Origin of the sequence: Kitasatospora sp. NPDC004669 (assembly GCF_040609455.1) — a bacterium.
GTDB lineage: Bacteria > Actinomycetota > Actinomycetes > Streptomycetales > Streptomycetaceae > Kitasatospora.
In genome coordinates, this window is the sequence record NZ_JBEXKB010000001.1 from 79,953 (window position 1) to 136,765 (window position 56,813).

Sequence of the window (56,813 nt, forward strand, 5' to 3'; positions counted from 1 at the left end):
GCGAGGTGGGCGCGTGAGTGAGCGAAGCGAGCGAGCCATCGACAGGTGCGTGTACCGCGAAGCGGCTGCCGAGCGCAGCGAGGTGGGCGCGTGAGTGAGCGAAGCGAGCGAGCCATCGACAGGTGCGTGTACCGCGAAGCGGCTGCCGAGCGCAGCGAGGTGGGCGCGTGAGTGGTCCCATTCGTCTGGTTCCGGACGAGGGCGGCGCCGAGCGGACGATGCAGCTGCGCACCCTGCCGCTGAAGCGCCGCCGCCCCGCCCCTTCCGTCGAGCCCGAACCCGTGGAGCAGCTCGGCCTCTCCGCCGACCCGCTGGACGAGCTCGCCGAGCGCCTGCACGACATCTGCGCCGACGCCGTCCACCCGTACGAGATCGCGGCCTTCCTGGAGTCCGACGGCCTCTCCGACGAGCAGGCGGCCCTGCTGTACGGCCGGCCCGACGCGTTCACCGTCGCCGAGGAGTTGTTCGAGAAGGTCCAGCGCCGCTACCCCGGCCCGAGCTCCGAGTTCGCCAACCCCTGGCGGGCCGATCCCTGGCGCTGCGTGGTGCGCGGCCTGGTGTTCGCCCTGCCCGGGCTCGGCTACCTGCTCGGCGCCAACCTGTTCGCGACCGCCCGGATGCGCTTCGGGCTGCCTTCGGGCATGCTCGCGCTGTCCATCGCCACGCTGGTCAGCTGGGGCTTCAACCAGGCACTGGCGCACCGCGCGTACCGCTGGCTGAGCCGGCTGCGCCGCCGGGACGCCGCGGTCTGCCTGGCCGTCGGGGCACCGGTCGGCGCGCTGTTCGGCGCCGCCGCGGCGTACCTGGTCGGCGGGCCGCTGGGCGCGCTGTGGTTCGCCGCCGGGCAGTCGCTCTACCTGGGCGCGGCCACCGTGCTGCTGGTGCTCGGCCGGGAGAAGTTCCTCCTGGTGGCGCTGGCCCCGGCCTCGGTCGGCGCGGGCGTGGTGCTGGCGGTGGACGTCCCGCAGCTGGTCCGTACGGTGGTGTTGCTGGCCTCGCTGGCGCTGGCCGTCGGGCTGGCCGTCCGGGAGCTGCTGGTCGCCGTCCGCGGCGGCGACCGGGACGGCGTGGAGCTGAAGCTGCCGATCCGCCAGGAGGTCCCCCACCTCCTGTTCGGCCTGGCCTGCGGTGCGCTGACGCTGATCGCCGGCCTCGGCGAGACCATCCACCAGGCGGTGCGCGCCTCCTCCCACGCCGCGCACACCGCGGCCCACAGCCTGCACGGCCACCCCGTGCACGAGCTGAAGACCACCCCCACCGGTCCGGCCATGATCGCGCTGACGCTCAGTCTCGGCCTCGCCGAGTGGCTGCTGTTCCGCTACCGGGCGATGGCCGTCGCCGCGTTGCGCACCAGCCACACCACCGGGCAGTTCACCCGCCGCACCGGCGGGATCCTGCTCGGCTGCCTGTTCATCTACCTCACCACCGTGGCCGCACTGGACGCAGCCGCGACCGTGCTGTGGCCGGGCGCCCCCTCGCTCGGTGTGCCGCAGCTCGGCGCGATCCTGCTCCTGGGCGGCTCGCTCTGGCTGGCGCTGCTGCTGAACGCCTTCGGGTTCAGCTGGAGCACGGCCCTCATCTGTCTGGCCGCCGCGGTCGCCGAGAGCGCCGGGCTGCTGACCGGTGCGGACCCGATCGTCCTGCAGCTGATCGGCTGCGGGGCGACCGCACTCGTCCTCACCGCCATCGCCGGGCCCGTGCTCGGCCGCACCACCCAACACCGCTGACTCCTCAGCATCGCTGAGGGGCCCAGCCTCAACCGAGACACCACCGGCCGGCCACCACAGAGCGCCCGGCCGTCCCCCGAAATCGAGAAAGCGAATCCCGCATGAGCAGCGTCGCGGTTACCGGAGCCGAGGGCTTCATCGGCTCCCACCTCGTCGAGACCCTGGTCGCCGACGGGCACCACGTCCGCGCGATGGTCCAGTACAACTCCTTCTCCTCCTTCGGCTGGCTGGAGACCCTGTCCGAGGAGGTGCTGGACTCGGTCGAGATCGTCCTCGGCGACGTCCGGGACCCGGGCTCGGTCAACGGCCTGGTCAAGGGCACCGAGGCGGTCTACCACCTGGCCGCCCTGATCGCGATCCCGTACTCCTACCGCGCGCCGCACTCGTACGTGGACACCAATGTCACCGGCACCCTGAACGTGCTGGAGGCGGTGCGCCACCTGGAGATCCCCCGCCTGGTGCACACCTCCACCAGCGAGACCTACGGCACCGCGCAGACCGTGCCGATCACCGAGGACCACCCGATCAACACCCAGTCCCCGTACGCCGCCTCCAAGGCCGGCGGGGACCGGCTGGCCGACAGCTACCACGCCAGCTTCGAGACCCCGGTCGTCACCCTGCGCCCGTTCAACACCTTCGGCCCGCGCCAGTCGATGCGCGCCGTCATCCCCACCGTGATCGCCCAGGTCGCGGCCGGCCAGACCGAGATCACCCTCGGCGACCTGCGCCCGACCCGTGACTTCATGTTCGTGAAGGACACCGCCAACGCCTTCCGCACGGTGGGCACCGCGCCCGCCGAGGCCGTGGTCGGCCGGACCTTCAACGCCGGCACCGGCGGCGAGATCTCGGTCGGCGACCTGGTCACCCTGGTCGGCAAGCTGATGGGCGTGGACCTGGTGGTGAAGGAGGACGAGCAGCGCATCCGTCCGACCAACTCCGAGGTCATGCGCCTGGTCGCGGACGCCACCCGACTGCGCGAGGCCACCGGCTGGGCGCCGCAGTTCACGCTGGAGCAGGGACTGGAGCAGACCATCGAGTTCTTCCGCGACCCGGCCAACCTGGCCCGCTACAAGACCGACATCTACAACGTCTGAGCGCCTTAACGATCATGCTCGTCCTGGTAACCAAGGTTCGTGTCCTACACATCCTTTCCGTGGGGGAAACACCATGCACGCAGTGATCCTGGCCGGCGGTAAGGGCGTCCGCCTCCGCCCGTACACCACCGCGCTTCCCAAGCCGCTCGTCCCGATCGGCGACCAGCACGCGATCCTGGAGATCGTGATGCGTCAGCTCGCCTCCGCGGGCTTCAAGACCGTCACCCTGGCCATCGGCCACCTCGGCCACATCATCCGCGCCTACGTGGGCAACGGCTCCCAGTGGGGCCTGCGGGTCGGCTACGCCGTCGAGGACAGCCCGCTCGGCACCATGGGCCCGCTGCTCACCATGCAGGACCGCCTGCCCGAGCACTTCCTGGTGATGAACGGCGACATCCTCACCGACCTGGACTTCGCCGGGGTGCTCAAGCACCACGAGGCGTCCGGGGCCCCGCTGACCATCGCCACCTACGCCCGCCAGGTGAAGATCGACTTCGGTGTGCTGACCACCGACTCCGGCAGCATCACCGGCTTCCAGGAGAAGCCCAGCATCGACTACCGCGTCTCGATGGGCGTGTACGGCGTCTCGCGCTCGGCGCTCGCCAAGTACACCCCCGGCCTGCCGCTGGGCTTCGACGAGCTGGTGCTCGACCTGCTGGCCGCCGACACCCCGCCGGCCGCCTACGACTTCGGCGGCTACTGGCTGGACATCGGACGCCCGGACGACTACGACCGGGCCAACGCCGAGTTCGCCGGCATCCGCCCGGTGCTGATGCCCTTCGAGTCGACCGGCACCGGGCCGGGCCTCGCGGAGCTGCCGATCCCGGCCGTCCGCACCGCCCCGGACGCCACGGTCGAGCAGTCCGTCGCCGCGGGCGCCGAGAGCGACGGACGGGCCGCGTGAGGATACTGCTGCTCGGCGGCGACGGCTTCCTCGGCCGTCACGCCTCCGCCGTCTTGCGGTCACTGCCCGGGGCCACCGTGCTGACCGCGGGCCGGCGGCCCGCCCACGACCTCCGGCTGGACCTGGGCACCGCCCAGGCAGGCCCGCTCGGCGAGGAACTGGCCGCGCTGGCCCCCGACGTGGTGGTCAACTTCGCCGGCGCGGTGGCCGGCAGCGCGGTCAAACTCGCCGAGGTGAACGCCCGCGGCCCGGCGGTGCTCTGCGAGGCGCTGCAGCTCGGCGCCCCCGAGGCCCGTCTGGTGCACATCGGTTCGGCCGGCGAGTACGGCGTCTGCGCCGAGGGCGACTCGCTGTCCGAGCAGGCCGACGCCCGCCCGGTCGGTGTGTACGGCGCGACCAAGCTGGCCGGTTCCCTCGCGGTCGCCGGCTCGCCGCTGGACGCGGTGGTGCTGCGGGTGTTCAACCCGGTCGGCCCGGGTGCCCCGGCGGGCTCGCTGCCCGGCCGGCTGGCCGCCGAGCTGCGGCGGGTGGCGCCCGAGGGCGCCGACGGTGTGATCACGGTCGGGGACCTCTCCGCCTACCGCGACTTCGTGGACGCCCGGGACATCGCCACGGCGGTCGGCCTGGCGGTCACCGCCGACGGTCCGCTCCCCCGGGTGCTCAACCTCGCCTCCGGGCGGGCCCGTCAGGTCCGGGCGATCGCCGACGGACTGGTCGCGGCGGCCGGCTTCACCGGCCGGATCGACGAGAGCGGGGCCGGCTCCGAACGCTCGGCCGCGGTCTCCTGGCAGCAGGCCGACGTGTCGGCCGCCGCCCGGGAGCTCGGCTGGCACCCGGAGACGGACCTCGCCGACACCCTGCGCGACCTGTGGCTCAGCACCGCCGAGCCCATCCCGACCCCGGTGGTCGCATGACCGCCGGGACCACCCCCGACGGCCGCCTGCTGGTGCCGCTGTACGTCCACCCCGCGGTGGACCCGGCGGCCTGGCGGGCGGTCGCCGCCGCCGACCCCGCCCGGATCGCCGCCGTGGTGCTCAACCTCGCGGACGGTCCGGGCGAGGTCCCGGACGACGTCTTCGCGGAAGCCGCCGACGAACTCCGCGCGGCCGGCCTGCCGTTGGTCGGCTACGCCGACACCGACTACGGCCGCAGGCCGCACGCGGCCGTGGTGGCCGACATCCTGACGTACCGCCAGCGCCATGGCATCACCGGCGTGTACCTCGACCAAGTCGCCACCCACCCGGGCGCGTTGGCCCACTACCGGCGGCTGGCCACGGCCGCCCGGGCAGCCGGCTGCGGCACCGTGGTGTTCGGCCACGGCGAGCACCCGGACCCGGGCTACGCCGAGGTCGGCCTGGCCGACCTGCTGGTCACCTTCGAGGGCGACTGGGACACCTACCGTGCCATGACGCTGCCGCTGTGGACCGGCCGCCACGCGGCCTCCCGCTTCTGCCACCTGGTCTACGACGTCCCGGCCGACGCCGCCCAGGACGCCTCCGCACTGATCACCGCCCGGCGCGCCGGCGTCGGCTGCGCCGTCCCGGGCGCCGGCGAGAACCCCTGGTGCACCCTGCCGTACGGTCTGACCGCCGCCGAACTGACCTGACCTGATCCGGAGTCCGACTACCGTGAACCGCCGTACCCGGCTACTGCCGGCCGCCCTGGCCCTCGCCACCGCCACCGCCTTGCTGGTCACCTCGTGCAGCAGCTCGGGTTCGGAGGACGACCAGGACTCGGCCGACGACAGCCCGAGCAACTCGCCCGCGGCCACCGCGCCCAGCACCCCCGGCACCCCGTCCGCCCCGGACACCACGAGCACCGGGCCCGCCACCCCCGGCGCGACCACCGCCCCGGGCACACCGAGCGGCACCACCGCTCCCGCCACCCCACCGGGCGGCAGCACGCCGCCCGGCGCCACCGCCCCGCCCCCGGCCGGCGCCCGCTGGCAGCCCACCCCGGGCCTCGCCTGGCAGTGGCAGCTCGGCGGCACCGTGGACCAGTCGGTGGACGTCCCGGTCTACGACATCGACGGCTTCGAGAACGACTCCTCGGTGGTGGCCGCACTGCACGCCAAGGGCCGCAAGGTGATCTGCTACATCAACGCCGGCTCCTGGGAGGACTTCCGCCCCGACTCCAACGCCTTCGCCAAGGCCCTGCAGGGCTCGGACACCGGCTGGAAGGGCGAGAAGTGGTTCGACATCCGCAAGCTCGACCAGCTGAAGCCGCTGATGGCCGCCCGCTTCGACATGTGCAAGAGCAAGGGCTTCGACGCCATCGAGCCGGACACCATCGAGGCCTACAACCAGAACAGCGGCTTCCCGCTGACCCCCGATGACCAGCTCGCGTACAACCGGATGCTGGCCCAGCTCGCGCACGAGCGCGGCCTGGCCATCGGCCTGAAGAACGACCTGGACCAGATCCCCGCGCTGCTGCCGGACTTCGACTTCGCGGTCAACGAGGAGTGCACGCAGTTCGACGAGTGCGACCGGGTCTCCCCCTTCATCAAGGCGGGCAAGGCGGTGTTCCACGTCGAGTACAAGCTCGACACGGACCAGTTCTGCGCCAAGGCCAAGTCGCTGGGCTTCAGTTCGATGCAGAAGAAACTCGACCTCAACGCCTGGCGCAAGCCCTGCTAGTGCCCCGGTGTCGCCCCGCGGGCGGGAGTTCGAGGACGGGCCCTGCGGCCGGTGCCACCCGTCACGCGGGTGACCCTGATCGGGGTCACCCGCGTGAGGGTCACTTGACCGCGAGCCAGATGACCGCGCCCAGGACGACCAGGGCGACGACGGCGATCAGCGCGATCACGCCGGTGCGACTGCCGCTGTTGCTGTTGCCGTAGGTGGAGACGGAGCCCGGTGCCTGAGGTGCCGGGGTCTCGTCGACGAACGCCCGGAACATCTGGGTGCTACCGGCGGGGTCGTAGTCGTTGTCAGCCATGGCACGGACTCTAACGAATCAGCCCACCTCAGGCACACCCCGGACCCATCCCCCGACGGACGAACCGCCCCGACGTGCGACGGGTGTGTGAACGGTTCGCGACTCCCGGAATGCGTTCCCACACAATCGGGTTGACTGCGAACATGACCGGAAACCCCAGCCGGGTCCGCCTCGGCAACTCCGACCTGTCCGTCTACCCGCTGTCCCTCGGCGGCAACGTCTTCGGCTGGACGGCCGACGAACAGCAGTCCTTCGCCGTGCTGGACGCCTACGCGGCCGCCGGCGGCAACTTCGTCGACACCGCCGACGTCTACTCCGCCTGGGCCCCGGGCAACACCGGCGGCGAGTCCGAGACCGTCCTCGGTGACTGGCTGCGCAGCCGCGGCAACCGCGAGGACATCGTGATCGCCACCAAGGTCGGCATGCACCCCGAGGCGAAGGGCCTGGGCGCGGCCAACATCAAGGCCTCCGCCGAGGCCTCGCTGCGCCGCCTGGGCGTGGAGTCGATCGACCTCTACTACACCCACCGGGACGACGACACCCCGGTCGAGGAGTTCGTCACCGCGCTGGACGGACTGGTCCGCGAGGGCAAGGTCCGCGCGGTCGCCGCCTCCAACATCTCCGCCGAGCGGCTGGTCGAGGCGCTGGCCTTCGCCGAGCGCGAGGGCCTGGCCAAGTACGTCGCGGTCCAGCCGCACTACAACCTGGTTTCCCGTGGAACATTCGAGGGCCCGCTGGCCGACGCGGTCGCCGAGCACGGCCTCGCCACCGTGCCGTACTACGCCCTCGCGTCCGGCTTCCTGACCGGCAAGTACCGCCCCGGCGGCCCGGAGGTGGACAGCGCCCGCGCCGAGGGCGCCGCCCGCTACCTGGCCGAGCCGCGCGGCCCCAAGGTGCTGGAGGCGCTGGACTCGGTCGCCGCCGAGCACGACGTCACGCCGGCCGCCGTCGCCCTGGCCTGGCTCGCCGCCCGCCCGACGGTCGCCGCCCCGATCGCCAGCGCCCGCACCGTCGACCAGCTGACGCCGCTGCTGGCCGCCACCGCGCTGAGGCTCACCCCGGAGCAGACCGCCCTGCTGAACGCCGCCTCCGAGTGAGCACACGACCGGGCCCCGACAGCGGAGCGCCGTCGGGGCCCGGTGTCGTCTTCCGGTGCTACGGCCGCCCGAAGTGGGTCGGGTAGTAGCCCGAGGTGAACGTCGATATCCGCACGGTCTTGCCCGGTCGGGGCGCCTCCACGAACTGGCCGCCGCCCAGATAGATCCCCACGTGGTGGATCCCCGAGGCCCGGCCGCTGTCCGACCAGAACACCAGGTCACCGCGGCGCAGCTGCCCCGCGCCGATCGACGTGGTCGCCGCGTACTGGTCGTCGGCCACCCGCGGCAGGCTTATCCCACTGCGCCAGTAGGCCTGCTGGACCAGCCCGGAGCAGTCGTAGCCGGACGGGCCGTCGCCGCCCCAGACGTACGGCTTGCCCAGCTGGGCGAGCGCGTAGTCGACCGCCGCCTCCGTGCTCCCTGCGGACGACGTGTCGTCCGAGGACGGACGGCTGCCTCTCCGGTCGGGAGCCGGGGCCGAGCCTCCGCCGGACTGCCCGGTGCGGCTGACGTAGACGTCGTGGTGGCTGGTCCAGCGCCACTCACCGCTGCTGTTCTTGAACCAGTACTTCGAACCGTCCCAGCCCTGGCCCAGCCCCCAGGAGGAGGCCGAGCCGTTCGAGACGCCCTTGGCACCGGAGCCGCCGGAGCCACCGGACTGCCCGGTGCGACTGGCATAGACGCCGTGGTGGCTGGTCCAGCGCCACTCACCGCTGCTGTTCTTGAACCAGTACTTCGAACCGTCCCAGCCCTGCCGGCCGGCCGCGGCGTGCGCGGACCCGGCACCGGCCGTCAGGCCGACCACGCCGGCGGCCGCCAGCACGGTGGTGGCCAGGCAGGTACTCCGCACGGCGCGGTTTATTCGGCTGCTACCGGTTATTCGGCTGCTACCGGGCGCCGCCGCACCGCGCGCTGTGCGCGGCCGGGCCGCGCAGTTCGGGCAGCCGCAGCCCGTCATCGCGGGGATGCTGCCGAGGCGCTCCTCGAAGCCGATCAGACCGGAGTCTGCGTCGAGGTCGGTGCCGAGGTCGGCGTACGCGCCGGTGGCTATCCTCATGCGGGTCGTCCTTCCTTCCGCCCGGCCCGGGCGGCCGGGTGCGGTACCGAGGCGGCCAGTCCGGCCGGGGCGACGAAGGCGACCAGCAGCTGCTCCATCAGCGCGCTGCGGGCGGCCTCGTCCAGTTCGTGCGCGGTCGCCCGCTCCAGTCGGCGGACGGCCAGCGCCGCGGCCTCCACCGCGTCGTCGACCAGTACGGTCCGCAGGCCCGCGTCCAGGTCGGCGAGCCGGCGGCGGCGCATCGACTCGACGACCTCGGGCGCGTAGTCCAGCGCCAGCGGCTGCACCGAGTAGACCTCCAGGCCGGCCGGGGCGGCCTCGGCTGCCAGCGCCCGGGTCATCTCGTCGGCGAACCACTGCCCGTCGCGCAGCGCGGGCCCTGGCGCCGCGTTGCTGTCGCACGGCAGGGTGGACGCGGTACGGGTGAGCACCGCCTGGACCTGCTCGCGCAGGTAGCTCTCGTGGTCCTCGATCCCCAGCATCGCCCGCGCGGTGTCCTTGACCCGCCAGACGACCAGCAGCCGGACCACGATCGGGGTGCCGGTGCGGTCGACCACCTTGACCGGCTCGCTGCGCCAGTGCCGCAGTCGCACGTCCACCCGGCGACGGCGCAGCAGCGGGTTGACCCAGACCAGCCCTGTCCTGCGCACCGTGCCCCGGTAGCGGCCCCAGCGGGTCAGCACCCGGGTCTCGCCGCCCGCGTTCGCCAGCAGACCGGCCAGCGCGAGCACCACCAGCAGACCGGCCGCGCTGACCGCGGCGAACGCCCAGGCGTCCACCTCGGCCCGGCCGCTCTCCTCCGCGGCGGCGCCGCGCAGTTCGGGCAGCGCTTCCCAGTGCGGGATGGCACCGGTGCGCAGCAGCACGTACCCCATGCCGGCCAGGCCCAGCAGCAGCACCAGCAGGGCGACCCAACCCGGCAGGGCGGTGGCGGTGTGCTCACGCAGCGCCTGGTCGGCGCGCGGGGGGCGGCGCGAGCCGACGACGGCGGGAGCGCCGACGACGGCGGGGAGTTCGACGGTCACCGGAGCGGCCGTCTCCAGCGGGTCCCGCAGGTCAGCGGGGCTGGCGGGGGACTGGCCGGGGACGACGGCCAGCGGAGCGGTCACCGGGCCGTTGTCGGCCGGGACGACCGGCTTGGCGGCCTTGGCCTCCTTCACGGTCGAGACCTCGACCAACAGGCCGGCATCGGAGGCGGAGCGTTCCGGCAGAGCCGGAAGGAGCGCCTCGGGCAGGCTGTCGGGTCGCTGCGAAGAATCGCGGGTGACGTCCATGCACGGATCCTCTGGGTCGGTGTGTCGCGCAACGGGCGGCCCGGATCTGACGGGCAGTGCCAGAAGTCAGGCTAAGTTCATACGTCATCAAATGCGACATTTGAGGTGAGGTGTGTCGACATCTACTGACGAATCATCCAAAGCCGACCTGACGTGCAGACACATGAGTGAGCGAAGCGAGCGAGTCATCGAAAGGTGCGTGTGGGCGAATGCCCCTGGCGAACGAAGCGAGCCGGGCGCATGAGCGGATGGTCGGGACGGTTCGGCACAGGTCAGCGCCGTCGGGCACCGGGTCCACGGGCGAACACCAGGCGGGCGATCAGCCCGAATCCGGTGAGCACCAGCAGCACCCCGGCAAGCGCGCCGTGCCAGCGGGCCTTTCGGGGCTGACCGGCGAGACCCCGCTCCGCCTCGGCCGACTCCGTCTCTGCGGGCGGCGGCACGGGCAGCGGCCGGGCACTGGGCCGGTCCGCCTCCGATCCGCCCTGGTCAGCGGCCGACGCGGACAGGCGGCTGCCGGGCGGGGAGGCGCTCCGGGTCGGCGGGGCGGAGACAGCGGGTATGGCCGGGGCCGTCGGGCGGGCCGAGGGGGTTGCCTGGGTCGTGGGGGTCGAGACGGCGGGCGTGGTGGACGCGGACGGAGCGGACGGCACCGCCACCGTCAAGGTGGCCGGGGCCCCGACGACCGACGGCACGGTGATCGGCAGCAGCCCCGGCGGGACCGGCACGAACACCGGCACCTCGGGCGCCGCCTCCCTGGTCGGGCTCGGCGACCCGGCGGCACCCGTCACTGCAGGCACGGAGGTGGGTGCGGACGTGGCCGTGACGGTGGCCGTGGGTCTCGGCGACGACGACGGCACCGTCACACTCGGGCTCGGCACAACGGACGCCACCGGACCGGGTGGTGCGGATCCGGACGCGGCCGGAGCCGACACCGTCGGGCTCGGCACCGCAGGGCTCGCAGCGGCCGAACTCGCGGCCGTCGGACCCGGCGCCGTGGAACCCGTCGCCACCGGGCTCGCCGCCGCCGCGGCGACCCGCACCCGCACCGGGTCCGCCGAGGTCCCGTTCCCCGCCAGGTCGGTCACCGTGACGGTCAGCCGCTGCTCCCCGTCCGTCAGATCCCGGTTGGCGCTGCAGGTCCAACTCCCGTCCAGTGCCACGGCCGCGCCGCACAGCACCGTACGCTCGCCCGCCTCCGCAGCCCTCGCCCGCGCCGTGATCAGCACGTTGGAGCCCGGCTCGGCTCGCCCGCTGAGCTTCGGGCGGCCGACCTTCAGCACCTCCCCGGCAGCCGGCGAGGTGAGCACCGGCTTGTCCGGCGGCACGGTGTCGACGACCAGCGTGACCGCCTGCCCCTCCGTCCGGTTCCCGGCCGCGTCGACCGCGACCGGGGCGAGCCGGTGGCTCCCGTCCGCGAGGTTCTCCACCGGCAGGCAGGACCACGCGCCGTCCGCCCGGACCGCGCTGCTGCACAGCTCGGCGGAGGTGGACCGGTCGGTGACCGAGACGGTGCTGCCCGCCTCGCCGGTGCCGGTGAGCTGCAGCCCCGGATCGTTGGTGTCGGCGGGGAGGGCGAGCACCGGCACGGCCGGCGGCGTGGTCTTCACCGTGACCTTGACGGCCTCGCCGCGCAGCACCGCTCCCCCGCTGGTGGTCTCCACCGGGGTGAGGCTGTGCGGGCCGGCCGGGAGCGCGCCGCCGGGGCGGCAGGACCAGTCGCCGCCGTGCTCGACCCGGGCCTTGCAGAGCGTGCTGTCGCCGTCCCGGATCTCCACCGAGGCCCCGGCCGCCGCACCCTCGCCGCGGATCTCCGGGCGGGCACCGGCCAGCACGGTGCCGTCGACCGGCGCGGCGATCTCGGGCCGCGCGGCGCCGACGGTCAGTTTGATCCGCTGGTCGGAAACCTGCCCGGAGTCGGCGAAGCCGCCGGAGGCGACGAGTTGGCCGGTGTCGCGGCCGATCCGCAGCCGGGTCCAGGTCTCGCCCGAGGCGGCGCCGGAGGGGACGGTCCACTCCAGGGTCGCGGTATCGGCACCCGCCGGGATCTCGGTCTGCACCCGGCCGGCGGGGTCGAACCGGCCGCTGTGGTCGAAGTCGATCCAGCCGGCCAGGGTCGCGGGCTGGTCGCTCACCGCGACCGGGACGGTGACCCGGTAGTAGTGGCCGATCGCGGCCTCGGTGGGGAAGTCGATCGACGGGTCGGCGCCCTGGTACTCACCGCGCCCGGGCTGCAGCTTGGGCGGCGGGCCGGCGTACGGGCCGGCGAAGGGGTTGGCGCGCCGGGCCGCCCCGTGGTCGAGCTGGACCATCGGCCCCCCGTCCGTCGCGGTGGTGGCGGTCCGACCGCGGTCGCGCCGGGACGGGGTGGCCGCGTCGGTGCCGAGGAAGAGGTCGGAGACCACGTGCGAGGCGTTGCCGTAGGCCTGCGGCGCGGTGCCGAGGTCCTCGTCCACGGTGACGGTGTAGGCCTGGCGCAGCACGGGCGGGGCGGTGGTGCTCCCGGCCCGGGCGGTGGAGCGCTGCTCGACCCGGAACACCGCGGTGCGGACCGTCCCGACGAGCTCCAGGGTGCCCTCGGCGGCGGAGCCGGCCGCGCCGTAGGAGGCCCCGTCGGCGCCGCTCGGGGCGAGGGAGCCGGCGTCGACCGTCCAGCCGGGCCAGTCGGTGCGGCCGACCAGGGTGGGAGCGGCGGGCGAGCCGCCGGTGAGGGTCAGCCGGGCCGCGGTGGTGGCGGTGCCGGTTTTCCCGGTGGCGACCGCGGCCAGCCCGCTGAGGTGCAGCCGGGGATTGCGGACCGGTCGGGAGAAACTCAGCCGGAGGGTTCCGACGGTGCGCCAGGAACCGTCCGCCTGCGGACGGTCCTGGGTGAGGCCGAAGGCCTGCGCCGGGCTCCCCGAGCGCATTCCGTCCGCGTACACCGCAGCGGAATGCCCCCCTCCGGAACGGTCGGCCAATTGCCCCGGCTCGGCGGTGACGCTCACACCGGGCGCGGCCGCGAAATCGAACTGGACGGAGAGCCCGGACGGCAGGACCGCCCGGTGCTCACCCGACCAGACATCGGGGAACTGTCGGGCCACCGACAGCGGGGCGTTCAAACCGGTCAGCAGCCCGGCCGCGAGAACGGCCAGGGCGGCAGCTGTGCGGGGGGACTGTCGGCTCATCCGGCTCTCCTTCGCGGTCGGCTGCCGGGTTGCGGGCAGTCCGGGCACAAGATCCGACAAAACGGAATCACGACCCCGGACCAGCCATACTGCGACACCTGTGCTTTTGGCCGTGTCCCACCCGTTTGGCGGCTATCCGGCCGGCAGGACGGGATGCACCCCGAACGGCTGCTTTCATCCATCGGGCGGCAACAGATCCCACCCGAACGGACGAACCCGTCCGAACGAGCGGAATGGGAGATCCCGGCCGATCCGGCGGGCGCCGACGTCCGGTGCCTGACCATTCATCGGGGGACTCTGTTCGAATTACCCACCCGCTCAGTAGAGTCGGGCTCCGTGACTATGGACCCCTTACTCGTCAAGCGCAGTTTCGCGGTCGTCGAACCGCACGGCCCGGCCGTCGCCGAATACTTCTACCGGCATCTGTTCGAGCACGCCCCCGGTGTCCGCGGCCTCTTCGCCGAGCACCTGGACGAGCAGCAGGACCGGCTGTTCGCCGCGCTCGGCGCGCTCGTCACCCACCTGGAGGACACCGACACCGTGCTCGGGCTGCTCCGCGACCTGGGCTCGCGGCACGCCGGGTACGGCACGCTGGTGGAGCACTTCCCGGCCGTCGGCGCGAGCCTGCTCGCCGCCCTGGCCCACTACGCCGGGGACGAGTGGACCGAGGAGACCGAGGCCGCCTGGACCGCCGTCTACGCGGTGGTCAGCGACACCATGGGCACGGCGCTCACCGAAGCCCGGTCGGCCTAGCAGGGGAGCGGCGCGGTGCCCTTCGACCCCGCGGTCATCCGCGCCAGCTTCGCCGTGGTCGAGCGCCGCGCCGACCACCTCACCACCTTCTTCTACGCCCACCTGTTCAACCACAACCCCGGGCTGCGCTCACTCTTCCCGGCCCAGCTGCACGAACAGCGGGACCGACTGTTCGCCGCGCTCACCCGGATCGTGCTGCGGCTGGACGAGCCCGAACGGCTCACCGAGTACCTGCGGGCGCTCGGGCGCGACCACCGCAAGTTCCAGGCCGCGCCCGAGCACTACCCGGCCGTCGGGGCCAGCCTGATCGCCGCGCTGCGGCAGTGTTCCGGCCATTCCTGGACGCCGGAGACCGAGAAGGCCTGGACCGAGGCCTACACCGTGATCGCCCAGGTGATGACCGAGGCCGCCACCGACCTCCCGGAGCACCACCCGGTCTGGTGGGAGGTCGAGGTCGCCTCCCGCCGCCGGGCCGCGGCCGACCTGGTCGTGCTCACCCTCGCCCCGATGCGCCCGTACCCCTTCACCGCCGGCCAGTACGTCACGCTCAGCAGCCCCCGGACGCCCCGGGTCTGGCGGCCGTACTCGCTGGCCAACGCGCCGCGCCCGGACGGCAGCCTGGAAGTGCACGTGCGGCGGGTGCCCGGCGGGCTGCTGAGCCCCGTCCTGGTGGAGGACGTGATGCCCGGCGAGCTGCTGCGGCTCGGGCCGCCGCTCGGCGACGCGGTGCTCGCCCCCGCCTCGGACCGGCCGCTGCTGCTGGTGGCCGGGGGCAGCGGCTGGGGGCAGACCAAGGCGCTGCTGGAGCAGCTCACCGCCGAACAGCCGGAGCGGCCGGCCACCGTGCTGCTGGCGGCCCGGTCGGCGGCCGGGCAGTACGACCTGGACACGGTACGGCGGCTGCTCGCCCGCAATCCCCGGCTGCGGGTGCTCACGGCCTCCCCGGACCACCCCGCGAACCCGGCGGGGGCCACCGCGCTGCTGCGGGAGACGCTGCTCGGGCACGGCGACTTCACCGACTGGGAGGTCCACCTCAGCGGCCCGCCGGAGCTGGTCGCCGAGCTCACCGAACTGCTGCTCGCCCTGGGCGCCGACCCCTGGCTGGTCAAGCACGACCCCGCGCCGGTGACCTTCAACCGGAACCGGCCGCTGACCAGCTCGGACTGGTTCCTGGACCACCGGGACGTGCCGTGGATCAACCGGACCGAGCTGGAGTGACCGGCACCGTGAACGAAGAAGCCCCCGGCCGGCGGCCGGGGGCTTCTCGATGGTGCGCTCAGCAGGATTCGAACCTGCAACCTCTTGATCCGTAGTCAAGTGCTCTATCCGTTGAGCTATGAGCGCAAGGAACGGGCGAACCCGATCTTGCGGATATTTTGGTGCGCTCAGCAGGATTCGAACCTGCAACCTCTTGATCCGTAGTCAAGTGCTCTATCCGTTGAGCTATGAGCGCTCGCCCCGGTGAATGTTGCCCCGGGGCGTTGCGGGGACAACATTACATGACCTGCGACGTAGGACGAAATCGATTGATCCGACCCCTCCGGGCCGGCCGATGATCACGCCCTGGACATGCGAAGAGCCCCGCCGACAAGATCGTCGACGGGGCTCCCGGCTGCGGAGGCTGAGGGATTTGAACCCTCGATCAGGAATAACCCCGAAACCGCATTAGCAGTGCGGCGCCATAGACCGGACTAGGCGAAGCCTCCCCACATGGACCGTGCCCGCGCGAGCGGACCCGTTCCGTGTGTCAGTGATGATGCCACAACCCTGGGGCTCGGCACCAACCACCGCCAACGTTACTAGGCGGGTCGTCCCCGCCGCAAAGAAGAATGAGATACTGCCTCCTCCGGAGGAGCTGCCCTGAGCCGAGGAGACCTGTCGACGTGAGCAGCAGGCCGATCCGAGGCGCTGCTCGCCTCGCCGCCATACTCGACGCCCTGCCCGACGCGTTGTTGCTGGTGAACAGCAACGGCACCGTCGTGGACGCCAACAGCGCGGCCGTCCAGGCGCTGCAGGCGCCGGGCACCTCACTGGTCGGCATGGGCGTGCTGGGGCTCCTGCCCGAGTTCGACCCCAGCCGGATCCCAGGTTCGATGCGCCCGGCCACCCGCGACGGCGACGCCCTGGACCGCCCGGTCCGGATGACCGCCCACCGCACCGACGGCACCACCTTCCCGGTCGAGGTCTCCGGCAACGACTTCGCCGACGACGACGGCTACTCGCGCTCCCCGCTCGCGCCGTACGACCCGTACGGCGAGGGCTCGCGCCCGCCGTCCTCCTCCGACCTGCTCCTGCTGCTGGTCCGCGACCTGTCCGGCCGGCTCGGCGTCGAGGCCGAGCTGCGCCGTCAGCACAAGCAGACCGAGATGATCCTGCGGGCCGCCGCCGAGGGCGTGCTCGGCGTGGACCTCGAAGGCCGCTGCGTGCTGGTCAACCCGGCCGCCGCGCACATCCTGGAGTACCGGGCGAGCGAGCTGGGCGGGCGCGAGCTGCACCCGCTGATCCAGCACTCCCGGGCCGACGGCACCCCGCTGGCGCTGGAGGAGTCCGCGCTGCTGGACACCCTGAACTCCGGGCGCAAGCACCGGGTGCGCGGCACCGTGCTGTGGCGCAAGGACGGCCGTCCGGTCACCGTCGACCTCACCACCGCCCCGGTCCGGGACGGCGACCAGCTGGTCGGCGCGGTGATGACCTTCACCGACCGCAGCCGCGAGCTCGCCCTGACCGCCCGCAACGAGCACCTCACCGCCGTCCTGGAGAGCGAGCTCGGCACCGCGCTGACCGCGCTCAACCAGCGGCTGGACGCGCTCGCCGCCGACCCTGCGGGGCAGCTCTGGCCGGAGGCCAACTGGACCCTGCGCCGGCTCGCCGAGGAGTGCCGCCGGTTCGGGAAGCTGATCGACGGCGTGCTCGAACACCAGCGCTCCGAGGCCGGCGAGAGCGGCTCGGCGGAGGGCAAGGACAGCAAGGGCGACAAGGACGGCAAGGGCGGGCGCAAGGCCGCCAAGCAGGTGCCGGTCGCCCTGGACAAGGTGGTCCGCCGGGCCGTCGAGGAGGCCGGCGCCCTGGTCGGCCCGGGCCGGGTGCGCTTCTCGGTGCACGCAGCCGCGGTCGAGGTGATCGCCGACGAGCGGCGGCTCGCCCAGGCGCTCGCACACCTGGTCGCCGACGTCAGCGGCGTCGGCCTCTCGCTGGACGCCCCCACCGGCACCTCGCCCGGCCTCGGCGTCCCCGGACTGTCCGTCCCCGGGCTGGGCAACCCGCCCACGCCGCCCACGCCCGCCGAACCGCCGACCGTGGTGCTGGCCGCCGCCCAGCGCGGCGAGGTCGCCCGGGTCGAGATCCGCGGCCCCGGCATCGGCGGCAGCCCCGTCCACCTGCCGATAGCCCGCACGGTGGTCGAGCGCCACGGTGGCGTGCTCCAGCCCCACGAGCTGCCCGGCAAGGCCGGGACGACGTACGTGGTCGAGCTGCCGCTGGACCCGGCCGCCGCGAAGGCCGCCGCCGAGCGCGCGGCCGCCGAGGGCCGCTCGGACCGGCCCAAGGAGAGCGACAGCGCCGTCCTGCCCGAGCTGCCGGGCATCCCGCAGCTGCCCACCAGCGGCGAGCCGGCCGAGGCCGCCGCCGCATCCGAGCAGTCCGGCGGCAAGGCCCCGAAGCCCGAGCAGGCTCCCGCCGAGGAGCCCCCGGCCGAGCGGCGCGGCCGCCGCGGCAGGCCCGCCGCCGAGGAGCAGGCCCCCGCGGCCACCACCGCCCCGGCCGTCCAGGCCGACCAGTGGCCGAACGCCCCCGCCCGGGTCGAGCGGGCCGTCCCCGAGCAGTGGAACGGCACCGGCAACGACCCCGCGTACGGCCGCCAGGGCCTGGCCGGCCCGGACGGGGCGCAGAGCGACCCGTGGGGCAAGGACGACGGCCGCTCCGGCCCCGCCTACGCCGTGCCCGTCGAGGGCGGGCGCCCGCAGCAGAACCGGCCCGGCGGCCGGGAGCCGCTCGCGCTCGGCCCCGCGCCCTCCGACGCCTCCACTCAGCCCGCCGACGCACCCGCCGAGGACGGCGGCGAGGCCAAGCCGCGCCGGCGACGTGCCCTGCCCTCCGCCGAGGACTCCTCGGGCGGCTTCGCACTGCCCGGGATGCCCGAGGCCCCGGTGTACCCGGGCCTGGAGCACGCCCTGCCGGCCGGTCCGGCGCCCGCCCTGCCCGAACCGGCCGCCGCGCCGACCGGCCGCCGTCGTCGGCTCTCGGTGCCGCCCGGCCCCGGGCCGGAGGCCCCGGCCGGACCGGACTCCCCGGGAGCTCCGGGCCCCGGCACCGCGCTGGAGCCCGCCCGGCCCGCGCTGCCCGCCGCCGCCGAGGAACAGAGCGCCCCGCGCCCGGTCGGCAGCGGTCTGGCCGAGCTCGCCCCGCCGCGCCCGCTCGGCACGCCGCCGGTGCCCGCCGTGCCGCCGCAGCCGCCCGTACCGGCCGAGGCGCGGTCCGCGCCGCGCCCGCTGGCCGAGCTGCCGCCCGCCGACGGACCGTCCCCGGCCGAGCAGCCGCAGGCCGCGGCCGGTGAGCTGGCCCATGCCCGTCGCCTGCTGGTCTGGCCCGAGCCCGATCCGGCCACCAACCAGGCCCTCCAGGCCCGCGGCTACCAGCCGGTGATCGTCCGCTCCCGCGAGGAGGTGGACGCCCAGGTCGCCGGCTTCCCCGCAGCGCTCTTCGTCGACCCGCTGACCGGCCCGATCACCCGCACCGCGCTGCAGTCGCTGCGCACCGCGGCGCTCAACAACCGGGTCCCGGTGCTGGTCACCGCCGGTCTCGGCCAGGCCACCCGGGACGCCGCCTACGGCGCCGACCCGGCCGTGCTGCTGCGCGCCCTCGCGCCGCGCGACGGCGAGCACCACGCCCCGCGCGTACTGCTGGTCGAGGGCGATCCGGACATCGCCGCCGCCATGATCAGCAGCCTGGAGCGGCGCGGCATGCACGTCGAGCACGCGACGGACGAGAACGACGCGGTCGCCCGGGCCGCCAGCGTGCAGCCCAACCTGGTGGTGATGGACCTGTTCCGGATCCGCCGCCGCCGGGTCGGCCTGCTGGACTGGCTGCGCGCCAACGACCGGCTGCACCGCACCCCGCTGGTGGTCTACACCTCGGTGGACCTCGACCCGCGCGAACTGCCCCGGCTGCGCACCGGCGAGACGGTGCTGTTCCTCGCCGAGCGCTCGAACAGCGAGGACGTCCAGTCCCGGATCGTCGACCTGCTCGGGCGGATCGGCGCGATGGGCGAGGCGGGCGTCGCCGCCGCGGGCTGAGCACGGCACAGGGCCGGTCACCCCGATCGGGGTGACCGGCCCTCGCCGCGCCGCCGCTACGCCTTGCCGAGCACCGTGACGTCCAGCTCGTCGGCCGCGTAGCTGGCCCGGATCACCTTCTTGTCGAACTTGCCGACCGAGGTCTTCGGCACCGACTCGACGATCGCCCAGCGCTCCGGCAGCTGCCAGGAGGCGACCCGCTCGGCCAGGAAGGCCCGCAGCTCCTTCAGCCCGGCGGTCGCGCCCGGGCGCAGCACCACGGTGGCCAGCGGGCGCTCGCCCCACTTCTCGTCCGGGACGGCGACCACGGCGGCCTCGGCCACCTCGGGGTGGGCCATCAGCTGGTTCTCCAGGTCCACCGAGGAGATCCACTCGCCGCCGGACTTGATGACGTCCTTGGCCCGGTCGGTGAGGGTCAGGTAGCCGTCGGCGGTGATGGTGCCGACGTCGCCGGTGCGCAGCCAGCCGTCCTCGGAGAACTTGTCGTCCGGGCGGAGCGGGTCCTGCCCGGCGCCGCCGTAGTACGCACCGGCGATCCACGGGCCACGCACCTCCAGCTCGCCGGCGCAGACGCCGTCGTGCGGCATCCGCTCGCCGCCCGGGCCGATCAGCCGGGCCTCGACCGAGGCCGGGAAGAGGCCCTGGGTGATCCGGTACGGCCACTCCTCCTCGGGGGTGAGGCCGCCCGGCGGCTGGGCGAAGGAGCCGAGCGGGGAGGTCTCGGTCATGCCCCAGGCGTGCAGCACCCGGATGCCGTGGCGCTCCTCGAAGGCCTTCATCAGCGAGGGCGGGCAGGCGCTGCCGCCGATGACCACCATGCGCAGGCTGGAGGTGTCGTGGTCGCCCGCGTCCAGCTCGTCCAGCAGGCCGCTCCAGATGGTGGGGACGGCGGCGCTGACGGTGGGACGGACGGCGGCGATCATCTCGGCCATCGGCTTGGGCTGGAGGAAACGATCCGGCATCAACAGGTTGGCGCCGGACATGAACGAGGCGTGCGGGATGCCCCAGGCGTTCACGTGGAACATCGGGACCACCGGCAGCGCGGTGTCGCGCGGGGTGAAGGCGAAGTTGTCGCCGGCGTTGACCTGCATGCAGTGCAGGTAGATCGAGCGGTGGCTGTAGAGCACGCCCTTCGGCTCCCCGGTGGTGCCGGAGGTGTAGCAGAGCACGGCGGCCTGGCGCTCGTCGATGTCCCGCTGCCACGGGTAGTCGGTGGGCCGGTCGGCGATCAGCTCCTCGTAGTCGTGCACGCCGCCCGCGAAGCCGGCCAGCAGCGAGCGGTCGCCGGGGCCGGCCACCACGATGTGCTTGAGCGTCGGCGCGAGTTCCGGCAGCACGGCGGCGAGCAGCGGCAGCACGCTGCCGTTGACGATGATCACGCGGTCGGCGGCGTGGTTGACGATGAACGACAGCTGTCGGCCCGGCAGCCGCAGGTTGAGCGTGTGCAGCACGGCCCCCATCGCGGGGACGGCGAGGTACGCCTCCAGGTGCTCCGTGTTGTTCCACATCAGGGTCGCGACCCGGTCGTCCCCGGTCACCCCGAGCTCGTCCCGCAGCGCGTACGCGAGCTGCGAGGCCCGGGCGCCCACCTCGGCGTAGCTGCGGACGACCGGCCCGGTGCCGTCCCAGGTGGTGACGGTGGAACGGGCGTGGATCGTCGACCCGTGCTCCAGGATCCGGGTGACGGTGAGCGGTACGTCCTGCATCGTGCTGAACACGGGTCCTCCTCGACCTGGCGGCACTGGTGGCGCCTGCGGCACACCTACCGGTCGGTAATGCGCGCGGACGTGCCCGATTGTGCCGTTCCGTCCGCCCGCTGTCAGCACCCCGACCCCGTTGCACGGATCACTGGTTCGCCCCGGTTTCTCCCCACAAGCGCTCCCGCCCCCTCCGGCGACGCGGCGGCATGCCCGCACTGCCGGGCCGACCGCGGCTCAGCGGTGGTCGGGACGGCAGAGCCGGAGCGAGTTGACGGGGTCGGGGGTGTAGGCGGGGTCGAGGGTCCAGCCCTGTTCGGCTGCGATGCGCAGGGCCTGGTGGGCGCCGGCGCCGCGGTAGGTGGCGCGGTGGAGCTGGACGCGGCGCAGGAAGGTGCCGTCGGGGGCGACGAGCCGGCCGTAGCTGTCGGCGGCACGGCCGAGTTCACGGGTGGTGTCGCGCTTGAGGATGCGCCGAATGTGGCGGTCCCAGGCGGCCGGGCTGTTGGTGAACTCGGCCCGGAAGGCGCGCGGGCCGACCGTCCAGCAGGCACCCCAGCACGACCAGTGGTCGGGATTGGGGCGGTCGATCCAGAAGGTGAGCAGGCCGTACACCGGGATGTAGACGATCTGGAGCAGGAAGATGACGGGCAGCAGCGGCGCGAAGCGGGTCGACTGCGGGCCCCACGGGGTGCCGGGGGCGGCGAGCGGGTCCTGCGGGGAGGGGGCGTTCGGGGCGGGCGGCGCGGGGAAGCGGCGAACGAGCCGGACCCGCTCGGCGTCGGTACCTGACGACGCCCCCTGCCAGCCGAGCCGCTCGGCGACCCGGACCACGCCGTCGGCGCCGAGGCCCCGGTAGAGGCGCGCGGCGAGCGCGACCGACATCTCGCGGCTGAGGTCGACCTGCACCTCGCCGCCGCCGGCGGCATGCGCCACCTCGGCGGCGGCGATGCGGCGCTTGAGCACCGGGGTGACGTAGCGCTCCCAGTCCTCCGGGCGGCCGGTGAGCTCGGCCCGGAGGCGGCGCGGCGGGATGAAGCTGCGGTTGACCTTCAGCCAGCCGTCGGAGCCGGGGCCGCTCCCGCCGTAGTCGGAGAGGATGACGACCGCGATGACGATCACCAGGCCGATGATCCAGAGCGGGGCGTAGATCCACTGGAGGAGGAACTGGAGCAGGACGACGAGGCGGTTGCGGCGCGGTGCCGGGCCGGGGAAGCCGGCGGGCTGCACCGGGGTTTCGAACTGGGCGGCGGCGTACGGCTGCGCGCCGTACGGCTGCTGCGGCGGGACGGGCTGCGCGTACGGGTTCTGCCCGTACTGCCCCTGCCCGTACGGGTTCTGCTGCGGCGCGGCGCCGTACCCGTGCGCGCCCCCGTAGTCCGGGCCGTTCGACATGCCGCCCCCTCGTGCTGCCTGAGGGGACACCCTATCGACGGATGATCACCCGGCGGTCGGGGCGTCGACCCGGTCGCGGTCGCGTCAACCACGCCGCGGGCCTAGCGCAAGGCCGCCCTTTCGGGCGCACCCGTCCGCATCCGTCCCGATTCTTGTAACGAGCTTGCCGCTTCATCACTCCTTACGGCAGACTCGTCGGCATGCCCACCTCCCATACCGGCGAAACCACTGCCCCCACCTCGGCCGCCGCCGTCGCCGAGGCCCTTGCCATGCCGCCCGCCCCCAAGGGCGAGCCCGCCGGCGAGCGGGGCAGCTGGCGACGAGGTGGGGCGCCCCGCTCCGCGGCACCCCCCGGGGTGCACCCCGGCCGAACCAGCGGCCGGTTCGGCAAGGTCCTGCGGCGCCCGATGGGGGACCCCCCGGCCGAAGGCTGGGGGAGGATCCCGGCGCCGCTTCTCTGTCTGGCCGCGATGTTCCTGGTGCAGACCGGCATCGCGCTGTCCAAGCCGCTCTTCGGCCCGCTCGGGGTCAGCGGCACGACCTTCCTGCGGCTCGGCTTCGCCGCCGTCATCCTGCTCGCCGTGACCCGGCCCGAGCTGCGCGGCAAGCGCCCGCGCGACCTCGCCGCGGCCGCGCTGCTCGGCGTGGCCTCGGCCGGGATGACCTACCTGTTCGCCGGGGCGATCGACCGGCTGCCGATGGGCACCGCCGCGACCATCGAGTTCCTCGGCCCGCTCGCGGTCGCCCTGGTCTTCGCCCGGCGCGCCAGCCACCTGCTCTGGGCGTTGCTCGCGGCGGCCGGCGTGGTGCTGCTGACCCTGCTCGGCGAGGGCGACGGCGGCGGCTCGCTCGACCCGGTCGGCCTGCTGTACGCGTTCGGCGCGGCCGCCTGCTACTCGGCGTACATCCTGTTCACCGACAAGGTCGGCGCCAGCTTCCAGGGGTTCCAGGGCCTGGCGGTGTCGATGACGGTCGGCGCGCTGACCCTGGCGCCGTTCGGGCTCGGCGAGGCCTGGGACGGGCTGACCGCGCCCGGTGCCTCGCCGCCGGTGCTGCTCGCCGCGGTGGCCGGGGTGTCGCTGCTGCTGCCGGTGATCCCGTACGCGCTGGAGATGACCGCGCTGCGGCGGATGCCGCAGCGGGTGTTCAGCGTGCTGGTCAGCCTGGAGCCGGCGGTCAGCGCGCTGGTCGGGCTGGTGGTGCTCGGCCAGCTGCTGGGCGCGCCGCAGCTGGCCGGGATCGGCTGCGTGGTGGCGGCCAGCGTGGGGGCCACGCTGACCGGACGGCGATAGGGCGTTACGGCCAGAGCAGGGTGCGCGACCACTCCGGGCTGCGGACCGGGCCGGTGCGGGTGTAGCGCAGCCGGACGTGCCGGCGCTGGGCGTCGCCCTGCCAGAACTCCACCTCGTGCGCCCACAGGGTGTAGACCGCGTGCCCGGGCGCGACCGCGTCCGGGGTGGCCTCCAGCCGGCGACGGGCGACCGTCACCGCCTCGTCGTACTCGGTGAGCGCGCCCAGCGGTTCACTCTGCCGCCCGACCAGCGCGCCGACCCGGGCGGCGGGCGAGCGGGTGGCGAACTCGGCGGCGGCGACCAGGTCGGCGGCCCGCTCGACGGTGCCGCGGACCCGAACCTGGCGGCCCAGCTGCGGCCAGTAGACGGACAGCGCGGCGGCCGGGTGGTCGGCGAGCTGACGGCCCTTCGGGCTGTCGGCGGCGGCGGAGAAGTTCCAGCCAGTGCCGGCCGCGTCGACGTCGCGCAGCACCAGCACCCGGGCGTCCGGCAAGCCGTCCGCGTCGACCGTGGAGAGGGTGAAGGCCTGCGGGTCCAGCACCCCTGCGTCCAGAGCGGTGGCGAGCCAGTCCACGAACAGCGGGCCGGGCTCGGCGGGGGCGGCCTCGTGGTCGAAGGAGGGCAGCGGGCGGGCCATCGGCGGGCGGCCGAGCAGCAGCTCGGGGACGGACCTCGGCTCGGGCCGGTGCTCGTCCGGGGGCGCCGGGCGTGCCTCCGGCTCCGGTGCGGGCCTGGCCCCCTCCGGGCCGGTCAGGTCCTCGTCCTCCGCCGCCATCGCGCGCCCTTCCTTCCGGTTGCCGCGGTCGTCGCGCCGGCCGGGCCGTCCGTTCCGGGCCCGGGCACGTGATGCGCTGTCGGAGCGCAACCGTACCGCCGTGGACCGACGGCTCCGGGCGCGGGCCCTCGGTGAACGGATCCGGGCCGCTCGGACGGGCCGGGGGCCTCGTACGGGCAGGCGACTTGTACGAACCAGCAGCTCCGTACGGACCGGGGACTTCGGACGCCGGGCCGGGCGCTTCGTCACCGGCCCGGGGCTTCCCGCCGACCGGCCGCAGAACGCACTCGTGGGCGATGCCGATGACGGCACCGCCCACGAGGCCGGTTTCGCGGCGACCCTTTCCGCTCGGCCGGTCGAAGCACTTGTCCGATCCGCACCCGGACGGGAGCCCGCCCGGGGACCGCTTCGAGCCCCTCCACGGGCGCTCAGCTCACCTGCGGCCGTCCACCTCCGGCGCCCCCGCCGTCGGTGGTGCCCGAGACGGTCAGCGGAAGATCGGGGCGAAGATGACGTTGATGTTCTTGTTGCCCTGGCCGGCCAGGACGTTGCCCGCGTTGTCCTTCACGGCGAGGGTGTTGTCCTGGTTCGAGGCACCGGCACCGGTGGCCGTCTGCTGGGTGGACACGTAGTTGCCGTCGACCCCGCCGAACACGTTGCCGGTACCGGTGCTGGACACCACGCCGGCGTTGGAGCCGGTCGCGGCACCCGCGCCGTTGTCGGCGGCCGCGGCACCGGCACCCGCCAGCAGCAGGCCGGCCGCCAGTGGGGCGGCGAGCAGGAACCCGACCGCCCGCCGGGTATGGATGCGAGCCATGTGAGCCTCCAGGAAGCTGTTAATCGAGCAATGTCGAGCACGGGGTGCGGGAGTTCGCCGGCCAGACGAACGCCTGCAGGCTGCGACGCCGGGAGACAGACTTCCGCAACAAATCGACAAAGCACTAGCCGACGGGGCGATTTTCGCCCGTTAGCGTGATATCCACCCGCGCTGCGCATAACGGCAGCCGATCCGGACAGCGCACCGGCACACCACCGCCGACCTGGCACTTCTCCCGAACGGGAGGCCACTCGACGACCTCCGGGACACGGCGCTTCGACGCCGCGCAAACCACTGGGCGCACCACCCCGGCGCAGCCCACCCGTGAACGCGCCCCAGAAAAGTTCGACCACCCTTCCATGTCGACTTTTTCAGCCATTCATAGACCATCTGAAAGTCGTACTGAAAATACGGACAGCAGGGAGCGGGGCGAAGGCGAGTCGCGGGTGTGGAAAATCAGACCATCTTGCCCGGGTTGAGGATTCCCAGCGGGTCGAAGACCGCCTTCAGCTGCCGCTGCAGGTCCAGCGCGACCGGCCCCAACTCACGGGCCAGCCAGTCCCGCTTGAGCAGCCCCACCCCGTGCTCCCCCGTGATCGTGCCGCCCAGCTCCAGCCCGAGCGCCATGATCTCGTCGAAGGAGCGCCGGGCCCGTACCGTCTGCTCCTCGTCCGCGGCATCGAAGATCACGATCGGATGGGTGTTGCCGTCCCCGGCGTGGCTGACCACCCCGATGGTCAGCGCGTGCCGCTCGGCGATCTCCGCGACGCCGTTGAGCATCTCGGCCAGCCGGGAGCGCGGCACCGCGACGTCGTCGATCATCGTGGTGCCCAGCCGGTCCATCGCGGGCAGCGCCAGCCGACGGGCCGCGAGCAGCAGGTCGGACTCCGCCTGGTCCTCGGCCGGCACCACCTCGGTCGCCCCGGCCGCCCGGCACAGCTCGGCGACCTTCGCCAACTCGGCCTCCCGGTCCGGCCCGTCGAAGGCCACCAGCAGCAGCGCCCGGGTCGACTCCGGCAGCCCCATCTGCCCCAGCTCGTTGACGGCCCGCACCGAGACCGCGTCCATCAGTTCCATCAGCGACGGGGTCAGCCCGCGCGCCATCACCTCGCAGACCGCCGCGCCGGCCGTGTCGGCGCTCGGGAACTCCGCCGCCAGCGCCAGTTGCGGGGCCGGCACCGGCCGCAGCGCCAGCACCGCCCGCACCACCACCCCGAGCGTGCCCTCCGAACCGACCAGCAACCGGGTCAGGTCGTACCCGGCCACCCCCTTGGCCGTCCTGCGCCCGGTGGACAGCAGTCGCCCGTCCGCCAGCACCACGTCCAGCCCGAGCACGTACTCACCGGTGACGCCGTACTTCACGCAGCAGAGCCCGCCCGCGCCGGTGCCGATGTTGCCGCCGATCGTGCAGGACTCCCAGCTGGACGGGTCCGGCGGGTAGTACAGCCCCAACTCCTCGACAGCCCGCGAGAGTTCGGCGTTCACCACACCGGGCTCCACGACCGCGATGCGGTTCACCGGATCGATCTCCAGGATCCGGTTCAGCTTCACCAGGGACAGCACGACGCACCCGTCCACGGCGTTCGCCGCCCCCGACAGCCCGGTCCGCGCCCCCTGCGGCACCACCGGCACCCGCAGCTCGGTGGCGGTGCGCAGCACATGCTGCACCTGCTCCACCGTCTCCGGGAACACCACCACGGCGGGCGCACCGGAGGCGCAGAAGCCCGCCATGTCATGGCTGTAGGCGGCGGTCACATCGGGGTCCACCACGACGGCCTCCGCCGGGAGGCCCTGCGCCAGCCGGTCCGTCAGATCACTCAACGCCGCCTCCACTCGATGGCCGCCCCCTCCCCTCCGCACTCTGCCCGGAGGGGAGGGGGCGGGCAAGTGGGCCTCGGGGACGTCGGCGCACGAGGGGTACCCCCGGACAAGACCAGGGGTGCGCCCGGGGTCAGGCGCGGCGCAGGGCCGGGGTGGCAAGAGCCGCCAGGCCGGCGACACCGGAGGCACACGCGCACAGGAGGGTGGGCAGGGCAGCACCCGCGACGTCCGCGAACAGGCCGAGCAGCCCGTTGAACAGCACCAGCGCCACGCTCTGCACCAGCGTCAACAGCGCCTGCACCCGGGAGAGGTGGGACGTCGGCGCGCCACCCAAAACCAGCGGCCCGAGGTGGCAGGCGAACAGCCCGGAACCGACCCCGATCACCGTACTGCCCGCCACCGCCACCACCGGCACCGGCGACAGCGCCAACAGCGTGATGCCCACCGAGGCCGTACAGAGCCCGGTCGCTGCCCCGACCCCCGTCCGGGGCAGCGCGCCACGCCAGCCGACCGAACCTGCCACCGTGAGCATCCCGGCCGCCTGCCCGGCGGTCACCAGCCCGGCCGTCCCCGCCGCCCAGCCGTGCGTCCGGGCGAGCAGCGGCCCGAGCAGCGACACCACCGGCAGCAGCGCCCCCGCGGCAGCCCCGGTGAGCAGCAGCGCGGCCCGCAGCAATGGGTCGCGCAGGGCGAGCCGGACCCCGGACGCCGCCTCGCTCAGCAGCCCGCTCGGTGCGGCCGGCCCGGGGGCGTCCTGCCGGGTCCGGACCCGCAGCAGGACCAGCAGGACGACCCCGAAGCTCACCGCATCCGCGACCGCCGCGCCGGCGAGCCCACCGACGGTGACCAGCAGACCGCCCATCGGCGCCCCGAGCAGGACGGCACTCTGCCCGCCGGCCTGCCGCAGCGCGAGCGCCCGGGGCAACCGGTCGACGGGCACCAGCCGGCGCGGCATCGACCCGCTCGCCGGAAGGTAGAAGGCGTCGACCGTCCCGATCACCGCCGCCGCCGCGACCAGTAGCCGGAGCGGCGCACCCCGGACGCCCACCGCGACCGCCAAGGTGGCCGTCGCGGCCAGCATCACCGCGTCCCCGACGAGCATCACCCTGCGGGCGCCGAACCGGTCCGCGACCGCGCCGCCCAGCAGGACCAGCACGGTGCGCGGGACGGTGATCGCCGTCAGGACCAGCCCGGCCGCCCCGCCGCCGTGCGCGGAGGCGGCCCAGCCGAGGGCGAAGTACAGCGCGGCGTCGCCGAGCAGTCCGGCCTGGGTCCCGGCCAACCAGAGCAGGTACGGCCCGGGCAGCGGCGCCCGCGTGATGGTGGCAGTGGTCATGCCGGGCGACGCTAGGGCCCTCGACCTGGTCGAGGGCGAACACGCCCCCGGACAGGTCCTAACGGCGGGTCACCGGTTCCTGGAGTTCGACGACCCAGCCGGACGGGTCCTCCGGGCACTCCAGGTAGCGCTCGCGGGCGTAGCCGGCCGAGCGGTAGCCGTTCTCCTCGATGAAGCGGGCCAGGGCCTGGAAACCGGCCATGGAGTCGTCCATCGGGCCGCGGTGGACGATGGTCGCGGCCTCCTCGACCGGCGGGAGGTCGACCACCTCGAAGTCGCACCCTTCGGGCCGCACCGAAGGCCCGACCGGCACGGCGACCAGGATCAGCATCGAGCCGTCGCCCTCCGGGGTGTCCTCGTAACGGGCGACGGCCGGGCCCGCCCCCTCGATGCCGGCCGCGGCCATCCGGCGGCACAGCTCGTCGAACAGCGGGCCGATCACCGGCGTGATGTCCTCCGGCTGGTAACTCCTCGCCACGCCGGTCAGTTGGGCCACCCGGACGGATGGGACGGGCTTCACCACGACATCGTGCTCGGACATGTTCCCCTCGCTCTCGATCGTCCGGAGCCTCGCCTCCACCCGCGCCAGCCGCCGCTCGTCCGCCGCGATCGCCGCGGCGAGCTGGGCCCGCCGCAACCGCAGCATCCCGCGCAGTTCGGCCTCGTCCACCTGTTCGTCCAGGACGGCCCGCACCTGCTGCAGCGTGAAGCCGAGGTCCTTGAGCGCGATCACCCGGTTGAGCCGGGCGAGTTGGCCCGCCCCGTACGAGCGGTACCCGGTGACCGGGTCCACCCGGGCGGGCCGCAGCAGTCCGATCGCGTCGTAGTGGCGCAGCATCCGCACCGACACCCGGCCGTGGTTGGCGAAGTCTCCGATGTTCAACATGGTGCTCCCACTCCACCGTCTCCCACGGTGTCAGGGTCAACCCCGGCCGTCGGACCGCCCCCGAACCGCCCCGACGAACACCGAGGGCGGGTGCCGAGTGGTCTCGGCACCCGCCCTGAGCAGGTGGTTCTCCTACCAGCGGAGAGCGTGGGATTCGAACCCACGGTGACGGGTCACGCCACGACAGTTTTCAAGACTGTTCCCTTAGGCCGCTCGGGCAGCTCTCCAGGCGGAGGTCAGCCTAACGGTTCCGGCGGGGTTCGGCGCACACGATTGTGCGCACCCGGGGGTCACTGGTCGCCGACGCGCTCGGCCAGGGTGACCTTGGTGCTGAACGGCTGGCCGTTGCGGGTGTACTCGACGTCCACGGTCTCGCCCGGCTTGTGCGTCCAGATCCGGCTGACCAGGGCGGGGCCGTTGTCGATCGGCACGCCGCCGAGCTTGGTGATCACGTCGCCCGGCTTGAGGCCGGCCTTGTCGGCCGCGCCGCCGGGGGTGACGGCCGGCTGGCCCTGGATGTCGCGGGTCTGGATCTGCGCGCCGTCGCCCTTGTAGTCGTCGTTGCGCAGCACGTCGAGCTTGGCGTAGACCGGCTTGCCGGTCTTGATCAGGGTGTCCGCGACCCACCTGGCCTGGTTGATCGGGATGGCGAAGCCCAGGCCGATGCTGCCGGCCCGGCCGTTGGCGGAGGCGTTGGACTGGATCGCCGAGTTGATGCCCATCACCGCGCCGCTGGAGTCGAGCAGCGGGCCGCCGGAGTTGCCGGGGTTGATCGAGGCGTCGGTCTGCAGGGCGTTCATGTACGAGGCCTGCGAGCCGGTCTCGTCGCCGGAGGCGACCGGGCGGTCCTTGGCGCTGACGATGCCGCTGGTGACGGTGGACTCCAGGCCGTACGGCGCACCGATCGCGATGGTGGCGTCGCCGACGTTGACCTTGTCGGAGTCGGCCAGCGGCAGCGGCGCCAGCTTTCCCTTCGGCGGGTTGTCGATCTTGACCACGGCGACGTCGTAGCCCTCGGCGTGCCCCAGCACCGAGGCGCTGTAGGACGTGCCGTCGGCGAACTTGACGGTCAGTTTGCCGCCGTTGAGGGTCGGCGCGACCACGTGGTTGTTGGTGAGGATGTGGCCCTCGGTGTCGAAGACGAAGCCGGTTCCGGTACCCGACTCGCCGTTGCCCTGCGCCTTGATGGTGACGACGCTGGGCAGCGCCTTCTGCGCGATGGCGGCGATCGACCCGGGGACGGGCTCGCTCTTCTGGGTGTTGCTGGCCTGGACGGTGGTGCTGCGGTGGTCGTCCACCAAGCTGCTGCCGCTGCTGTGGTTGGTGGCGACCACGCCGATCGCGCCGCCGGCCACACCGGCGACCAGCGCGACGGCCGCGAGCAGGGCCACCAGGCCGCCGCGCTTCTTGCGCGGGCCGCCGGGGCCGTTCGGGCCGCCGGGGTAGTCGGCCGGGTAGCCGAGCGGGCCGCCGGGGCCGCCGGGGCCGCCGGGGTAGCCCGCGCCGCCCGAGGTGGCGTCGTGGCCGGCGCCCCAACCGCCGAGCGGCTGGCCGGCACCGAACGGGTGGTGGCCGTGGGCGGCGGGCGCACCGGCGGGCGCGGCGCCGTAGGGCTCCTGGCCGGCGGCGGCCGGAGTGCCGTACGGCTCGTGGGCAACCGCGGCGGGGGCCCCGTACGGCTCCTGCGCACCGGCGGCGGGCACGCCGTGGGACGGCGTCGCGTACGGGTTGGCAGCCGGCGGCAGGGCCGGGGCGGCCGGGGCCGGCGCAGCAGCCGGCGCGGCGGGGGCCGCCGCGCCGGGCGCGACGGGCGGCGCGGGCGGCAGCACCGGCGGCGGGGCGTCGATGTAGCCGGTGACCGGGTCGACCGCAGGCTCCTCGGCGGGCGCCGCCGGGGCCTGCGGCGCCGGGACCTTGGTGAAGGCCACGGTGGGCTTGTGCCCGCCCTCGGCGGGAACGGCCTCGGCAGCCGGAGCCTCCGGGGCGGCCTCGGCCGCAGCCGGCTCGGGCTTGGCCTCCGGCTCCGGGACCCGGCTGAACGCCATGGTCGGCTTGTGCCCGCCGCCCGGAGCGCCGTCGGCCGGCGCCGCGTCAGCGGCTTCCGGCTTGGCCTCGGGCTCGGGCTCGGGCACCCGGCTGAACGCCATCGTCGGCTTGTGGCCGCCCTGAGCGGTGCCGTCGGAGGCGGACCCAGCCTCCTCCTGGGGACCCGCGGGCTGCTCCCCCTGCGGCCCGGTGGGCCCAACCTCGCGCTCGGTGCTCACGGACGACCTCCATAGCTGACAGAACCAAGAACCATAGTTTTTCGCACCGACGATTCGATTGCCGTAAGGACCCCTCTGAAGAACTCATAAGAATCCTTAGCCGGCACCGACGACGGCGCCGACGGGTGACCGTCGAGGGCTCCCCTCCCCCCGCCCGGACGTTCCGCGATGCGGACCGCGCACCCCGTGGCCTTTGGCGTTCGTACCCGTGCCGGTTAGCCTGTCGCTCCAAACTGACACGCGGGAGCTTGGACCGACCAGGCTGAGAGTGCGCATGTCGACCGTACGCCAAGGCAAGAACCAGCGGACCGTCGAGGGGGCGCTGACCGCCGGAACCTGTCCGGGTAATGCCGGCGTAGGGAGTATCGGCCATGCCGCCTGCTTCGCCATCCTCTTCTTCGAACGCGCCCGCGTCCAAGGATTTCCCCGATCTTCCGGCGGACTCGGCTGCGGCCGCCGCCCCCGCGACCGACGAGCGGGTCGAGGCGCCGCTGGTGCTGGACACCGAGCCGCCGCGCACCCTGCGCTTCCGGGACCACTTCGCGCTCTGGATGAACCTGGGCGTCAGCCTGATCGGTTTCTCCACCGCCGCCACCGTGCTCGGCGAGAAGGGCAGCGAGCTGTCGCTGGCCGCCGCGGTGACCGCGATCGTGGCCGGTACGGCGGTCGGCACCGCGATGCTCGGCGTGGCCGCGCTGATCGGCGCCCGGACCGGCGCCCCCGCGATGGCCAACCTGCGCGGGCTGTTCGGCACCCGGCTGTCCTACCTGCCGACCGTGCTGAACATCGTCCAGTGCATCGGCTGGGGCGTGTTCGAGCTGCTGACCATCTCGGCGGGCGCGCAGACCGTCGCCCACACCAGCGGCTACCGCTGGCTGTTCGTGCTGCTCGCGGGCGCGCTGACCACCGCGCTGACGATCTGGCCGCTGGGCTCGATCGCGGTGCTGCGACGCTTCGTGGCCGGCGCGGTCGCCGTGGCGATGGTGTACTTCACCGTCCAGCTGGGCCGTCAGGGCGTGCCGGACCCGGGCGCGGGCAACTGGAAGGGCTTCCTCGGCGCCACCGACGCGATGATCGCGGTGTCGGTCTCCTTCGTCCCGCTGGCCGCCGACTACACCCGGCACTCGCGCACCGCGCGCTCGGCCTTCTGGGGCAGCTTCTCCGGCTACACGATCGCCCAGGTGTGGTGCTACGTGCTCGGCCTGATGGCGCTGCTGCAGTCCGGCGGCGACCCGGACAAGCTCTTCGACTCCTTCCTCGGCGTCTGGGCCGGCTGGCTGTTCCTGCTGGTGCTGGTGCTGCGCGAGACGGACCAGTCCTTCGCCAACGTGTACTCGACCGCGATGTCGCTGCAGAACCTGCTGCCGCGGGTGGACCGCCGGGTGCTGAGCGGCGGGATCGGCGTGCTGACCACCGTGCTGGCGCTGCGGATCGACAAGTTCACCGACACCTACAGCAACTTCCTCGGCCTGATCGGCTCGGTGTTCGTGCCGCTGCTCGCGGTGCTGGCGGTGGACTACTTCCTCGGGGCCGGCCGGCAGGGCTGGGACCTCTCCGAGAAGGCGCCGTCCCGCTGGCTGATGCTGCTGCCGTGGGTACTGGGCTTCGCGGTCTACCAGTTCATCGCACCGACCGCGGTGGCGGGCTGGTGGACGGACTTCTGGACCTCGGCCCAGCGGACGCTGCACTTCACCCCGCAGGAGTGGACCTCGGCCTCGCTGTTCGCCTTCCTGGTGCCCGCCCTGGTCACCTTCGCGCTCACCCCGCTGACCCGGCGCGCGGCGCAGTCCTGAGGCGCGGAGGCGAAGCCGGCCCCTCGGATTGGGACCGGCTTCGCCTCCGCTTCACCTCGGCCCCCTATCGTTGCCCCCGTGACCAGCACAGACCTGTCCTCGGCGACGGCGCGCACCGCGCCCTCCGTCCAGGTGATCGCGCACCGCGGTTCCTCCCACGCCCTGCCCGAGCACACCTTCGCCGCCTTCCGACGCGCGCTCGACGAGGGCGCCGACGCCGTCGAGTGCGACGTCCGGGTCACCGCCGACGGCGAACTGGTCTGCGTCCACGACCGCCGCATCGGCCGGGTCTCCAACGGCCAGGGCACCGTCTCCGCGATGACGCTCGCCGAGCTGGAGGCGTACGACTTCGGCGCCTGGAAGACCGGCCGCCCCAGCACCGACCCCGAGCTGCGCGGCGTGCTGCGGCTGGAGCGCCTGCTGGAGCTGGTGGTGGACTGCGGCCGCCCGGTGGACCTGGCCATCGAGACCAAGCACCCGGTGCGCTTCCGCGGCCGGGTCGAGGCCGAACTGCTGCGGATGCTGGAACGGTTCAAGATCGGCTCGACCCGGGACGGCGACCGCCCGGCCGCCCGGATCATGAGCTTCTCCTCGATCGCGCTGAACCGGGTCGCCGCCGCCGCGCCGGAGTACCACCGGGTGTTCCTGTTCGAGCGGATGCTGCCGCTGCTCGGCCAGCTGCGTCCGGGCAAGCCGCTGCCGGGTGGCGCGCGGATCGCCGGGCCGGGCATGGACCTGGTCCGGGCCAAGCCGCAGCTGGTGACCCGGCTGCGCGAGCTGGGCCACGAGGTGCACGTGTGGACCGTGGACGAGCCGTCCGACGTCGAGCTCTGCCTGGAGCTGGGCGTGGCCGCGATCATCACCAACCGGCCCGCGGAGGTGCTGGCCCAGCTCGGGCGGTGATCCGCCGGCGAGCCGAAGGCCGTACCGGTTCAGCCTGATCACACCGGTCGGCAACCAAACCTTCCGTGCACGTAATTGTCGGAATTCTTGCGTTCGGGCGACAGAGGGTGAGCGTGGAATGGCCTCTTGTCGACCCTGAGTCGCGCCGCTCGAAATGGACTCGCGGGATCCTCCGGCGGTCGTTTCCGACGCATTACCAAGGGGCATCCATCCCTCGGCATACGCTGAAGGAGGTCCGGGGGTGGCGTTGATGGTGGCGCGTACTGTGCCCACAGGAGTTGGGCCGACCTCATCGACCATGGCAGTGCCGCACGGCCCAGCGAGTGTCGGGGTCGCACGGCGCCGACTGCGTCGAGATCTGGGTGACCGGCAGATACCGGAACCGGTCATCGACGATGCCGTATTGATCCTTTCCGAACTGTTGAGCAACGCCTGTCGATACGCCCGTCCGCTCGGCCCGCTGCCGGCCCTCGGCCGCGGGGCCAAGGCCGAGGTGGTGGACCAGCTGCTGGTCGGCCTCCCCTCCGGGACACACCCCGCACCGGGCGGCCAGGAGCACGGCGACGGCGCTGACGAGCCGGACGGCGGCGTGCTGGTCCGCTGGCAGATGCACACCGACGGCGTGCTCACCCTGGAGGTCACCGACGGCGGCGCGACCACCCGGCCGCTGCCCGCCAGTCCCTCGCTGACCTCCCGCGGCGGCCGCGGCCTGAGCATCGTCGACGAGCTGGCCGCCGACTGGGGCGTGCGCGACGCGCCGGGCGAGGTGACGGTCTGGGCGGCGCTGCCCGCCCGGGGCCGACACGCCCGCCGCACCGGCGGTGACGCGCGCAGCGCGTAGCCGCACGCCCGCGGGCGCGTATCCGCGGGCACGTATCCGCACGACGCCCGCCCCGGCGCGTTCCCGCGCGCCGGGGGAACGTCAGTAGGCTTCCCGGAGCAAAGGACCACCGTTCCCGGGAGAGCCGCACCATGGGCAAGAAGGCCGCCAAGAAGGCGCCGCAGCGCCAGTCCACCACCGCCGTCACGGGCGAGATCCCCGTGGTCGGGGCCCGCGAGGACTGCCCCTGCGGCTCCGGCCGCCGGTACAAGGCCTGCCACGGCCGGGAGGCCTCGCACGCGGTGCAGGAGCTGGTGCACCGCCCGTTCGAGGGCCTGTCGGGCGAGGCCGACTGGGTGGCGCTGCGCGAGCTGGTGCCGGCCGCGACGGTGCCGCTGACGCTGGCCGCCGGGGTCGCGGAGACCGCCAACGGTGACGTCCCGTCGGTCACCCTGGCCACCGTGCTGCCGCTGGCCTGGCCGGCCCTGCGCCGCCAGGACGGCTCGATCCTGCTCGGCCTGCAGACCCAGTCCGCCTCCGGCGACCTCAGCCGCGACCTCGCGGACGCCCTGGAGCTGGCCCTCGCCACCGAGCCGGGCACCCCGGTGCCGGCCCGCCGGACCGTCCCGGGCGGGCGCCGCCTGCAGGACCTGCTGGACGTCACCGCCGCGTTCACGCCCACCGTGCACACCGGCTTCGAGTTCTGGCTGGAGGACGCCGAGACCGCCACCGGCGAGGTCGCCGCCTCCCTGGAGCGCGCCAACGCCTCGGCCATCCCGACCGAGAAGCTGGCCGGCCTCGACGCCGCCTACTGGTGCGGCACCCCGGACAAGAACCACCTGCGCTGGGTGATGACCGTGCCCGAGGAGAAGCTGCTGGACGCGCTGGCCCGGCTGAACGCCGCCGGCGAGGCCTCGCTCGGCGCGGACACCCGCCTGGTCGGCTCCTTCCGCGCGCACGGCCTGACCGTCCCGGTGTGGGACCTCCCGCTCTCGATGACCGCCGTCGACTGCGAGAAGCCGGCCGCCGAGTTCGCCGAGCGGCTCGCCGCCGTCCTCGCCGACGAGACCCCGCTGACCGCCGAGGAGCGGCGCGCCCGCGCGAACCTGGTGAACCGTCAGGTCACCTTGAACTAAAGCACGCAGGATCAGGGTGATACGCGTCACATTGTCGCCGTGAAGGCGCAATTTCCGGGCCTGGAGGGCGTCTTGGAAATTGGCGCGGGCGCGGATCCTTGTTACTGTCTAAAGAGTCCGGTCGCTGGTGCATCCCCCGTCGCCAGCGGCCGGATCTTTTGTTTTTCCGGAGCGGCCCGCAGAACCGGGCCCCGGAACCCCTTTCCGACCGGCAGCCCGTCAGTGCGCCGGGCGTCCGCTGTCCAGCCGGACCGTCGCCTCCACCAACTCGCCCAGCAGCGGCCCGACCTGCGGCAGCCAGACCCCGCCACCCGCAGCCGGCCGCGGCGCCAGCACCCAACGCACCCGCCCGGCCGCCCCGCCGGGCGGCAGCGACAGGAAGCCGCCCGTCCCGTGGTAGCGCAGCGATCCCGGCACCCAAGGGAGTTGGGCGAGCATCTCACCGAGCGCGTCGAGCGAGTACGGGGCCACGAGCAGCGCGTAGCGGCCCGGCATCGCGAGCACCGGACCGAGCGGCAGCCGCAGCGCGCCCAGGTAGACCAGCGCCCTGGCCCCGGCCGCCGCGGGCAGCGAGACCGCCGAGACGGCGGAGCCGGTGGCGGCCAGCACCGGCGCGTCCGGGCTCTGCCGCTCCCACCACCAGCGCACCATCCGGGCGTCCGTGGTGGCGGCCAGCAGCGAGGGGTCGTGCGGGTGCGCGCCGGGCACCGGGCAGTCCTCGTCGCCGCAGGAACAGCGCCCGCCGCACAGCACGGTGCCCGGCACCACGGGCCAGCGGTGCTCGACGGCGGCCGTCAGGGCCGCGGCCAGCCGGGCGGACGACTCCTGCGACCGGCTCTTCGGGTTCTCACGCATAGCGCTCGTTCCTTTCCCTGACCGCTCGGTTCGCTCCGCCTCACCGACATCCGTCGGGACTCGCCACGCGGGCCCGCGACGACACGGCCCCGGACGGCGCGAAGCGGGGGCGGGCGGCATGGCGGGGACGGCGCGGCTACGACGTGGAGCACGGTGTGGAGCACGACATGAGAAGGGCCGCGCACTGGAACAGCCCTTGGAACGAGAATCCCGTATGCGACCGGATGGACGCCGCCCGGGCGCGCTTGGTTCCACCGTACGAGTGAGAGACTTCCGGCCAGCCCGGTGCGCGGGCGGCGCGGGAATACGATCCGGACGGCCGCCCGGTCCGTCCTCTCGGTTCTGCCCGCTCCCGGCCCGCTCCATACCTCCGGTCCCGACCGGCGCGTGCACGGACCACGCACGCCCTCCGACCGGGGTGATGACGATGTGGAACCGGGCACCGCGTCGTCCTGGATCTGGACATGCCCCGAATGGCCTGTGTAGAAGTGGTGGCATTGCTGTCGATCAATGACGAGTAGTAGCGAATCGAGGCGAAACGCGACCTTTGGCCGTGCTCGCTCCACATTGGCCGTATCTGGGGGTTTCGCATGGCACGTAGCACTGCGTCAGGAGTGGCGGCATGACCGAGTCCCATCCGTCGACGTCCCACCCGTCGCCGATGACCGCCGAGCTGGGCGAACCCGGTTGCTCGGGCGGGCTCACCGTCCTCGACCTGCCGGGCCTGCCCGGTCCCGCCGACGCCCCGCAGGGCACCGCGGACGACCTCACGGCACCGTCCGTCACGGTGCAGGACCGTTTGGCCGGACGTCTGTCCGATATCACCAGCCTGCAGGAGCACACCGAACGGCTCGCCCGCGCCCGCGGCCTCGCCGCCACCCTGGACGCCGTCCTCGCCTCCGGCGCCGCGTTGCTCGGCGCCGACCGAGGCGTCCTGGTCACCCTGATGCCGTGCGGCGGCGCCGGCCAGCCGGTCGGCCTCGGCCTCGACCGGGCCAGCCTCGGCGCCCTGGAGACCGTTCCGACCGAGCAGAGCCTGCTCGCCCGACTGCTGCGCGAGCAGGACCGGCCCGCCCAGGTGCACTCCGTCGACCTCGCCGAGGACCCCGCCATCGGTGCCCGGCTGCGCGAACTCGCCGTCCACCTCGGCCTCGGCGGCGCCTTCGGCCTGCCGCTCGCCACCACCGAGGAAGGCCCGCTCGCGGCCGCCGTCTGGTTCTACGACCGGCCCGCCCAAACCACCGACCGCCAGCGCGAACTCGCCCGCCGCTACTGCGAGATCGCCGCCCCGCTGCTCGCCAAGCAGCTGGACGCCGAACGCATCCGGCGCACCACCGAGGCACTGCGCCGCGGCCTGCTGCCGGACCGCCTCCCCCAGCCGGACGGCCTGCGGCTGGCCGCCCGGCTCGTCCCGGCCGGGCTGGACCGCTCCTGCGGCAGCGACTGGTACGACGCCATCCCGCTGCCGGACGGCACCGTCGGCCTCACCGTCGGCTCGGTCTCCGGCGACGGCCCCGGCGCGGGCCCCGGCTCCGCCCCCGGTGCGGCCGCCGCGATGGGCCGGGTCCGGGCCGCGCTGCGGGCCTACGCGGTGCTGGAGGGCGAGGACCCGGTCTCCGTCCTCGGCGACCTGGAGCTGCTGCTCAAGACCACCGAGCCGGCCCGCACCGCCACCGCGGTCTACGCCTGGGTCGAGCCGGAGGACCGCCGGATCACCCTCGCCGGGGCCGGGCACTGCCCGCCGATCCTGGTCAGCCGGCGCGGCGCCGAGTTCGTCGAGACCTCGCTCTCCGCCCCGCTCGGCATGCTCACCTGTTGGGAGGCCCCCGGGGTCGAGTTCACCGCCGAGCGCGGCGACACCCTGCTGCTCTACAGCGAGGGCCTGGCCCGCCGCTGCGGCCCGACCCTGCACGCCGGACAGGCCAACCTGCGCCGGGCCGCCGCCGACGCCCCGCGCGACGTGCGGATCGACCCGGACCGGTTCTGCGCCCACCTGCTGGCCGTCTGCCCCGGCCCGGACGTCTCCCCGGCCACCGACGACCTGATGCTGATGGCGGCACGCTTCGAATAGGCACCGCCGGGCACCGCCGGGCACCGCTGAACAGGCACCGCTCCGGGGGTTGCACCGGGCCCGAACGGGTGAGCGGTCGGGCGTCCGTACCATGGACGCACGGCCGCCCGCGCGTGTCGCGATCCGACACCTCCCCCGAGGGCGGCGGTACCACCCCCAAGGAGGCGTTGCACGTGACCGAGGACCGGACCCCCGCGGTGGCCGAGAACCCCGAGGCCGAGGGCGGCGAGGAGCCGCAGCAGTTCAAGGGCCGCAAGAACGGCCTCTACGGCGAGATCTCGGACGAGCTGTCCACCTCGATGAAGTCCGGCTGGGCCGACACCGAGCTGCACGGCCTCGCCCCGATCGCCCAGGCCCCGTACGCGGCCGAGCGCCGCGCCAAGCTCTCCGCCGCCTTCCCCGGCGAGCGCCTGGTCGTCCCGGCCGGCAACCTGCGGGTTCGCTCCAACGACACCGACTACAGCTTCCGCGCCGGCAGCGAGTACGTGCACCTCACCGGTGACCAGACCGAGGACGCGGTGCTGGTCGCCGAGCCGACCGGCGCGACCGGCCACGAGTTCGCCCTCTACCTGCTGCCCCGCTCCGACCGCGAGAACGGCGAGTTCTGGCTGGACGGCTACGGCGAGCTGTGGGTCGGCCGCCGGCACAGCCTGGGCGAGCAGGAGCAGCTGCTCGGCCTGCCCGCGCGCGACGTCCGCAAGGCCGCCGAGGAGCTGGCCGAGCAGGCCAAGGACTCCACCGTGCCGACCCGCATCGTCCGCGGCTACGACGCCGGCCTGGAGGCCGCGCTGGCCGAGGTGCTGGACGCCGACAAGGACGCCGAGTTCAAGGAGTTCCTGAGCGGCCTGCGGCTGGTCAAGGACGAGTGGGAGATCGGCGAGCTGCGCGCCGCCTGCGACGCCACCGTCAACGGCTTCACCGACGTGGTCCGCGAGCTCGGCCAGGCCGTCGCCACCTCGGAGCGCTGGATCGAGGGCACCTTCTGGCGCCGCGCCCGCGTCGAGGGCAACGACGTCGGCTACGGCACCATCGCCGCGGCCGGCCCGCACGCCACCACCCTGCACTGGGTCCGCAACGACGGCGACGTGCGCCCCGGCGAGCTGCTGCTGCTGGACGCCGGCGTGGAGACCCACACCCTCTACACCGCCGACGTCACCCGCACCCTGCCGATCAACGGCGGCTTCGACGAGCTGCAGCGGAAGATCTACGACGCGGTGTACGACGCCCAGGAGGCCGGCATCGCCGCGGTCAAGCCGGGCGCCCGCTTCCGCGACTTCCACGAGGCCTCGCAGCGCGTCCTCGCCGAGCGCCTGCTCGCCTGGGGCCTGCTGGACGCCTCGGCGTACGACGCCGAGAAGGTCCTGGAGCTCGGCCTGCAGCGCCGCTGGACCCTGCACGGCACCGGCCACATGCTCGGCCTGGACGTCCACGACTGCGCCCACTCGCGCCGCGAGGAGCACGTCGACGCCCTGCTGGTGCCCGGCATGGTGCTCACCGTCGAGCCCGGCCTGTACTTCCAGCAGGACGACCTGACCGTGCCGGAGGAGTACCGCGGCATCGGCGTCCGGATCGAGGACGACATCCTGGTCACGGCCGAGGGCAACGAGAACCTCTCGGCGGGGCTGCCGCGCCGCTCCGAGGACGTCGAGGCCTGGATGGCCTCGCTCGCCTGAGCCGAACGGTGAAGGGCCCGGCCTCCCCGTGGTGGGGAGGCCGGGCCCTTCGGCGTTACTTGGTGACCTTCACGGCGATGTCCTTCTCGCCGAGCAGGGTTATCTTGCTGCCACTGTAGGGAAGCATCACCTGGGCCTTCACCGGCATGTTCCCGGGGCCGTTTCCGGCGCCCAACGTCATCCGGTAGGTGACCTTCTTGCTCTGCCCCGGGGCCAAGGAGAACAGCGACGCGGGATCGGCCATCGCGTAATCCATGCCGGACCCCGGCGACATCGCCACCTGCTTCCAGGTGCCGCCGTCCTGACGCTCCAGCTTGCCGTCGTTGGGCTCCTGCACGACGGACGCCGGCGGCGAACCCGGGTAGAAGTCCGTGATGACCAACGGCTGCAGCTGGCTGTAGGTGTTCTGACCGGTGTTCCGGAAGGTCACCGAGAAGGTGACGACGGAGCTTCCCGCCGTCAGCTGCTGGCCGTCCGCAAGGCCGTCGAAGCCGACCGTGATGTCGGCCTTGTTGGCGTCCGAGGACGGGGCCTGATGGCCGCTGACGTCCAGGCTGCCGACGATCGACGCCAGGCCCGCTTGGTAGTCGTCCTTCAGGCCCGCCGCCGTGACGAACACCTGATCCTTGGGCAGGCCCCACATCTGGGCCGTGAAGGAGTCCTGACCGCAGGTCCCCTGCCACTGCGACTTGACCGCGGAACGACCCGCCACGGTGACCGTGCTCTTCGTCGGACCGACACTGTTCGGTTCACCCATGGCCGGCGCGCGGGGGCTGCCCCAGACCGGGCAGTTGCCCTGGTGCGACCAGCCGGCACCGCTGTCCATGTCGGCGGTCGTCGGCCAGGCACCGCCCTGGCTCTCGTCCGGGGAGTTGTAGACCGTGACCAGAACGCCGTACGGCGCGCAGCTGTCCGGCGACCAGTTCTGCTGCGGGCTCGTCGGCGCGCCCGGGCTCAGAACGCAGACCCGGTTGTCCAAGGCCCTCGGCGACGCGACCTTCCAGCCGGCCGGCACCTTGAACTTGACGCCCCGGAAGCTGTACGAGGTCGCCGGGCCGGCCGGAGCACCGGTAGGAGTCCGGGTCGAACTCGGGGTGACGTCGGCCAGCGGGACGTCCGTCTCCGCGTCACCGGTCGGGGTTCCGGTGTCGGTGGGGGTGGCCGTCGACGTGGGGGTGGCCGTCGGCGTGGGGGTGGCCGTCGGGCTCGGGGAGGTGGTGACGCCGGCGGCCGGGGGCGGGGGGACGTCCTGCTTGGCCACCGGGTCGCCGTGGAAGGCGAACACGCCGATCGCCACGGACGCGGCCAGGGCGAGGATCGGCGCGGTGGTCAGGTACACCGGGCGGAGCCTGCGCACGCGGGTCTTCGGGGGCGCGGCCGGGCGCAGGTCGTGCGCGGTGATCACGGACGCTCGGGCGTTCATCGCCTCGCGGAGCAGCCGTTCCGTCGGGGTCTCGGCCGGCCCGTCGCCGTCACCGCCGCCCGGGCGGGGGAGCTTGTCGGTCATCGAACCTTCTCCAGGTGCTTTTCCAAGGCGTCCAGGGCCCGGCTGGCGGTGGACTTCACGGCGCCCCGGGAGAGTCCCAGGGTCTCGGCTATCTGCGCCTCCGACATGTCGGACCAGTAGCGCAGCACCAGCACCTCACGCTGGCGTGGGGTCAACTCCTGCAGGGCGACGAGGACTCGCCGGTGCTCGTCGTTGAGCACCGCGTGGTCCTCGGCGGAGGGGGCGTCCGCCTCGTGCGGGGGCACGTACTCCCTGGCGGTCTTGCGGCGGCGCAGCATCGAGCGGGCACCGTTGACCACCGAGGTCCGCAGATACCCGAGGGCGTTGTCGAGGTCGTCCAGGTTCTCGCCGTGGCGCTGGTAGAGCTGGGTGAAAGCTTCCTGCACGACGTCCTCGGCCAGATCCTGGTGGTCCACCAGGAGCACGGCCATCCGCACCAGGCCCAGCCGGTGGGCGTGGTACAGGTCGGTCAGGGTGGGCCGGTCCTCCGCGGGCTTGCGGCCGCCGCGCAGCAGCCGGAAGCCGGAGCGGCGCTGGACCGCCTGCTGGTCGGAGGTGGGACCGGTGTTCGGCTCGCCGGCCTCCTGCGCGCCGAACAGCGCGGCGACCACTCCGCGGACGGAGAAGCCGCGCCGCCCCACCGGCACGGCGATCGGCCCGATGGCCATGGACATGTGCGGTCTGCTTTCCCCCGGGACGGTGGCGGCGTTCGCCGGACCGTCAGGTCACCTGATCAAGATCGTGATCGGGGAGATCCTCGCAGCCGCCCTCGGCCCGGTTCTCTCCACCCCCGTAGCAATGGACGTGTGACGGGCGTGGAGGTTGCAGGGGGATTCGCGGAAAGTTCCGGGGTGGCCGAGGCAGCTACACTCACCGGGATTTCCGCCACCCGTGAGCAGGGGGTTCGCATGACCGAGCAGAACGTCGGGAGCGCGGGAGGCGCGGGCACCGGCACGGGCGTGCGACCGCGCCCGGTGGCCGTCGTCATCGGCCGGCGCCCGGAGCCCGTGCACGATGTCGCGGTGTACGCCTTCGAGGGCATGGCGCCGTTCGAACTCGGGGTGGTGGTCGAGGTGTTCGGGTTGGCGCGGCCCGAGCTGGGCGGCCTGCTGGCCGCGCCCTGGTACGGACTGAAGGTGTGCGCCGACCGGCCAGGTACGGAGCTGGACGCGGTGGGCGGCTTCGCGCTGACCGCCAAGCACGGGTTGGACGATCTGGCGGCCGCCGACACCGTGGTGGTCCCGGGGGTTCGCAACGCCTTCAGCGGTGTGGGGGCACCTCCCGGCCGCCAGGCTGGGGGAGTGTCCCCCGAACTGGTCGAGGCGCTGCGGACAGCGCACGAGCGCGGCGCCCGGATCGTGTCGATCTGCTCGGGCGCCTTCGCACTGGCCGCCGCCGGGTTGCTGGACGGCCGGGAGGCGACCACCCACTGGCGGTACGCCGAACTGCTCCAGCAGCGCTACCCGAAGGTGCGGGTCAACCCGGACGTGCTGTACGTGGACAACGGCGACGTGCTCACCAGCGCGGGCAGTGCGGCCGGGATCGATCTGTGCCTGCACCTGGTCCGGCGGGACCACGGCGCCAAGGTGGCCAACAGCGTGGCCCGGCGCTTCGTGGTGGCGCCGCACCGGGACGGCGGGCAGGCGCAGTTCATCGAGGCGGCGGTCCGGCCGGTCGAGGAGGAGGACGACGGTGTCGCCCGCAGCATGCAGTGGGCGCTGGACCACCTGGCCGACCCGCTGACCGTCTCGGTGCTGGCCCGCGCGGCCCGGATGTCGGACCGCTCGTACCTGCGGCACTTCACCGCGCGCAACGGCACCAGCCCGATGCGCTGGGTCGTCACCCAGCGCATCGCGGCCAGTCTGCCGCTGTTGGAGTCCCCGGACGGGACGGTGGAGGAGATCGCCGCGGCGGTCGGCTTCGAGAGCGCGGCGACCTTCCGCCACCACTTCGGTCGGGTGATGCGCACCTCGCCGACCGCCTACCGGCGCTCCTTCGGGCGCGGGGTGGCGTAGCCGCCGGTTCCCCGCGGCGGCGGTTACGCCTTCTCGTTCCGGTCGGCGTTGGCGAGGATGGCGTCGTGCAGCCACTGCGCCAGGCCGGGGGCGAGGTTCTCGTAGGTGGTGGTCCAGCGCGGGTCCGAGACGTACAGACGCGCCAGGCCGCGGTGGATGGTGAACGTGCAGTCGTAGAAGTTCTGGCAGATGTGCTGCCGGTGGGCCTCGGCGAGGTCCATCGCGGCGGTGCCGTCGGCGGGCTCGCCGGCGGTGAGCGCCTCGACCAGGCTGTTGTTGAGCCCGGTCATCTCCTCCTGGATGCGCTGCCAGTCGGCCTTGGTGTAGCCGCCGGTGCGGCGCTGGGACTCGGCCCAGGCCTCGGTGTCGCCCCAGCGCTGCTCGGCCTCCTGCTCCCACTCCTCCTGGTAGCCCTCGCCGAAGATCTCGAACTTCTCCTCCGGGGTCAGCTGAATGCCCATCCTGCGTGCCTCCATGGCCTGTTCGACGGCGGTGGCGAGTTCCTGGAGGTGCCTGATCCGGTCGGTCAGCAGTCGGTGCTGCCGTCGGAGGTGCTCGCTCGGGCTGACCGAGTCGTCGTCCAGGATCGCCGCGATCTCCTCCAGGGGGAATTCGAGCTCGCGGTAGAACAGGATCTGCTGCAACCGGTCGAGGTCGGCGTCCACGTACCGGCGGTAGCCGGCCCGGGTGCGGCCCGCGGGGGACAGCAGGCCGATCTCGTCGTAGTGGTGCAGGGTGCGGACGGTCACCTTGGCGATCTTCGCCACGGCGCCGACCGAGTGGCCCTCGTTCTCGTTCATCCGGGTTCCTCCCTGGTGCTGACCACGACCCTCCGCTCTCACGTCGCGTGAGGGTCAAGCCACAGGGTCGAGCCGTGGGCGCGGAGGGCCTCAGGCGTCGGCGCCGACCAGGTCCCGCTCGCGCCGCCGGGCGCTCCGGCGGCGCCCGTCGCCGCCCTGGGCCGGGGGCCGCGGCCGGCGGGTCTGCTGGGTCGGCCAGAGCAGCACGTACCCGGCGGAGACCACCACGAAGGCGAGCCGGACGAAGCCGCGGGCCGAGTCGGACGGCAGCAACAGCGTGCCGCCGTACAGCGCGGCCAGCGCGATCCAGCTCCACCACGGGACCAGCCGCTTCTGCCCGACCGCGTCCCAGAGCAGGGTGCCGAGCAGGATCGAGGCCGTGTAGTACGTGTAGACGCTGGGGTCGAGCAGGATCCGGGCGTCCGCACCGAGCAGCACCACGGCCGGCCAGCGGCCGCGCCAGACGGCGACGCAGCCGAGGCCGATGCCGAGCGCGAACTGGGTCGGGCGGTCCCACCAGGGAGTGGCGGGGTCGGTGACCCCGAACCAGCGCAGCGCGGAGGCCGGCTGGTTCGGGATGGTGAACTTGGCGGCCGCCATGGTGTCCAGGTTGCCCAGGTAGAACGGCAGCCAGGCGACGGCCACCAGGACGCAGAACCAGATCGCGGTGCGCAGCCAGGCGGGCCGGGGCAGGGCCAGGATCAGCGGGGCGAAGGCGATCGCCCAGGGCTTGGAGTCCACCGCCAGCGCCAGGAAGATCGCGACCTGGACGGGCTTGCCACGGGCCAGGGCGTGCGCGGCGAGGGTGGTGAAGAAGAGGGCGAGGACGTCGTCCAGGTGCGCGAAGCGGACCGAGACCTCGACCCACATCGGGATGAACGCCAGTCCGGCGATCAGTAGGCGCTGCTGGAGGCGACGGTGGTTGGTGCCGGTGCCCAGGTAGTACAGGGCGGCGGCGCGGCCGATCAGGACCAGCATCACCAGGCCGAGGCCGGCGCTCACCGCCTCGGCGACCAGCTGGCCGATGTGCGGTGGGAACGGTGCCGTGAGTCTGGCGGCCGCCAGGCTCACCGGGCCGATCTGCAGCTCGGGGTGGTGGGCGTAGAGCGAGAGGCCGCCGTCGGCCTGGTGGCTGAAGAGCAGCTGCTCGCCCTGGCGCAGGTAGTGCCAGGAGAACCCGCCGCTGGGCTCGACCAGGAAGAACCAGAGGATCGTCCAGGCGGTCAGCAGGACGTGGTGCCTGCGGAGCGGGAGTCCCGCGATCCGCCCGGTCGCAGCTTCGTAGTCGGTGGTGGCCTGTGCCGTGCGTACTACCCGCACCTGTCCCTCTCCCCGCCGTTCCGCCCCCCTCCGGCCGGACATCCTATGTGACGGAGAAGTACCGCCCGTGCCGCCCGGCCATCCGTTCGAACGGACGGCCGGGCCACGCGGGCGGTACTCGCAAACCCCCAGGGGTCAGCTCTGCTGGCCCGACTTGCGACGACGCAGCACCACGAGGGTGCCGACACCGGCGACCAGGACGGCGCCGCCGGCGGCCGCGATCGCGGTGGTGTGATCACCGCCACCGGTGGTGGCGAGGGACTTGTCCGCGTTGGCCGCGGCGGTCTTGGCCTTGGTGACACCGCCCAGGGTGATCTTCGGCGGGGTGACGGTCGGGTTCTGGACCGGGAAGTCGATCGGCTGCGGGGCGTCGGTGCTGCTGCCGCCGGACGGGACCGGGGCGCTGGTCGCGCCGGAGTCGGACGTCGAGGCGGAGGGCGACGCGGTGCCGGTGGCCGGGGTGGTCGGCGCCTTCGTCGGCGTCGTCGGCTCGGTGGTGGGGGTCGCGGTGGTCGTCGCGGTGGCGGTGGCCGTCGCGGTGGCCGTGGCCGTGGCGGTGGCGGTGGCGGTCGGCGACGCGCTGGAGGTCGGCGTGTGGCCGGCCGTGGGCGAGCCGCTCGCGGTCGGGGTCGGCTTGCCGGTCTTGGTCGGGGTGGGGGTCGGGCTGGGCTTGCCGCCGCCGGCCTTGATGGTGAAGCCGGCGCCCTTGATCCCGTCGCAGCTGAAGCCGCCGTGGTCGTTCCCGTCGTTGGCGTCGGCGGAGAAGACCACCGGCACGACACCGGCCTTGCCCAGCGGGGCGTCCTTGGTGAAGGAGGCGCGCACCTTGATGTCGAGGCTCTTGCCCTGGGCGAGGAAGAGCAGCGCGTCGTCGGCGGCGTCGCCGCCGTCGGTCACGTCGCCGAGGAACATCAGCACGGCGCTGTCGTCGCCGTCACCGCCACCGGGGGCGATGACGGCGGTCTTCCAGGTACCGCCGCCGGGCAGCGACGCCGGCAGCTGGTACTCGAGCTTGAAGTCCTTCGCCTTGAGCGAGCCCGCCTTGTTCTTGAACTTCAGCAGCGGGAAGGCGACGAAGTCGGTCTTCGTCGAGTTGTCGATCCGGTAGGTGAACTCGCGGGCGTCACCACCGGCGATGAAGGTTCCGGGAACACCGCGCACCGAGAGGTCGAGGTTCTGGTGGCCCGCCTTCTCGGCCTGGGCGGCGGCGGACGGGGTGCCGGTGGCGCCGACGGCCATGGCGCCCTGGGCGCCGGCCAGCACGAGCGAGGACGCGAGCGCGGCGGCGCCGGCAAGGGCAAGACTGCGACGTATGGACAAGGAGACCTCACGGAAGTGTCCGGGCGAGGCCCGGGCGCGAGGGGGCGGCCGGAGACGCCGCGAACCCCCCGCGAAGCTGAAAGTCCGACGGAGAGTACCGAACGATCCGGCCACTTCGGAAGGCAGGTGCCGTGCTGTGACCCGCGTCCGGCCCGAGGGCGCCCGAATCGTCCAACTCCGTCCATCCATAGGGCTTTTGCGTTTCGCCAAGAGATGGCCACGGGGTGACGGGTACACGCCCGGAGGACAGTACCGCACGGACGGGATGGCGTGAATGCGTCACTCCGCGGGGGCAGCGGGAAGCTCGGCCCGTGACGGCCGCGGGAAGCTCGGCCCGCGGCCGCCGCGGGAAGGTCAGTCCGCGAAGAAGGACTTGGCCGCGATCAGCGCCCGCTCGTCGCGCAGGACGTCCCCCGGCCGGGTGCCGTTGCCGAGCAGCGCGCCGCCCCAGCGCATTCCCATGTACTCGGCGGTCAGCCGGAGCGCGCCGATCAGCGGCTCGGCCTTGTCCTCCTCGGCGGCCAGGGCGGTGACGCCCCAGACGGTGCCGCCGCGCATCCGGGCGCGGAAGTCCACTCCGGGCACCCGGAGCCAGGCCGACCAGTGGTCGAGGTAGAGCTTGGCGGCGGTGGGCAGCGAGTACCAGTACAGCGGCGCGACGAAGACCAGGTCGGTGGCCGCGAGGGTGGCCTCCAGCAGGGTCCGCTCATGACCGGCCGGCTCGGGGTAGCGGCCGTCGCCGGTGTGCCGCAGGTCCTGGAAGGGCGGCAGCGGGTGGTCGGCGAGCCGCAGCCAGTGCTGCTCCGCGCCGGCCGGCAGGCTCGACTCGGCGGCCAGCCGGGCGAGTTGCCCGGAGTTGCCGTCGACGCGTGCGCTGGCGTCGAGGAACAGGAACCGGCGCGGCGCTTCGGCGCCGGACGGCTGGTCGGCCATGGGTGACTCCCCCGGTCGGGTGCTGCGGACGGAGGTGCGAGCACCCGCCGCGCGCCGGTTATTCCGCGCCCGCGCCCCGGAAAGCCGCAGGTGGGTCAGTCCGCCAGTCCGGCCCGGCGGCGGGCGACCTCGGCGACGGCGGCCCAGTCCTTGTCCCCGTCGCCGTGGGCCAGCGCGTCCAGGAAGGCGTCCCGCAGGATGCCGCCGAACGGCAACGGGACGTTGCGCTCGGCCCCGGCCGCCAGGGCCAGGCCGACGTCCTTGAGGCCGAGCGGCAGCCGGAACCCGGCCGGCTCGTAGCGGCGTTCGGCGACCATCGCGCCGTATCCGGAGTAGACCGGCCCGGGGAAGAGCGTGCTGGTGAGCATCTCGACCAGGTCAGCGGCCCGCACCCCGTGCGCCTCGGCCAGGCTGCACGCCTCGGCCATCGACTCGATCGCGCAGGCCAGCAGGAAGTTGGCACCGATCTTGGCGGTGTTGGCCTGCCGGGGGCTGTCTCCGAACCGCCAGACGCGCTCGCCCATCGCGGCGAACAGGGGCTCGGCCCGCTCCAGCAGCTCCGGCGCGCCCGCGGCCAGGATGTTGAGCCGGCCCGCCGCCGCGACCGGGGGCCGGCCGAGGACGGGCGCGGCGACGTAGCCGATGCCGTGCTCGGCGTGCAGCGCCTCCGCGCGTTCGGCGAGCGCCAGCGAGACGGTGGCCATGTTGACGTGCAGGGTCGCGTTCGCGCCCGCCAGCAGCCCGGGGTCGAGCAGCAGTCGCTCGACCGCCTCGTCGTTGGCCAGCATGGAGACCACCGTGTCGGCGGCGAAGGCCTCGGCGGGCGTGTCGGCCGCCTCCGCGCCCTGGGCCACCAGGGCGGCCACCGGCTCGGGCGAGCGGTTCCAGACCCGTACGGTGTGGCCGGCCCGCAGCAGGCTGCCGGCCATGCCCTGCCCCATCGCGCCAAGCCCCACGAAGCCGACCGTCGCCGTCCCCGTCATCCGCGCACTCCCGTCGCCGTAGCCGACCGCCCGTTCACGGCCGACCGTCGCTCACGACTGACTGTACGTCAGGGTCGGCGCGGCGCCGGGGTGGCTCGGTTCCGGAGCGGTCGGTCGCCCGAGCCGTCAGGCGCAGACGCGCGCCCGCCGGGGGCTGCGGTTGGCGGCGGCCCCGCGCTCCAGCTCGGTGACCACACGGTGGCGCAGCAGCTCGTACTGGGCCTGGAGCCGGCCGGGGCGGGCCGGCCGGGCGACCGGGCGGCCGGGGCCGACCAGCTCGTCCGGCCCGAACTGTTCGCGGGTGAGGTCGATCTCGAAGCCGGTGGCGAAGCGGTTCCACCAGTGGAGGTCCGTCCGGACCCCGTCGACGTGCACCTCGCCCATCATCAGCTCGCCGCCGAGCAGGTCGTTCACCACGAGCGCCGTCACTCCGCACTGGCCGCGGGCGGGATTGTCGGGACGCCAGTGGGCCAGGTCCTCGGGCGCACAGGTGTCGACACCCCAGGAGGAGCGGATCGCACGTTCGATGTCGTTGAGGGTCCACGCCGTCATACCGGGAAGCCTGCCACGCGGCACTGACAACGACACCGGCTTTTCAAAGGGTCACCGCCTGTTCTGCGACGACCCTCCCCGTGTTCACCCGAACGAGGACACCCCGGCGCCCGGCCCGGGACGCGAAGCGGCCGGCCGGTCGCCCGTGCGGGCAGGCCGACCGACCGGGTGCGTCACCTCACCAGGGCGACGCCGGGGTGCGTCATTTCGCCAGGGCGGCGACGCCGGCCTGTGCGAACTGCTCGTCCAGGTCTCCGCTGGGCGCGCCCGCGACGCCGATGCCGGCGACCGGGGCGCCCTTGGCCTGCACCGGGGCGCCGCCGGCCAGGAACAGCGTGCCCGGGATGTCCTTCAGGTTCGGGGCCTGGGCGAGGCGCTTGGCCAGCTCCGAGGTCGGGGCGTTCCAGGAGACCGCGGTGAAGGCCTTGCGCTCGGCCGACTCCGGGGCCTGCGGGCCGGCACCGTCGCCCTTGAGCAGGACCCGGGTGACGCCGTCACGGTCGACCACGGCCACCGAGACGTGCTGGCCGGCCTTGGTGGCCGCGTCCAGGGCGGCCTGGGCGGCGCGGGTGGCGGCGTCGATGGTCAGACCGGTGGTCTGGGCCAGGTCCTTGTTCTGGGTGTCGGCCTTGACGGCGGCCGGCGCGGCCGGGGTCTCGGTGGTCTCGGCGCTGGCCGAGACGGCGCCCACACCGGCGGCGAGCGCGGCGACGGCGACGGTGCCGGTCAGCACCCGGGTGCGCACGGAGGTCTTCTTCATGGTCCAGCTCCTCGACGGATCTGCGGGGTCTGCGGACTGCGCGGCGGATCGGGCCGCGCGGCGGATTCGGGGCCGGACGGCGGGGGGGACCGCCCGGCTCCGCTTCGATCCTCCGGCCGGATCCGGGCGCGCGGCATCGACGTTCCGGCGGGACCGTCCGGGCATGATGGGGGACGGCGCCGTCAACCGATCGGCTGATGCGGGACCGGGCCGGACAGGTCACCATCGAGGGATCGGTGCAGGTCAGCGCGCCGAGCGCTGGCACCGTGCACCGAGTGGGGCGCGCCGAGCAGCGCGCACCGCGCGCCGAAGCCCGCGCACCACGCACCACGCACCACGTGCCGAGTACTGCCAGGAGCCACCCGTGCAGCAACCCCGCCCGTCCGCCGACCGGCCCGTCGGCGGGCGCGACGCCGGGGACCCGGACGCGGGCCGGCTGGCGTTGCTGCTGGACTCCGCCTTCCTGCTGCTGCTCGCCGCCTCGCTCAGCCGCTTCCTCACCCACCACGCCGGGAGCCCCTGGATCCCCTGGGTGATCGGGCTGAGCGCCGTCCTGGCCGTCGCCCAGCCGGCCGCCTCCTGGCTCGACCACTGCCACCCGGCAGCGCCGGGCCGTCCGCGCCGGTGGCCGTTGGCGCTGGTGGTCGCGCTCTGGGTGGTGCTGGTGCTGCTCGCGCCGAGCTTCGCCTGGTGCGCCGTCCCGCTGATCTACACCGCGCTGCGGGCGCTGCCCGCGAAGGCGGCGATCCCGTTGGTGGCGGCGCTGACGCTGCTGGTGGTGATCGCCGAGATCCGACTGCCCGGCGGGGCGGACGCCACCCTCGTGCTGCTGCCGCCCTCGGTGGCCGCGCTGGCCACCGGTGTGTTCCTGTTCATGGCCCGGCAGGCCGCCCGGCAGCGGGCGCTGATCGCCGACCTGGTCCGCACCCGGCGCGAACTCGCCGCCACCGAACGGCGGGAGGGCACCCTCGCCGAGCGCGGGCGGCTGGCGATGGAGATCCACGACACCCTGGCGCAGGGCCTGTCCAGCCAGCAGATGCTGCTGCAGGCCGCCGAGCGCACCTGGGACGCCGACCCGGCGACCGCCCGCACCCATGTCCGCACCGCCGCCGAGGTGGCCGGCCGGAACCTGGCCGAGGCCCGCCGTTTCGTCCACGACCTCGCCCCGGCCGAGCTGGCCGACGGCCGCGCCCTCGACCGGGCGCTGCGGGCGCTGGCCGAGCGGGAGTCCGCCGAGAGCGGGCTGCCGGTCCGCTTCCACCTGGACGGCTCGCCCGTCCCGCTGCCCGCGGCCGCACAGTCCGCGCTGCTGCGGATCGCCCAGGGCGCGCTGGCCAACGTCCGTGAGCACGCCTGGGCCTCGGCGGCGGCGATCACCCTGTCCTTCCTGGGCGACCAGGCGGTCTTGGACATCGCGGACGACGGGCAGGGCTTCGACCCCGCGACGGCCGGCTCCGGTGGCGGGCGCGGGTACGGCCTGCCGGCGATGCGAGCCCGGCTGCGACAGCTGGGTGGCAGGCTGACCGTGGAGAGCACCCCCGGCGAGGGCACCGTCGTCTCCGCCGCGATCCCCCTGGAGCACCGATGAACGCACCCCCCGTCCGCCTGCTGGTCTGCGACGACCACGCGGTGGTCCGGGCCGGACTGCTGGCGCTGCTCGCCAGCGCGGGCGACATCGAGGTGGTCGGCGAGGCGAGCACCGGGGAGGAGGCCGTCGCGCTGGCCGCCAAGCTGGCGCCGCAGGTCGTGCTGATGGACCTCCAGCTCGGCGACGGCATCGACGGCGTGGAGGCCACCCGGCGGATCACCGCCGCCCCGGGCGGGCCGCACGTCCTGGTGCTCACCACCTACGACACCGACGCCGACATCACCCGGGCGATCGCCGCGGGCGCCACCGGCTACCTGCTGAAGGCCGAACGGCCGGAGGAGCTGTTCGCCGCCGTCCACGCGGCCGCCCAGGGCCGGACGGCGCTCTCGCCGCCGGTCGCCTCCCGGGTGATGGCGCAGATGCGGGCGCCCGCGCCGCAGCTCACCGAGCGTGAGCAGGACATCCTCGAACAGCTGGCGCAGGGCCTGGGCAACCGGGAGATCGCGCGGGCGCTGTTCATCAGCGAGGCGACGGTGAAGACCCACCTGGGGCGCATCTACGACAAGTTGGGCGTGGACACCCGGGCCGGCGCGGTGGCGGTGGCCAAGGAGCGCCGGCTGCTGCGCTGAGCGGCCGGTACGGCCGGTGGCTGCGCTGGGCATTCGCGCGGTGCCGCTGTGTGCTGCCATGATGCTCGGAATGTCGGATTCCAAGCACCGCGCTCTGCACACCGGGCCTACGCCCGGGGCGCGCACTGCGGCCGTACGCCACCCTGACGCGCCCACAACTGCCTGGTAGAGCGCCTATCGGAACGGCTGGAGCCCGTCATCACGATTGTGGATTTTTCGTGGATCCCACTATTGACAAACCAACCACGCGGTTTGTTAGCGTGAGACCAACGACGTCCCCGGAGGTGGGGGCTCGCCGGGGTCTGTGCGGACCGCTCTCGCCGGAGGGCGTTGCCAGGGGGGAACGGCGGGACTTGCCGGGGTGTCGGGGGGAGCGGCAACGCCGAAGCCGCGCAACGAGGCGGCGTGGAGCGGGTCCGGGGGGACTCGCTCCACGCCTCCCCCGGAAGTCCCCACCTCACATCAGGGCACTCCAGTACGGGCAGTGCACATTCGGCAGCGACGCGACTTCGCCGGTCGCCCACCGCTGCGGGCAGGCCGCCCCGGGCGAACCCGCGGTCAGCGTGATCTCACCGAACTCGCCGACGCCCAGCACCAGTTGATAACCGTCCCCAGTGACGGCGGCCACCCCCGGCCGATCCCGCCCGACGTTCAGCGAGGTGATCGTCCATCCCCGTCGGCGCCAGTGACGCTCCACCACTGCCACCAACTCCCCCTGGCGGCAAGGCGATACGAGGGTGAGCAGATCCCGCCCCCGGGTGACGTACCAGTGCGACTCCGACTCCCGCCCCGGCAGCGGCAGCCGCACACCTGTCCTGGGCGCCACCTCCCGCCAGACCGGCGCAGGCCGGACGGCGCCCACGGTTTCCCGAAGCAGCGCCTCGCAGCGCTCCGCCGCATCCAGTTGATCGACCGTCACCTCCGGAGTCAGCGCCGGCCACCAGGCGGGCGCGGCCGGGGAGCCGTCGCGGCAACCGCCCGGGAATCCGAGGTTCAGTTCGGCACCACCTGACTGCACTGGGCCCTCCGTACTCCTCCCGGCGTTCAACCCGGGCAGGCATTCCGTCACTGCTTGGACGGCGGCCGGGCACGGACAGTTCCGCCCCGCACCGTTCCTCCACCCCCAATTACACTACACGGTGCAGTTGAATCACTAATCTGCACCGTGTAGTTTACTTCTCATCGAGACACCGGCCGCGCCGGATCGGACCAGGAGGAACCCCACCATGCCCACCATCACCGTCGGCACCGCCCGCATCCCCTACCGCGTCGTCGGCGACGGCCCCGATACCCTCGTCCTGGTCCACGGCACCGGCCCCGGCTCCGGCATGTGGGACGGCCTGCTGGACTCCTTCACCGACCGCTACACCGTGCTGCTGCCCGACCTCTCCGGCAGCGAGGCCGCCGTTGACGACGGCGCCCCGCTCACCCTGGAGACCCTCGCCGAGCAGGTCAACGCCGTCATCGCGGACGCCGGCCGCGGCCCCGTCGACCTCCTCGGCTTCTCACTCGGCGCCGTCGTCGCCACCGCGGCCGCCGCCCTGCACCCCGACCGGGTCCGCCGCCTGGTCGCCGCGGCCGGCTGGATCAGCGCCGAAGAGGACGAGTACCTGCGGCTCTCCCTGGCCACCTGGCTCTCCCTCGCCGACCACCCCGAGGCCTTCGGCCGCTACGCCACCCTCACCGCCTTCAGCCGCGGCTTCCTCAACCGCATCGGCCGCCCGGCCGTCGAGGCCAACACCGCCTACATGCGGCCGACCCCCGGCACCCTCCGCCACATCGCCCTCGACCTCGACCTCGACCTCACCCCGCTCCTCCCCCGCGTCCAGGCCCCCACGCTGGTGATCGGCTGCACCCAGGACGCCACCGTCCCGGTCGAGAACCCCCGCCGCCTCCACGCCGCCCTCCCCACCAGCGGCTACGCCGAGTTCGACACCGGCCACATCGTCCTCGCCGAACAGCCCGAGGCCTTCACCAAGACCGTCCGCGACTTCTTCGACGCCGGCTGAACCGACCTCCCGGACCGGGGCGCGCACAACAAAAAAGCCGCAGGTCCAAGACCTGCGGCTTTCGATATGGAGCGGGCGACGAGAATCGAACTCGCGCTCTAAGCTTGGGAAGCTCATGTTCTACCATTAAACTACGCCCGCCTGATGAGCAGTCAGAGACCGCTCGATCCAGTGTCACTGTACCCCATCCGTGACTGTGGCCGCACGGTCGGCCCGAGGACGTGGCGGGGCCGGGTCGGGGTGGGCGGGAGGCGTACTGTTTGGGCCGCGTGCGAGTGCTCCGGTGGGCGTGGGGTCGGGGCGGCGAGCCACGGTGTGGAATGTCCGGAACATCCCCTAATGTGACGCTGTCCCGGGGCCTGGCCGCCGGGGCGCGATGAGTACGGGTGAGTACTGGGTTAGGGATGGGAAGGGGATCGATGGAGCAGCGCGCCGTCGTTCGTTGTGCCGAGGGGCACCTGTTCAGCACCACCACGTTCCCGATGCAGAACCTCGGTCCCGGGCGGCTCGGGCCCGGGCGGTTGATCCGCTGTCCGCAGTGCGGACGGCTCCGGAGCTCGGTGCTGACCGACGTGCGGGAGCTGTCGACGGCGCAACTGGCGCAGGCGATGCGGATGGAGGCCGCGGAGTTCCTGGCCTGACGGCCGTCGCAAGGACGTAACGGGCCCCGGGCGGATTCGTCCGGGGCCCTGTCGTGCACGTAACCTCGAACCGTGCTGCTCTCTGACAAGGACATCCGGACCGAAATCGACCTGGGCCGGGTCGTCATCGACCCGTACGACCCGGCGATGATCCAGCCGTCGAGTATCGACGTGCGCCTCGACCGCTTCTTCCGCGTGTTCGAGAACCACAAGTACCCGCACATCGACCCCTCCGAGGAGCAGCCGGACCTGACCCGGCTGGTCGAGCCGGACGGCGACGAGGCGTTCATCCTGCACCCGGGCGAGTTCGTGCTGGCCTCGACGTACGAGGTCATCACGCTGCCCGAGGACGTGGCCTCCCGGCTGGAGGGCAAGTCGAGCCTGGGCCGGCTGGGCCTGCTCACCCACTCCACGGCCGGCTTCATCGACCCCGGCTTCAGCGGCCACGTGACCCTGGAGCTGTCGAACGTCGCGACGCTGCCGATCAAGCTGTACCCGGGCATGAAGATCGGGCAGCTCTGCCTGTTCCGGCTGTCCTCGCCGTCGGAGCACCCGTACGGCTCCGAGCGCTACGGCTCGCGCTACCAGGGCCAGCGCGGCCCGACGCCGTCCCGCTCGTACCTGAACTTCCACCGCAGCGAGGTCTGATCCCGGCGGAGTGCACGCACGGCGGGCGGCCGCCCCTCACCACGAGGGGCGGCCGCCCGCGGCGTTTCTCAGGCCCGCTCGGGGCTGGTGACCGCGACCAGCTCGGTGCCGTCCTCGGACAGCCGCAGCTCGGTACGCAGTTCGGCGAGCTCGCCGAGGTGGTGCAGGTGGGTGCCGCCGCAGAAGATCCGCGCGCCGCCCTCGGGCAGCTCGCAGTGCCACTGGCGGCGGGCGGTGAGCTCGGGGCCGGGGACCTCGATCCGGACCGGGGCGTCG

47 protein-coding genes, 5 tRNA genes, 1 pseudogene and 1 riboswitch (1 of these 54 only partly in view) are annotated in these 56,813 nt (G+C 73.5%); of the genes and pseudogenes, 24 read left to right on the plus strand and 29 right to left on the minus strand.

Annotated features, from left to right (window positions below; genetic code table 11):
• Positions 1–167 precede the first annotated feature (167 nt).
• The 6 genes and pseudogenes from ABZW30_RS00400 (at position 168) to ABZW30_RS00425 (ending at position 6,361) form a co-directional block, all read left to right on the plus strand.
• Positions 168–1,727: a hypothetical protein gene (locus ABZW30_RS00400; RefSeq protein WP_355668786.1), complete on the plus strand. Its 1,560-nt coding sequence runs from the start codon at positions 168–170 to the stop codon at positions 1,725–1,727.
• A 101-nt stretch (positions 1,728–1,828) separates the two neighbouring features.
• Positions 1,829–2,821 carry an SDR family NAD(P)-dependent oxidoreductase gene (locus ABZW30_RS00405; RefSeq protein ID WP_355668787.1) on the plus strand — a complete coding sequence of 331 codons (993 nt, stop codon included), beginning with the start codon at positions 1,829–1,831 and terminating at the stop codon, positions 2,819–2,821.
• Positions 2,822–2,894: 73 nt separating this feature from the next.
• Positions 2,895–3,596 (plus strand): annotated as a pseudogene (locus tag ABZW30_RS00410) (sugar phosphate nucleotidyltransferase); the annotation flags it as partial.
• A gap of 125 nt (positions 3,597–3,721) precedes the next feature.
• On the plus strand, positions 3,722–4,639 hold the full coding sequence (locus ABZW30_RS00415) for an NAD(P)-dependent oxidoreductase (RefSeq protein ID WP_355668788.1): 918 nt from the start codon (positions 3,722–3,724) through the stop codon (positions 4,637–4,639).
• Positions 4,636–5,331 (plus strand): spherulation-specific family 4 protein, encoded by a 696-nt coding sequence (locus tag ABZW30_RS00420; protein WP_355668789.1) that lies wholly within the window; start codon positions 4,636–4,638, stop codon positions 5,329–5,331. The genes ABZW30_RS00415 and ABZW30_RS00420 overlap by 4 nt, the downstream gene beginning before the upstream one ends.
• 22 nt (positions 5,332–5,353) lie before the next feature.
• A complete protein-coding gene (locus tag ABZW30_RS00425) occupies positions 5,354–6,361 on the plus strand; it encodes an endo alpha-1,4 polygalactosaminidase (protein ID WP_355668790.1) in 1,008 nt (335 codons plus the stop codon).
• 100 nt (positions 6,362–6,461) lie between these two features.
• Here ABZW30_RS00425 and ABZW30_RS00430 read toward each other — a convergent pair whose 3' ends face one another.
• Positions 6,462–6,662 carry a hypothetical protein gene (locus tag ABZW30_RS00430; RefSeq protein WP_355668791.1) on the minus strand — a complete coding sequence of 67 codons (201 nt, stop codon included), beginning with the start codon at positions 6,660–6,662 and terminating at the stop codon, positions 6,462–6,464.
• A 143-nt stretch (positions 6,663–6,805) separates the two neighbouring features.
• Here ABZW30_RS00430 and ABZW30_RS00435 point away from each other — a divergent pair, with 143 nt between their 5' ends.
• Positions 6,806–7,759 (plus strand): aldo/keto reductase, encoded by a 954-nt coding sequence (locus ABZW30_RS00435; protein ID WP_355668792.1) that lies wholly within the window; start codon positions 6,806–6,808, stop codon positions 7,757–7,759.
• A gap of 58 nt (positions 7,760–7,817) precedes the next feature.
• On the opposite strand, the gene ABZW30_RS00440 is transcribed toward ABZW30_RS00435, so the two are convergent.
• The 3 genes from ABZW30_RS00440 to ABZW30_RS00450 all read right to left on the minus strand — a co-directional run bounded on the left by ABZW30_RS00440 (position 7,818) and on the right by ABZW30_RS00450 (position 13,254).
• Positions 7,818–8,816 carry a C40 family peptidase gene (locus tag ABZW30_RS00440; protein WP_355668793.1) on the minus strand — a complete coding sequence of 333 codons (999 nt, stop codon included), beginning with the start codon at positions 8,814–8,816 and terminating at the stop codon, positions 7,818–7,820.
• Positions 8,813–10,090, minus strand: coding sequence for an SPFH domain-containing protein (locus ABZW30_RS00445; protein WP_355668794.1), 1,278 nt, complete (start codon positions 10,088–10,090; stop codon positions 8,813–8,815). The genes ABZW30_RS00440 and ABZW30_RS00445 overlap by 4 nt, the downstream gene beginning before the upstream one ends.
• A gap of 272 nt (positions 10,091–10,362) precedes the next feature.
• Positions 10,363–13,254, minus strand: coding sequence for an Ig-like domain-containing protein (locus ABZW30_RS00450; RefSeq protein ID WP_355668795.1), 2,892 nt, complete (start codon positions 13,252–13,254; stop codon positions 10,363–10,365).
• 342 nt (positions 13,255–13,596) lie between these two features.
• On the opposite strand from ABZW30_RS00450, the gene ABZW30_RS00455 reads away from it, so the two are divergent.
• Positions 13,597–14,007 (plus strand): globin domain-containing protein, encoded by a 411-nt coding sequence (locus tag ABZW30_RS00455; protein ID WP_355669033.1) that lies wholly within the window; start codon positions 13,597–13,599, stop codon positions 14,005–14,007.
• A gap of 15 nt (positions 14,008–14,022) precedes the next feature.
• Positions 14,023–15,225, plus strand: a complete 1,203-nt coding sequence (locus tag ABZW30_RS00460; protein ID WP_355668796.1) for a globin domain-containing protein — start codon at positions 14,023–14,025, stop codon at positions 15,223–15,225.
• A gap of 50 nt (positions 15,226–15,275) precedes the next feature.
• Here ABZW30_RS00460 and ABZW30_RS00465 read toward each other — a convergent pair.
• The 3 genes from ABZW30_RS00465 to ABZW30_RS00475 all read right to left on the minus strand — a co-directional run bounded on the left by ABZW30_RS00465 (position 15,276) and on the right by ABZW30_RS00475 (position 15,713).
• Positions 15,276–15,351, minus strand: a tRNA-Arg gene (locus ABZW30_RS00465).
• A 33-nt stretch (positions 15,352–15,384) separates the two neighbouring features.
• Positions 15,385–15,460, minus strand: a tRNA-Arg gene (locus tag ABZW30_RS00470).
• Between the two features lie 162 nt (positions 15,461–15,622).
• Positions 15,623–15,713: transfer RNA gene (locus ABZW30_RS00475), tRNA-Ser, on the minus strand.
• Positions 15,714–15,890: 177 nt separating this feature from the next.
• Here ABZW30_RS00475 and ABZW30_RS00480 point away from each other — a divergent pair.
• On the plus strand, positions 15,891–19,298 hold the full coding sequence (locus tag ABZW30_RS00480) for a PAS domain-containing protein (RefSeq protein WP_355668797.1): 3,408 nt from the start codon (positions 15,891–15,893) through the stop codon (positions 19,296–19,298).
• A gap of 56 nt (positions 19,299–19,354) precedes the next feature.
• Here ABZW30_RS00480 and ABZW30_RS00485 read toward each other — a convergent pair whose 3' ends face one another.
• Both ABZW30_RS00485 and ABZW30_RS00490 read right to left on the minus strand, forming a co-directional pair.
• Positions 19,355–21,016 carry a long-chain fatty acid--CoA ligase gene (locus ABZW30_RS00485; RefSeq protein ID WP_355668798.1) on the minus strand — a complete coding sequence of 554 codons (1,662 nt, stop codon included), beginning with the start codon at positions 21,014–21,016 and terminating at the stop codon, positions 19,355–19,357.
• Between the two features lie 216 nt (positions 21,017–21,232).
• Positions 21,233–22,390: a hypothetical protein gene (locus ABZW30_RS00490; RefSeq protein WP_355668799.1), complete on the minus strand. Its 1,158-nt coding sequence runs from the start codon at positions 22,388–22,390 to the stop codon at positions 21,233–21,235.
• Between the two features lie 200 nt (positions 22,391–22,590).
• Here ABZW30_RS00490 and ABZW30_RS00495 point away from each other — a divergent pair, with 200 nt between their 5' ends.
• The gene (locus ABZW30_RS00495; RefSeq protein ID WP_355668800.1) at positions 22,591–23,682 is read left to right on the plus strand and encodes an EamA family transporter; all 1,092 of its coding nucleotides are present in this window, start codon (positions 22,591–22,593) and stop codon (positions 23,680–23,682) included.
• Positions 23,683–23,686: 4 nt separating this feature from the next.
• Here the strand turns inward: ABZW30_RS00495 and ABZW30_RS00500 are convergent, their stop codons facing one another.
• From ABZW30_RS00500 to ABZW30_RS00530, 7 genes are all read right to left on the minus strand, one after another.
• Positions 23,687–24,457: a pyridoxal 5'-phosphate synthase gene (locus ABZW30_RS00500; protein ID WP_355668801.1), complete on the minus strand. Its 771-nt coding sequence runs from the start codon at positions 24,455–24,457 to the stop codon at positions 23,687–23,689.
• 487 nt (positions 24,458–24,944) lie between these two features.
• Entirely contained in the window at positions 24,945–25,274 is a 330-nt protein-coding gene (locus ABZW30_RS00505; protein WP_355668802.1) for a hypothetical protein, read from the minus strand.
• A 456-nt stretch (positions 25,275–25,730) separates the two neighbouring features.
• On the minus strand, positions 25,731–27,095 hold the full coding sequence (locus ABZW30_RS00510) for an FAD-linked oxidase C-terminal domain-containing protein (RefSeq protein ID WP_355668803.1): 1,365 nt from the start codon (positions 27,093–27,095) through the stop codon (positions 25,731–25,733).
• 130 nt (positions 27,096–27,225) lie between these two features.
• Complete coding sequence (locus ABZW30_RS00515; protein WP_355668804.1) at positions 27,226–28,431, minus strand: MFS transporter; 1,206 nt, start codon at positions 28,429–28,431, stop codon at positions 27,226–27,228.
• 58 nt (positions 28,432–28,489) lie between these two features.
• On the minus strand, positions 28,490–29,317 hold the full coding sequence (locus ABZW30_RS00520) for a MerR family transcriptional regulator (protein ID WP_355668805.1): 828 nt from the start codon (positions 29,315–29,317) through the stop codon (positions 28,490–28,492).
• Between the two features lie 139 nt (positions 29,318–29,456).
• Positions 29,457–29,544, minus strand: a tRNA-Ser gene (locus ABZW30_RS00525).
• A gap of 63 nt (positions 29,545–29,607) precedes the next feature.
• Positions 29,608–31,581, minus strand: a complete 1,974-nt coding sequence (locus ABZW30_RS00530) for a trypsin-like peptidase domain-containing protein (protein WP_355668806.1) — start codon at positions 31,579–31,581, stop codon at positions 29,608–29,610.
• Positions 31,582–31,811: 230 nt separating this feature from the next.
• A riboswitch (TPP riboswitch) is annotated at positions 31,812–31,960 on the plus strand.
• On the opposite strand from ABZW30_RS00530, the gene ABZW30_RS00535 reads away from it, so the two are divergent.
• The 4 genes from ABZW30_RS00535 (at position 31,953) to ABZW30_RS00550 (ending at position 36,233) form a co-directional block, all read left to right on the plus strand.
• Positions 31,953–33,374 carry a cytosine permease gene (locus ABZW30_RS00535; protein WP_355668807.1) on the plus strand — a complete coding sequence of 474 codons (1,422 nt, stop codon included), beginning with the start codon at positions 31,953–31,955 and terminating at the stop codon, positions 33,372–33,374. It overlaps the preceding riboswitch by 8 nt.
• A gap of 78 nt (positions 33,375–33,452) precedes the next feature.
• Positions 33,453–34,277, plus strand: a complete 825-nt coding sequence (locus ABZW30_RS00540) for a glycerophosphodiester phosphodiesterase family protein (RefSeq protein WP_355668808.1) — start codon at positions 33,453–33,455, stop codon at positions 34,275–34,277.
• Positions 34,278–34,680: 403 nt separating this feature from the next.
• Positions 34,681–35,118, plus strand: coding sequence for an ATP-binding protein (locus ABZW30_RS00545; protein WP_355668809.1), 438 nt, complete (start codon positions 34,681–34,683; stop codon positions 35,116–35,118).
• Positions 35,119–35,249: 131 nt separating this feature from the next.
• Positions 35,250–36,233 (plus strand): DUF5926 family protein, encoded by a 984-nt coding sequence (locus ABZW30_RS00550; RefSeq protein WP_355668810.1) that lies wholly within the window; start codon positions 35,250–35,252, stop codon positions 36,231–36,233.
• A gap of 219 nt (positions 36,234–36,452) precedes the next feature.
• On the opposite strand, the gene ABZW30_RS00555 is transcribed toward ABZW30_RS00550, so the two are convergent.
• Positions 36,453–37,088, minus strand: a complete 636-nt coding sequence (locus tag ABZW30_RS00555) for a bifunctional DNA primase/polymerase (protein ID WP_355668811.1) — start codon at positions 37,086–37,088, stop codon at positions 36,453–36,455.
• A gap of 622 nt (positions 37,089–37,710) precedes the next feature.
• Here ABZW30_RS00555 and ABZW30_RS00560 point away from each other — a divergent pair.
• Both ABZW30_RS00560 and ABZW30_RS00565 read left to right on the plus strand, forming a co-directional pair.
• A complete protein-coding gene (locus tag ABZW30_RS00560) occupies positions 37,711–39,159 on the plus strand; it encodes a PP2C family protein-serine/threonine phosphatase (RefSeq protein WP_355668812.1) in 1,449 nt (482 codons plus the stop codon).
• A 173-nt stretch (positions 39,160–39,332) separates the two neighbouring features.
• Positions 39,333–40,832: an aminopeptidase P family protein gene (locus ABZW30_RS00565; RefSeq protein WP_355668813.1), complete on the plus strand. Its 1,500-nt coding sequence runs from the start codon at positions 39,333–39,335 to the stop codon at positions 40,830–40,832.
• 55 nt (positions 40,833–40,887) lie between these two features.
• Here the strand turns inward: ABZW30_RS00565 and ABZW30_RS00570 are convergent, their stop codons facing one another.
• A complete protein-coding gene (locus tag ABZW30_RS00570) occupies positions 40,888–42,339 on the minus strand; it encodes a hypothetical protein (protein WP_355668814.1) in 1,452 nt (483 codons plus the stop codon).
• Positions 42,336–43,013 (minus strand): SigE family RNA polymerase sigma factor, encoded by a 678-nt coding sequence (locus ABZW30_RS00575; RefSeq protein ID WP_355668815.1) that lies wholly within the window; start codon positions 43,011–43,013, stop codon positions 42,336–42,338. Before ABZW30_RS00575 ends, ABZW30_RS00570 begins: the two co-directional genes overlap by 4 nt.
• On the opposite strand from ABZW30_RS00575, the gene ABZW30_RS00580 reads away from it, so the two are divergent.
• Positions 43,012–43,149 (plus strand): hypothetical protein, encoded by a 138-nt coding sequence (locus tag ABZW30_RS00580; protein WP_355668816.1) that lies wholly within the window; start codon positions 43,012–43,014, stop codon positions 43,147–43,149. The genes ABZW30_RS00575 and ABZW30_RS00580 overlap by 2 nt on opposite strands.
• A 98-nt stretch (positions 43,150–43,247) precedes the next feature.
• Positions 43,248–44,354 (plus strand): helix-turn-helix domain-containing protein, encoded by a 1,107-nt coding sequence (locus ABZW30_RS00585; RefSeq protein WP_355668817.1) that lies wholly within the window; start codon positions 43,248–43,250, stop codon positions 44,352–44,354.
• A 23-nt stretch (positions 44,355–44,377) separates the two neighbouring features.
• On the opposite strand, the gene ABZW30_RS00590 is transcribed toward ABZW30_RS00585, so the two are convergent.
• From ABZW30_RS00590 to ABZW30_RS00620, 7 genes are all read right to left on the minus strand, one after another.
• A complete protein-coding gene (locus ABZW30_RS00590) occupies positions 44,378–45,154 on the minus strand; it encodes a MerR family transcriptional regulator (RefSeq protein ID WP_355668818.1) in 777 nt (258 codons plus the stop codon).
• Positions 45,155–45,244: 90 nt separating this feature from the next.
• On the minus strand, positions 45,245–46,474 hold the full coding sequence (locus tag ABZW30_RS00595; RefSeq protein WP_355668819.1) for a hypothetical protein: 1,230 nt from the start codon (positions 46,472–46,474) through the stop codon (positions 45,245–45,247).
• A 135-nt stretch (positions 46,475–46,609) separates the two neighbouring features.
• Positions 46,610–47,794, minus strand: coding sequence for an LPXTG cell wall anchor domain-containing protein (locus ABZW30_RS00600; protein WP_355668820.1), 1,185 nt, complete (start codon positions 47,792–47,794; stop codon positions 46,610–46,612).
• A gap of 354 nt (positions 47,795–48,148) precedes the next feature.
• Positions 48,149–48,727, minus strand: coding sequence for an NAD(P)H-dependent oxidoreductase (locus ABZW30_RS00605; protein ID WP_355668821.1), 579 nt, complete (start codon positions 48,725–48,727; stop codon positions 48,149–48,151).
• A gap of 95 nt (positions 48,728–48,822) precedes the next feature.
• The gene (locus ABZW30_RS00610; protein ID WP_355668822.1) at positions 48,823–49,710 is read right to left on the minus strand and encodes an NAD(P)-dependent oxidoreductase; all 888 of its coding nucleotides are present in this window, start codon (positions 49,708–49,710) and stop codon (positions 48,823–48,825) included.
• Between the two features lie 126 nt (positions 49,711–49,836).
• Positions 49,837–50,262: a hypothetical protein gene (locus ABZW30_RS00615; protein WP_355668823.1), complete on the minus strand. Its 426-nt coding sequence runs from the start codon at positions 50,260–50,262 to the stop codon at positions 49,837–49,839.
• Positions 50,263–50,464: 202 nt separating this feature from the next.
• Positions 50,465–51,022: a heme-binding protein gene (locus ABZW30_RS00620; protein ID WP_355668824.1), complete on the minus strand. Its 558-nt coding sequence runs from the start codon at positions 51,020–51,022 to the stop codon at positions 50,465–50,467.
• A 364-nt stretch (positions 51,023–51,386) separates the two neighbouring features.
• Between ABZW30_RS00620 and ABZW30_RS00625 the strand changes: the two genes are divergently transcribed.
• Both ABZW30_RS00625 and ABZW30_RS00630 read left to right on the plus strand, forming a co-directional pair.
• The gene (locus tag ABZW30_RS00625; protein WP_355668825.1) at positions 51,387–52,610 is read left to right on the plus strand and encodes a sensor histidine kinase; all 1,224 of its coding nucleotides are present in this window, start codon (positions 51,387–51,389) and stop codon (positions 52,608–52,610) included.
• A complete protein-coding gene (locus tag ABZW30_RS00630) occupies positions 52,607–53,239 on the plus strand; it encodes a response regulator transcription factor (RefSeq protein ID WP_355668826.1) in 633 nt (210 codons plus the stop codon). Before ABZW30_RS00625 ends, ABZW30_RS00630 begins: the two co-directional genes overlap by 4 nt.
• Before the next feature lie 457 nt (positions 53,240–53,696).
• Here the strand turns inward: ABZW30_RS00630 and ABZW30_RS00635 are convergent, their stop codons facing one another.
• Positions 53,697–54,257: a hypothetical protein gene (locus tag ABZW30_RS00635; RefSeq protein WP_355668827.1), complete on the minus strand. Its 561-nt coding sequence runs from the start codon at positions 54,255–54,257 to the stop codon at positions 53,697–53,699.
• A gap of 208 nt (positions 54,258–54,465) precedes the next feature.
• Here ABZW30_RS00635 and ABZW30_RS00640 point away from each other — a divergent pair, with 208 nt between their 5' ends.
• Complete coding sequence (locus ABZW30_RS00640; protein ID WP_355668828.1) at positions 54,466–55,248, plus strand: alpha/beta hydrolase; 783 nt, start codon at positions 54,466–54,468, stop codon at positions 55,246–55,248.
• A 67-nt stretch (positions 55,249–55,315) separates the two neighbouring features.
• Here ABZW30_RS00640 and ABZW30_RS00645 read toward each other — a convergent pair.
• Positions 55,316–55,389 (minus strand) — tRNA-Gly (locus ABZW30_RS00645).
• 278 nt (positions 55,390–55,667) lie between these two features.
• Here ABZW30_RS00645 and ABZW30_RS00650 point away from each other — a divergent pair.
• The gene (locus ABZW30_RS00650) at positions 55,668–55,889 is read left to right on the plus strand and encodes a hypothetical protein (protein WP_355668829.1); all 222 of its coding nucleotides are present in this window, start codon (positions 55,668–55,670) and stop codon (positions 55,887–55,889) included.
• A 72-nt stretch (positions 55,890–55,961) separates the two neighbouring features.
• Positions 55,962–56,537 (plus strand): dCTP deaminase, encoded by a 576-nt coding sequence (gene dcd / locus ABZW30_RS00655; protein WP_355668830.1) that lies wholly within the window; start codon positions 55,962–55,964, stop codon positions 56,535–56,537.
• Positions 56,538–56,605: 68 nt separating this feature from the next.
• Here the strand turns inward: dcd and ABZW30_RS00660 are convergent, their stop codons facing one another.
• Positions 56,606–56,813: the final stretch of a metal-dependent hydrolase gene (locus ABZW30_RS00660; RefSeq protein ID WP_355668831.1), read on the minus strand. It continues 683 nt past the right edge of the window; the window shows 208 of its 891 coding nt (coding positions 684–891); the start codon falls outside the window, past its right edge; it ends in the stop codon at positions 56,606–56,608.

Coding starts and splice junctions, on each gene's coding strand:
- ABZW30_RS00620 (WP_355668824.1), bottom strand. CDS start 51,022: ATGAAGAAGACCTCCGTGCGCACCCGGGTGCTGACCGGCACCGTCGCC.
- ABZW30_RS00405 (WP_355668787.1), top strand. CDS start 1,829: ATGAGCAGCGTCGCGGTTACCGGAGCCGAGGGCTTCATCGGCTCCCAC.
- ABZW30_RS00615 (WP_355668823.1), bottom strand. CDS start 50,262: ATGACGGCGTGGACCCTCAACGACATCGAACGTGCGATCCGCTCCTCC.
- ABZW30_RS00495 (WP_355668800.1), top strand. CDS start 22,591: ATGCCCACCTCCCATACCGGCGAAACCACTGCCCCCACCTCGGCCGCC.
- ABZW30_RS00535 (WP_355668807.1), top strand. CDS start 31,953: ATGCCGCCTGCTTCGCCATCCTCTTCTTCGAACGCGCCCGCGTCCAAG.
- ABZW30_RS00450 (WP_355668795.1), bottom strand. CDS start 13,254: ATGAGCCGACAGTCCCCCCGCACAGCTGCCGCCCTGGCCGTTCTCGCG.
- ABZW30_RS00630 (WP_355668826.1), top strand. CDS start 52,607: ATGAACGCACCCCCCGTCCGCCTGCTGGTCTGCGACGACCACGCGGTG.
- ABZW30_RS00650 (WP_355668829.1), top strand. CDS start 55,668: ATGGAGCAGCGCGCCGTCGTTCGTTGTGCCGAGGGGCACCTGTTCAGC.
- ABZW30_RS00515 (WP_355668804.1), bottom strand. CDS start 28,431: ATGACCACTGCCACCATCACGCGGGCGCCGCTGCCCGGGCCGTACCTG.
- ABZW30_RS00435 (WP_355668792.1), top strand. CDS start 6,806: ATGACCGGAAACCCCAGCCGGGTCCGCCTCGGCAACTCCGACCTGTCC.
- ABZW30_RS00455 (WP_355669033.1), top strand. CDS start 13,597: ATGGACCCCTTACTCGTCAAGCGCAGTTTCGCGGTCGTCGAACCGCAC.
- ABZW30_RS00420 (WP_355668789.1), top strand. CDS start 4,636: ATGACCGCCGGGACCACCCCCGACGGCCGCCTGCTGGTGCCGCTGTAC.
- ABZW30_RS00575 (WP_355668815.1), bottom strand. CDS start 43,013: ATGTCCATGGCCATCGGGCCGATCGCCGTGCCGGTGGGGCGGCGCGGC.
- ABZW30_RS00555 (WP_355668811.1), bottom strand. CDS start 37,088: ATGCGTGAGAACCCGAAGAGCCGGTCGCAGGAGTCGTCCGCCCGGCTG.
- ABZW30_RS00585 (WP_355668817.1), top strand. CDS start 43,248: ATGACCGAGCAGAACGTCGGGAGCGCGGGAGGCGCGGGCACCGGCACG.
- ABZW30_RS00590 (WP_355668818.1), bottom strand. CDS start 45,154: ATGAACGAGAACGAGGGCCACTCGGTCGGCGCCGTGGCGAAGATCGCC.
- ABZW30_RS00445 (WP_355668794.1), bottom strand. CDS start 10,090: ATGGACGTCACCCGCGATTCTTCGCAGCGACCCGACAGCCTGCCCGAG.
- ABZW30_RS00440 (WP_355668793.1), bottom strand. CDS start 8,816: ATGAGGATAGCCACCGGCGCGTACGCCGACCTCGGCACCGACCTCGAC.
- ABZW30_RS00430 (WP_355668791.1), bottom strand. CDS start 6,662: ATGGCTGACAACGACTACGACCCCGCCGGTAGCACCCAGATGTTCCGG.
- ABZW30_RS00570 (WP_355668814.1), bottom strand. CDS start 42,339: ATGACCGACAAGCTCCCCCGCCCGGGCGGCGGTGACGGCGACGGGCCG.
- ABZW30_RS00550 (WP_355668810.1), top strand. CDS start 35,250: ATGGGCAAGAAGGCCGCCAAGAAGGCGCCGCAGCGCCAGTCCACCACC.
- ABZW30_RS00560 (WP_355668812.1), top strand. CDS start 37,711: ATGACCGAGTCCCATCCGTCGACGTCCCACCCGTCGCCGATGACCGCC.
- ABZW30_RS00490 (WP_355668799.1), bottom strand. CDS start 22,390: ATGTCGAACGGCCCGGACTACGGGGGCGCGCACGGGTACGGCGCCGCG.
- ABZW30_RS00520 (WP_355668805.1), bottom strand. CDS start 29,317: ATGTTGAACATCGGAGACTTCGCCAACCACGGCCGGGTGTCGGTGCGG.
- ABZW30_RS00500 (WP_355668801.1), bottom strand. CDS start 24,457: ATGGCGGCGGAGGACGAGGACCTGACCGGCCCGGAGGGGGCCAGGCCC.
- ABZW30_RS00580 (WP_355668816.1), top strand. CDS start 43,012: ATGTGCGGTCTGCTTTCCCCCGGGACGGTGGCGGCGTTCGCCGGACCG.
- ABZW30_RS00610 (WP_355668822.1), bottom strand. CDS start 49,710: ATGACGGGGACGGCGACGGTCGGCTTCGTGGGGCTTGGCGCGATGGGG.
- ABZW30_RS00505 (WP_355668802.1), bottom strand. CDS start 25,274: ATGGCTCGCATCCATACCCGGCGGGCGGTCGGGTTCCTGCTCGCCGCC.
- ABZW30_RS00605 (WP_355668821.1), bottom strand. CDS start 48,727: ATGGCCGACCAGCCGTCCGGCGCCGAAGCGCCGCGCCGGTTCCTGTTC.
- ABZW30_RS00640 (WP_355668828.1), top strand. CDS start 54,466: ATGCCCACCATCACCGTCGGCACCGCCCGCATCCCCTACCGCGTCGTC.